Here is a 53,653-nt window from a genome sequence, read left to right as displayed (position 1 = left end):
GGTTGGAACTCGCACCAAAACGGGAGAAAGTCGCACCGAATCAAACTTAACTTGCACCAAACCTGAGCGGTCGCACCGAATCACTGGAATGTCGCACCAAAACAGGAAACAGTTGCACCGAATCAGGCTTAACTTGCACCGAACCTGAGCGGTCGCACCGAATCGATTGGAACTCGCACCGAAACGGGAGAGAGTCGCACCGAATCGGTTGGAACTCGCACCAAAACAGGAGAAAGTCGCACCGAATCGGGCTTAACTTGCACCAAACCTGAGCAGTCGCACCGAATCACTGGAATGTCGCACCGAAACGGGAGAAAGTCGCACCGAATCAGGCTTAACTTGCACCGAACCTGAGCGGTCGCACCGAATCACTGGAATGTCGCACCGAAACGGGAGAAAGTCGCACCGAATCAGGCAGAACCTGCACCGAACCTGAGCGGTCGCACCGAATCGATTGGAACTCGCACCAAAACAGGAGAAAGTCGCACCGAATCAGGCAGAACCCGCATCGAACCTGAGGGGTCGCACCAAATCGGTTGGAACTCGCACCAAAACAGGAGAAAGTTGCACCGAATCAGGCTTAACTTGCACCGAATCACTGGAAAGTCGCACCTGAACGCCGAAAACTCGCACCGAAACGTTAAACGGACCTGTTTCAAGAAGGTTTTTCGTCGTCGCAGTAATTTTATCGGCTAACGCACCTCGTTTATCGGTCATCATGGCAATCTTATCGATCAACATACCTGGTTTATCGGTCGTCACAGTAACTCTATCGGTCGTCACAGTAACTCTATCGGTCGACGGACCCGTTTTATCGGTCGTTGTGCCCCAATGGCACCGGACTCACTCCCTAATCCGGCTGAGCCAGCATGACAAAAAAGTTCATCATTGCATATTTTCATGACTTTTTGCTCCATCCCTATTGGTCTTACTACATCCTCAATAAAGCAACTTTTTGGGTGATGTAAATAAAGAATTTTAGTTGCATGCGTCAATGGCATTGGAAGATTCATACGACTTAATATTTAATGGATGAAGGATCACAAGTTGAAAACGAATCTATCCAGAATATATAGACCCTCTTTTTCGGCTTTTGGATCGGGCGTTGCTTCGCGGGTCCCGGGATGCACCTGAAAAAGCTCCGTTGATTCCTCACCTCAACAGAGCTCTAAAAGCATATTAAGCAAAGTTTATTCTTTTTCATCTTTTGGCAATCTGCTAATCTGCGCCTTATTATGCAGATTCAGTTTATGGAGGATAGCTGAAAATTCGGATGGTTCCTTCGTTAGGTGAACCATGTCAGCGATTTTCCTGAAGGACCCTGCACGAGGCAGTACATTATAGCATCCGGTTCTTTGTTATGGCTTGGCAGTTCTATCGGCAGCGTCGGATTTTGTGGCGGCATTTGTTGTTTTTGATAATTGGATTTTGAGCCACTCTGATAACATCATCGTGAGCCATCCTTGACTTGTAAATTGGAAATTATGGGATGTCTTGACATGGAGCCTCTAGAGGCATGACTGCTCTCGAAAAGCGTCGCACCAAGGTTTTTCGAGCAGCGGCAAGTTTATCATGCCTCCCTCTCCATGTAAAGACGATGCTCCAACTGGAAATGGAGTGGCTCACGGTTGTATGAGCGAGATGGCGCTATTTCAATTATCAAAAACATTTGTTATTTTATGGCGGTCCGATTTACATTTTGAAGGAAAAGTTAATCCTTCTTAACGACGGAAGTGTGCATCTCAATATTATATTTTTTTATCTTTCGATACAGTGTGTTTCGCCCTACGCCAAGCTGCCGGGCGGCTTGTGACAGGTTGCCCTGACATTGCTCGAGCAACGCGCTAATCTGATCGCTTTCGCTGCGAAAACCTTCTGAACGTATCGGAGGAAGGTGCTTCGGCGTACTGATTTCATTTCGTATATACTCCGGTAATAAATCCATGGTAATCGGTTTTTCATCAGAGAAAATCAGCATCTTTTCAACAACGTTTTTTAACTCTCTTACATTTCCCGGCCAGGAATAGCCGGCCAATGCGTCAATTACCTGATTGGAAATCGGCCGGTATGAAATATGCAACTGATTGGATAGCATATTGATAAAATATTCGGTAAGGAGCGGAATATCGGAACGCCTTTCTTTCAGGAGGGGTAATTCCAGCTCCACAACGCTCAGACGGTAAAAGAGATCAGAACGAAATTTCCCGGTTTGGACAGCTGCCCTGAGGTTCTGGTTAGTCGCCGCGATTAAGCGAACGTCACATGTTCTGTTCGTATTGGATCCAATGCGCATGAGTGTTTTTTCCTGAATAACCCGCAGAAAGCTGACTTGAATTTCAAGCGGCATTTCTCCGATCTCATCGAGAAAAAGCGTGCCTTGATCCGCATATTCGAATTTGCCGATTGCCCCGCCGGTTTTGGCGCCGGTAAAAGCACCGCTTTCATAACCGAACAGTTCACTTGCAAACAATTCTTTTGGAATGGCGCCGCAATTGATTGCAACGAATGGGCCGCTTCGGCCGCTGAGTCTATGAATGGCCCTCGCCACCACTTCCTTGCCGGTGCCGGTCTCGCCGAGCAGCAGCACATTCGTATTGTATTTGGCAATCTTATGAACGACAGCATCTATTTTTTTCCATGGTTTGCTAACACCGACGTAATCGATGATCGGACTATTATCTCGCAGAATTATCTTCTTTTTATTGGTTTTTAGATTGTCCGGCTGATTGATCCCAAGGCACACAAGGTGATGTTCCAGTCCATTAGGTAAATAGATCGTTCCCTTTTCCACCACTTGATATTCGGTCACTTTGGAACGATTTCGAAAATAAATCATTCTGGGTTGCGACATTGCCTCGTCATCTAGTATCCAGTGTATATCTTCTTTATGGACAAGGTAGCGGGCAATATTTTCACGGCCGTAGTTTTCAATTGTATAGTGCCAGACGATTTTTTCCCCGGCCGTGTTTGCAGTCAGAATGTTGCCCACTTTATCAAGAATCAGAATTGGTTGGGGATGCGCGTTAATGATGCCGGAAAACAGATTCGCCGTTGACAGTAAGTGACGTTCCTGAACATTATTCAGCAGCTTTGAGATGATCTTGGCTCCTTCAATACAACAGATAAGGGCGTGCTCGGGAAGTGAATAAAATGGATTTGTCATCGTCAGAACTGCTGTCATTTGATGCTGAGTAAAGATAGGGGCGCTTACCCCTGAATAATCTTGAGAAACCGTGCGGTAATGTTCAAAACCTTCGAGACGGAATGGTTTCTTTTCATTAAGGGTGACGGTGATACTGCCATTTCCACATGTTTTTTCTTCAATTTGTGTACCGTATGTCCGTGGATAGGCGTCCAATGGTGTTTTTAGTTCAAAAACAAACCCTTTCTCATCACAGATGCTGATATTGCACTTGAAAATTGCCAATAAATAAAGGATCACAGGATGTGCCATCTCCAGCAAATCTGTATGTCCTTTTTTGACTTGTATCAATCGCTCTTCTGAGAATGAGGGGAAATCCGATGACCATGGATCCACGTTCAGCTGACGACAGCGAAGCCATGAACGTGCGACTTCCGGCCGGATATTTTCCTTGAGAAGCTTGCCTTTTCCGATAAATGTTCTCCAGGCAGTTAAAATATTTTCTGATTCATAAGTCATGATGAACAAACCTCCGCTTCCTGAGAATATATTTTCACAGGATCATGTACTTGTTCTTCATGGTTGGAGGATAGAATTAGCGATTTTTTATTTCAAACCACTGAATAATAACATTCACCACTGCCTAAAAATAAAACAGTTAAATTGAAACCTAACTCCAACGGCAATCGCTGGCCTCGTTCAGGTGCACAGCCAAGAGAAAAATTCACTTTGAACAGAATCAGTCAGAAAAATGCCTGCGCATATTCTGCCCCTCAATGCCCATCATTTTTCGATATTTGGCAACTGTACGTCTGGATACGATGACATCGCGATCCATGATTTGGCACATAATCTCATGATCGCTTAAAGGATCATTTGGATTTTCATGATCGATGATCTGACGAATTAATAGTTTGATCTGGTTGCTTGTGATTGTTGGTTTTGACGGTTGCTTGAGAGATGACGGAAAGAAGTCTTTCAAGGCATAAACGCCCCATGGCGTATCCACATATTTTTGACTGACCGCTCGGCTGACCGTTGAGATATGGATACCGATTTCACTAGCAACCTGCTTCATTGTAAGCGGTTTAATATTTGAAGGCCCCAGCTCAAAAAAAGGCATCTGGTGATGGACGATGCATAAAGCAACTTTTTGCAAAGTGAAATAACGCATTCGTAGTTGACCGATTAGTGTTTTTGCTTCATATTGCCGTTTGATAATATACTCCCGGTCAATACCGCTCGTCCGCGGATTGTCTGCAAGACATGAATAGTAAGCATTGACAGATAATTTCTGAATAAAACGGTCATTTACGGAAACATCAAAATGACGACCGGCTCCTCGTCTGACAACGACATCTGGAATCGTATAATTAATCAGCGTGTTTTGACAAAATCTCAAACCCGGACGCGGGTTAAGCTTACGGATACAATTGACGGCATTTTGTATCCGATGCTTGCTGACTCCATACTTATTGGAAAGCCTTGAGTATTTTCCGGCAGCAAGATCAGTAAGTTCGCGACTGATGAGGGCTTCAATGAGTCCCCGGTCCGGCAGATCCGGACTGACTTGATGGAGCAGACACTCTTCAAGTGAGGCCGCACCGATGCCTGCCGGAGAAAAGGATTGTATCCGGCGCAAAATGGTTTCCACTGAATCGCGGGATTGTCCGTATTGATAAGCAATTTCACACAGTTCCCCGCAAAAGTAACCATTATCATCGATGTTATTAATAATCTCTTCTCCAATTAATTTCTGAATCTTTGAATAGCAGCATAATGTCAGTTGAAGATGCAGAAAACCACGAAGTGTTTCAGTTTCAGGAACCTCGCCGGCATATTTCAAGGTGTCGGTGATTTTCTCTTCAAAGTCCGCGGTATGCCTGCTGCTGAACAGTCGATCTGATACCTCGTTTGGATCTGCCGACATTTTACACAATAATTCTTCCGGTTCTTCATTTGTCCGATCATTTTCAAGCAAGGGATTATTGCAGATGCATTCATTGACAAACGCACCTAAATCGTCGATGGGTAACGCCAGAACCTGCAATCCCTGTATAAGTCTTGGGCTGATTTTCTGTTGCGTTTTGGGTGTGAGAAGCAGTTGATTAGTCAACACAATCCCTCTTTCTTACTATTTAGAAAAACTGATAGAAAAATAATTTTAATTACCATGGTTTTGTGGTATTTTGACAAAAAAGCCGTTATTTGCAAATTATTAATAATTGCTAGTGATATGATTCAGTGCCAATCACTTGAATTCGGCGGCAGAAAGCCGATTTGCCAAATCATTTTATTGTTTCAGCGTTTGATTAACGACTTCGGAAACGGGTGTAGAAATGTCTTTGCTATTAATGCTGGAACTGATGTATGCGTCTCCATTTCTGCCATCATAATGAAGCGGGTTTTAGCAGAAGAACACCACGATTCAATAATCGACGGGATCTGCAGTTCATTTTCAGTGATAGCACGTAAGTCCATGCAGAATCACATTTATTTTATTTTCGGTTAAATATCGGCCGGAAATCCGCTGAAATCGTCTACTATGCTGCCCCCTGTCTTACTGCGCATTGCTGTGGATCTGTGACTGTCTGCACATGTTTTGTATTGTTAAATACGACTATGGTGATCTTATCGAATAAATGTTGTCCCCGTTTAATGATATCAATGTTCCCGAACATTACGGGCTTGGAATTTCCGGGATATCCGGGGTATACGATATTTTTTCATGAATTAAATCACTACGGGCATACGTTGTGTTAATGTCTGAAGGTTTACTGATGCATTGTGAAGGCATTCACTAAGAGTCTGCTTAAATAACAAATATTCAGACGTCCGAATACCTTTAGATTATTTTATGGTGAATGAGCTGTCAATATCGATCAATTGAATTCACGACATCGTAACCTACGGACCGGAGAGTATGGCGGATTGATGGCAAATGGAACACATTGTCAAAGGAGACAAAACAATGTGTTCCATTATTGAGCTCATGAAATGATTAATGATTCCTGCACTCTATTTGTTTCAGAAAATGTTATTCCTGCCATACCAGACGGCTGTTTCTGATTGATGAATACAAGATAAGCAACGTTTTTTACAGGCAAACAGAATCTCTGGGCAGGGTGGCACGGCATTTGCAGTATATCAACTATGTGTGCACATTGAGCATTGCAGAATTAGTTCGCTGTCAGTTGATTTGGACAAGCAAGGGGGAAATACGATGAGAAGAGAAGAGATTCCAAGTTTCGGAACATTGCGGAATCTTAAAGTTATTAACGCGGCGGCGGTTGTCGCCGGGCCATTTATGTGTGGACTGTTTGCGGAGCAAGGCGCTGATGTCATTGAATTGGAGAGCACCCGTGCGCAAGATATGTTTCGTAATTTTGGCGATGCATGGTCGACGGAACGAAGAAACCAGCGGATGAGCTCTTTGAACATTCCGACTCCGGAAGGCAAAGCTGTCCTGTTGCGAATGATCAAATGGGCAGATTTGCTTGTTGAATCCAACAAGGGCGGAACGTGGAAGAAATGGGGGCTAACGGATGAAGTCTTATGGGAAGCCAATCCAAAGCTGGTTATTGTTCATATTTCCGGTTTTGGACAAACTGGGGATCCCGATTATGTCTCACGCCCGTCGTTCGACAGCATCGGCCAAGCATTCAGCGGTTTTATGAGCATTAACGGCATGCCGGAACCCAATCCGCCGTATGTTACGAAACCATTCACCGGTGATTATATTACCGGATTGTTCGGTGCATGGTCAGCACTGGCTGGCGTGATCCGAGCCAGAGAAACCGGCATCGGAGAAAGCATCGATGTGGCGCAATATGAAGCAATGGCCCGCCTGCAAGGGAACTATTTGTCAGATGGCGTGAACAAAGGCATTCAGTATCCGCGCATGGGTAACCTTGACGTGATCGGTGCTTGTAATGGGACGGAAAGATGTAAAGATGGTTGGATATTCATAGCGGTCGGGGGTGCCGCTCCTGTACGAAAACTGATCAATCTTCTTGGGTTTGAACATGATCCGGATTTTGAAGGTATCATACAAACCATTGATAGGCAGCACCCGCAAAGGGCAAAAAAGTTTGTTAAAGCGCTGGAAACGTTTTGCGCTGAGCGGACAGTTGATGAAGTCGACCGGATCTTGAGTCAATTGAAAGTGCCATGCAGTAAGATTATGACCTATCAGATGATGCTTGAGCATCCGCATTATCAGGCAAGGGAGACAATCACGGAATGGCATGATGAAATGACGAATCGGACGGTTAAAGGTGTAAATATGATTCCGAAGTTCAAAAAAAATCCAGGACAAATTTTTCGCGGCGGTGCAAAGTATGGTACCGACAATGAGGATGTGATGCATGAGTTTGGTTATACGGATAAAGAGATCAAAGCGCTGTACGAGAAAGGCATTATGAAAAAGCCAGAGTAACAAGCCCTGATTTTTCGCAAAGTGGATCTGCCGAGAAATCATCTACAATATGGGGAGGTCAAACAAATGCACTATGCATGGAAAATTTTAATTTCGTGTCTGGGATTTTACGCTTTAGTTATCGGAGTGCTCTGCAATACGGCCGGCATTTTTCTGACGCCTGTCATGAATGAACTGGGTTGGAGCCGGACGGATGCCTCCATGTATCTAACGATCTTTCCGCTTGTCGCAGCGGTCATGCAGCCGGTTGTCGGAAAAATGCTGCAAAAATACAGTCCGAGAATGCTATTAACGGTGTCCGTAGTTGTCTTCGGACTTGCCTATATCGCCACAGGATGGGCGCAGGCCGTCTGGCAGTGGAATGTGTTCGGCGTTATTTACGGCATAACTGCGGCTTTCTATATGTATATCCCTACACCTTGGCTGATAAATAACTGGTTTTCTAAAAAAGCCGGCTTTGCTCTTGGTATTGCCAGTGCAGCGCTCAGCTTGTTCGCTGCCTTTGCCAGTCCGATCGGTCAGGCGATGATCACTTCTGTTGGCTGGCGGGAGACAAGAATAATATTAGGTATCGTTGTCCTTATTATCGCTGTACCTCTGACGTGGTTCTTTGTCCGCAAATCGCCAAGCGAAATGGGACTTAAACCTTATGGTTACGAAGAAAATAGCACGGCATCTGACCAGGCGGCGGCCTCTTCAGAAAGCAGCGGCTTAAGTGTCAAAAAAGCAGTTAAAACGCCCGCTTTTTATTTGCTGATTCTTCTTGCAGGCATCTATTGCCTGAACGCATCATTTTTCCAGCAGATACCGAGTTTTGCAGCGATTGGAAAGTTAGGAGCCGCTGCCGGTGCCATGGCTGTCTCAATCATTATGGTCGGCGGCATCATCGGCAAGTTTATTCTTGGCTGGCTGAACGATGCTTTAGGTACGCGCGTCATGAGTCTATTCAGTGCCATTTGCGGGGCCATCGGCATGGCGCTGGCTTATTTCGCCGGCAGCAATGTTCTCATGTTTTATGTTGGTATGGTTATCTTCGGATTTGGCTATTCAGGCCTCAGCCTGGTATGCCCAATGATCACCAAGGGCACTTTTGGTCCCAAAGATTACAGCCAGATATATTCTTATGTTACAACAGGTATTTTTTTGTTCAGTGCTGCAGCGCCGCTGCTTTATGCCCGCATTTTCGATGCGACAAAATCGTTTAACATCAGTTTCTACATTGTCATTATTGGCTATATTGTTGCAGCCTTTTTAGCCCCAATCATCATGGGCATGGGAAAGAGGCTGCAGAGGAATAGTTAAAAAATGATGGCAAAGGCTGAAAGATTGAAGAACAGATCTGTTCGTAACCTGCTTGAAAATCAATTTGAGCGACTGAAGCACTTATTAATAAGCTGTGATGGCAGAAATATCTTTATGGTTGTCTGCAAGGTGTTTTCATGTCGCAGGCCTGCGTTTAAATATCGGACGAACTATGAGGAATTCTATCATGTTGTCTTTTAAACCTATCACTATTCAGAATCAGGCTGTTATCAGTGATTATGTAAGATGTTCAGATATCCGGTCGAGCAGCTATTGTTTTGTGGACTTGCTGATCTGGCAACGGCAGTTCAACACGCAATTTTGTATCGCGGATGATCTTCTGTTTATCAAAATGAGATCTTATATTGGTGACCGGTCGGTATATCTTATGCCTGTCGGTTCCGGAAACTTTGCCAATGGAATTCTCCGAATCTTGGAAGATGCCGGCATGCACGGCCAAATTCCGGTCATTACAGCCCTGTCGGCCGAGGGTCTGGAGAAAATTGAGCATTTATTCCCAAATCGATTCAGCTTTTGTGAGATGAGAGGGTCTGAAGATTATATCTATAGAAGTGAAGACTTGATTGATTTATGCGGAAGAAAATTTCATGAAAAGAAGAACCATATCAATCATTTTCGGAAAACATATGCCGGCAGATGGCATTATGGCAACATGTCTGAAAGTGATATGGGCGCTGTCCTGTCTTTCCATGAACAATGGATGAACAGTTACAGTTTGGATAAAAATCGTTATTTACTTGGTGAAAGGCAGGCATTGATATGTGCTTTTCATTATTTTGACCGATTAAAGCTACGCGGCAGTTTACTCTATTTGGATCATCGTTTGATCGGCTTTGCTATCGGCATTCAAGGTTTAAACGATACGTTCATCGTTCAATTTGAAAAGGCTGATCGCAAGATCGTGGGCGCTTACCAGATGATCAACCAACTGTTTGCGCAGCATCACTGCCGACAAGTCCAGTGGATCAATCGTGAAGAAGATTTAGGAATTAAGGGGCTTCGCCGAGCCAAATTGACTTATCACCCGGTGTGGCTTAATGTCGAATATCAGGCAACCTGCAAACGTGAATATTGAGGAGCTGTTTATGATTATTCGCTATGCAAGTTCAGGTGATCTTTCGGAAATTCAGCATTTGTGGGCGCTTGGATTTCCGGGAGAAGAAGAGTTTTCACGGATTTACTTTCGGGCTTATTTTAATCTGCAGAATACATTGATTGTTCAAGACAGAGGAAAACTCTGCGCCATGCTGCAGGTATTTCCGTATTTGCTGAAAATCGGGCGACGGGTCGATCGTGTCAGCTATATCTACGGAGCTTGCACGCATCCGCAGTACCGAGGACGCGGCATTATGCGCTTTCTTTTCGCAAACGTTGAAAGGCTTAGACGAACGGCGGGAGATGCAGCGACTGTGCTGATTCCCCAGGAGCGGCGCCTGTTTGATTATTATCGGCGTTTAGGCTATAAGCAGGGATTCTTTATCAAGAATAGCCAATGGACAATTCGTCCGGGCAACAGATCGGATGTGAATCTGAGACAGGCGGAATACAAAGACGTTGAGCGCATGAATGCGTTATATGAACACAATGTACGCTTAACGGATGGATTCATTGTCCGTTTGCGCGATGATTGGCTGAAGCAAATGGCGTTATTCCGTGCAACGGGCGGCGATGTTTTTTATCTGGACAGACATGGAGAGTGTGCTGCCTATGGATTTGTCTCAGAGAAAAAAGGATTGCCGTGGATTCAGGAAGGCTGCGCGATGGATTCTAAGGGATTATCCGATCTTGCAAATGGCATAGGGTCGGCATATGGCCGTGAACAAGTGTTGCTTTCAACTTGCGTTTCATACGGTGAATCCGGTGAACCAATCGGCTGTATTAAATTCCTGAGTTCGGAGCGGCCCATATGTTTTTCCGGTTATATGAATCTGATGTATAACTGACTCTCTTGCAAGCCGAACAAGATTTACAAGGCTTGCCTGATTGTGCGTCCGTTCTGCATATAAAGTCAGGAATTCTGCAGAAAAGTTACCGATGACATTTTCTAAAACAGAAATTGCTGTCTCGAATGATCCAAAAGAAGGAGAGCTGAAAGCATGGCTGAAGGTATGAAGGATATTATTAATGATCTCGTTGCTGAACAAGTATACGTGGACGGGCTCGTCAATCATTTATCGGAAGAACAATTTCTGAAGAAAATCCCGGCAGAGATTGTCAAAACGTGGGATATTAAGGACGAGATCATCCATATTGCTTTTTTTGATTATGCGGCCAAGAAATTAATGCGCGGAACAGCCAGCGATTTAATGGAAATTTCAAAGGAAGCCGATCAGGACGACTATTACCGCGCACTTAAGTATCGATATATGACCGGTGAAGAGGCACTAAATTGGTGGCGTGAAGAACGCACGCAGATGACAGCCACATTCTACGATACTCAGCCAAAGGATCGCATTCCGTGGGCACCGGGATTGCCGATGTCGGCCAAGTCGCTCGTATCGGCACGACTGATGGAACTTTGGGGACATTCTGTGGATATTTGCGATGCTCTAGGGCTTGAACCGGTTGTTGAAGACCGGATCAAGAGTACGCTGTTCTTGTCTTGGCGGGCTCGTCCCAATGCCTATCGCATTAATCATATTGACCTGCCGGAAACGCCGATTTATCTGGAACTGACGCTGCCTTCGGGGAAATTGTGGACTCAGGGAGATCCTCAAGCGGCTGATTACATTAGGGGGAGTGCGAAAGAATGGGCGCTTGTATCGGTCCGCCGACGTAACTGGATGGATACAGATTTAACGGTTGTCGGTCAGGAAGCCCGCCGGTATGCCAGCATTGTGCAGACTTTTGCCGGAGAAGCGGAAGAAGCACCGCCAGCGCGCCGTCTGCGCTGAACTCAATATGATGTCATAAGGGCCGTCTGCTGGAACGGCCCTTTTTTAAATAGGCCCGTCCCGATAAGTCTGGTGCAAATCGTCAGTGATTAGTGAAAGGCAATGCTGACCGACTTCCGGATTACCGACTGCTTTTGTTCCGTGATGATCGTCGGGCGTGCAAACTGTTCTGCTTTTGTTCCGATGCTGCAGTTTTTATGACAGCCTTGTGACCAAACTGATATTAAAATAGTTTGTTTTCCCGTTATTTTGAGCCGGACAGATACTGGGCAATATACCTTAGTTCGCGTATACACTGATGGCTGAATCCGATGCACAAGGCAAAGAAGACAGGAAGAAATTTTTTGTTGGCATGGCATTTGCTCTCTAATATAAGTGAGGCCGCGATCAATCAATGCATCGTGTGCACACAGGATAACGGAGTGATCGGGCTTCATTGATGACCACAGTTGAGAATGGAGTGAGGGTATGGATGTTGTTGTATGTTACAAAATTGTACCGGAAGAACAGGATATTGTTGTGAATGCCGATCGGACGCTGGCGTTTGATCGAGCAGAGTTGAAGATCGGTCAGTATGATTTAATCGCAATCGAAGCCGGTATGCAGATTGCCGAATCGACGGGTGGAAAAGTAATTGCCGTGACGGCGGGTGGCGCACAGATTGAAAGTACTAAATTAAAAAAAAGTATTCTATCAAGAGGACCTCATGAACTCCGGCTGATCAGTGACGAGCCTTTTAATGAAATGGACAGTTATTTGACCGCTAAAGTACTGGCTGCTGCGTTACAAAAGGTAGGGCACTATGATCTGGTTCTCTGCGGGGAAGGTTCATCCGATCTTTATGCTCAGCAGGTCGGCGTTCAATTAGGAGAATTGCTGCATGCTGCCACAATGAACGGTGTCAGCAAAATCACGCCGGACGGCGACAACATTGTTGTGGAGCGAACGTTGGAGGATGGTGCAGAGACGCTCAGAATGCCTTTGCCATGTGTGCTGTCGGTAACAGCCGACATCGCTGAGACCCGTGTTCCGTCCATGAAGGACATTTTAAGAGCGGGGAAAAAGCCGAGTATAAGCTGGTCGGCCAGCGATATCGATCTTGAAGCAGCCGATCGCCGGGTTGAAACTGTCGACACACTGGCTCCCCAAAAACAGGCACGCAAACATGAGATAATCGAGGGCGACGAGCCGGAACAAGTTGCCGGACTGTATGACAAATTACGGAAAGAACTGTGATCGGGAGGCCAAACAGGGTGGCAAAGTTAAATAAAATTTTTGTATTCAGCGATCATTTAGCGGACTATGCAGAACTGTCGGCGGGGGCCGGACAATTAGCCGAGACGGCATCTGGCCTTGTCATCGGAACAAAGGAAGAAGCCGAAAGAGCCGCTGACTATGGACTGAAAATTTACTGGATAGACCAATCATCCACAGACATTCCAGTGGAAAATTATACACTGGTTGTTGCGGCGCTTATCAAACAAGAGCAGCCTGATCTGATTCTAATGAGAAGCAGCAGACGAGACAAATTGATGGCTGGACGCTTAGGTGTCATGCTGAAGGCCGGTGTGGTAAGTGATGCCATTCAATTTGATGTAATCGATGAGCGGATTTTGACCATTCGGCATCTCGTGTACGGAGGAGCGGCCGTTCGGACTGAGAAACCTGTGACACGCATGAAAATTGCTTTAGTGGGACCGGGTGTCTTCACGGCATCTGCTGAGGAATCCGGCATTTCACCAGGTCCGGGTATTATCAGCTTGAATGATGTACCCATCGAATCGCATATCGTCCGCCTGAACACTCATCCTAAAAAACAGGCAGCGGCCAGCCTTAATAAGGCTAAATACGTTGTCAGCATCGGTCGCGGTCTGGAAAAACAGGAAGATCTTAAACTTATTGAGCAGTTTGCCGCGACGCTCGGTGCAGAAATAGCTTGTTCACGGCCGGTTGCCGAAGGTGAAAAATGGCTGCCGAAAGAGCGTTATGTCGGCGTATCCGGTGCGATCATTGCACCCGATATTTATTTTGCATTGGGTATCTCCGGGCAGGTTCAACACATGGTCGGTGTGAGCCGCTCACGGATTATCGTTGCTGTCAATAAGGACAAAAACGCACCCATTTTCCGCGAGGCGGACTACGGGCTCGTCGGTGATCTGTACAAAGTAGTTCCGGAATTGATAAAGCTTGTGCAGCAATAAAAAGAAATATGGTGAAGACAAATGAGCGAAGAAAAATTTGACGCTATTATTGTTGGCGGCGGGCTCGCCGGATCGACGGCGGCCTATGTACTTGCCGGTGCGGGAATGGAAGTTGTTGTTGTTGAACGGGGCGATTACAGCGGTTCAAAAAATATGACCGGCGGGCGGCTGTACGGGCACAGTCTGGAAAAACTGATTCCGAATTTTGCGTCCGCCGCTCCGATTGAACGTAAAGTCACGAAGGAACGAATCAGTCTGATGACTGACCGGGCAGCAACAACGCTTGATTATTTAAGCGGGGAATCAGCTGCCCTTGAACAATCTTCTTATGTTGTTCTGCGCGCGAAATTTGATCGCTGGCTGGCTGAGCAGGCTGAAAACAGAGGCGCCATGTTTATCTACGGTGTTCGGGTGGATGACCTGATTATTCACAATGGAAAAGTATGCGGGATTGTTGCCGGCGATGAAAGAATGGAAGCGGATGTCGTCATACTGGCGGATGGCGTCAATTCATTGCTCGCACAGAAGGCAGGATTGAAACAGGAACTTTCTCCCGATCAGGTCGCGGTCGGTGTTAAAGAAATCATTGAGCTGGGTGAAAAGCAAATTCAGGATCGATTTAACTTGACAGACGATGATGGATTGGCCTGGCTGTTTGCTGGTTCCTGCACCGGAGGGACTATCGGCGGTGGTTTCCTATATACCAACAGAACGAGTATTTCATTAGGTATTGTGACAACTGTTGCCGACATCGGTTTTTCGGACAAAAGCGTGCCGGCGATGCTTGACGATTTCAAAAATCATGATTTGATTCGTCCACTGATCAAGGGAGGAACGCTGACCGAATATTCCGCTCATCTTGTGCCTGAAGGCGGCTTGAAGAGCATTCCCGTTTTGTATCGGGACGGCGTTCTTGTCACTGGCGATGCAGCCAATTTTGTTATCAATATTGGCTACATGGTACGGGGAATGGATCTGGCAATTGAATCCGGCAGGCTGGCTGCTGAGACGGTCATACAGGCGAAAGAAAGGCAAGATTATTCGGCAAATACATTATCCGCCTATCAGAAGGCGTTGGATCAAAGTTTCGTTTTGAAAGATTTAAAGCGGTACCGGAATTTTCCTGCTTTTATGGAGAATCATCGGATCTATAACGATTATCCGGCAATGGTGAATACTTTGATGCACGATCTGTTTGTTGTGGACGGACATGAATCTGTGACTCTGTTGTCAAAGGTGAGAAAAAGCGTGAAACGAGTAGGCATTCTTCGGCTTCTAAAAGATGCCTTTAAGGGGGTTAGAGCTTTATGAACCCGTTGAGTACGGAACAAAAACTCAGTGTCGACAAAATTCATGTCAACGAGGCACGCGCACATATCCGGATCAATTGTGATTTTCCGGATAGAGAGCATTTGAAGAAACTCATGCTGGCTTGTCCTGCCGGACTTTACAAATTAAACGAGCAGAATACCCTAACCTTTGATTATGCCGGATGTCTGGAGTGCGGGACATGCAGAGTATTAAGCATGTCCAGATTTATTACAGATTGGGACTATCCGGAGGGCGGGTTCGGTATTGTTTACAGACAAGGTTGAGGGGAGTCTTTCCAGCCCTGCGGAAACAGATGATAGAGTGATTTATATAAGCAAAGGTGGAATAAGAAATGACGCGATTTCCCACGCTAAGTTCTCCAATTCAGATTGGAAACATGGTCTTAAAGAACAGAATGATGACGACTTCAATGTCGCCGGGGCATGGGTATGTGGATGATGAAGGCGGACCGACGCCGCGCATGCTCCATTATCTTCAGGAGCGTGCGGCGGGACAAACGGCACTGATCTGCCAGACGGTGGCCTTTTTTTATCGCAGGCCGGGTTTCGGCCATCCGCTGCCATTTGCTTACAATGATCGGCACCTAAACGGATTGAAAAAAATGGCGGATGCGGTGAAACCTGCTGGTGCGTTTCTGATCGGACAGCCGTGGGCCGTCCACGATTGGAAACCTTCGGATGAAGAGGAAGAAAAACCTTGGGGACCATCGAATGTCGTGATTCTGAAAGGGATGACACCGTTCACGCCGATGAAAAAAGAGCACATCGAGATCTTTAAAGAACAGATGGTACGCTGTGCACGGACACTTCAGAAAGCCGGCTGGGACGGTGTGGAAGTGATGGCCGGCGTTGGCGGGATTCTAAACCGATTTATATCCCCTGCAACAAACAATCGAACCGATGAATATGGCGGCAGCCTTGAGAACCGCTGCCGGCTGACGGTCGAAGTGATTCAAGCGATCAGAAAAGCTTGCGGACCTGACTTTGCCATATTATGCCGCTGGTCGCCCATTGAATATGTGAAAGGCATTCAGGAGGGGATGGATGTTGAACAGTCGCTGGCCGTCGTTCCTTATCTGGAACGGGCAGGCATTGACATGCACAATCTGGCAATCGGCTGGCATGAGTCTTCGGTTCCGCTGACAACAAAAGATATACCGGACGGCCACTGGTCCTGGGTATCGGAGAAGATCAAACAAGTTGCGAAGAAACCAGTAGCAACCGGATATCGTGAAACCGATCCGTTTATTATGGAACAGATACTGAAACAAGGGAAAGCAGATTTGATCGCCGGGCTGCGCTATAACATTGCTGATCCGGAATTCGTCAGAAAAGTGATAGAAGATCGTCCCGAAGATATCAACATGTGTATTTGCTGCTGCCGCTGCCTTGATGACGTAGTCAGCGAGGGTAAGCCGCTTGAATATTGCGGTGTGAACCCGCGGCTTGGCGCGGAATTAGACCAACCGTTCAAGCCGGTCGAACGTGTAAAGCGTGTGATGGTTATCGGCAGCGGCCCTGGTGGGTTGTCTGCTGCAAAAACGGCAGCGGAAAGAGGCCATCAGGTAACAATCTATGAACGAGGTCCGAGAATTGGCGGCTGCCTTGTCATGAGTGCCATTTTCAGCCCGATGTATGAACGTCTCAAAAACTATTATCAGACATATCTCAAAAAACATCCGGAAATCAAAGTAAAGCTTCATACAAAGGTGACACCTGAATTAGTTGATGCAATTAAACCTGACGCGGTCATTGTTGCCGTTGGCGGGCATCCTGTCTCGCTCGATGTTCCCGGCAGCAAAGGGAAGCATGTGGTTCAGTCTCATGATTTTCTTGAAATGCTCAATGGGAAGCCGCCCAAAAAGCCGGGATTATTCAATAAAGTGATGTGGAATTGCGGATCGGTCTTTCTGAGATTTTTCTACACCCCTCAGCTTGCAAGAACATTCATGAGCCTTTCTCACTGGCCGCTTGGGAAAAGAATCGCGATTATCGGCGGCGGCCTGCCGGGGTGTGAACTGGGCAAGGAAATGATGAAGCACAACCGCGAACTTACCATTTTCGAGGAAAGAAAAAAAATCGGCTGGGATGTGGGCGGCAGCGACCGTTTCCATATCCGCAGTGCTTTTAAAAAGTCGCCGCATGTTACGCTCAATGCACAGACAAAAGTCACACGTATTAATGAGACCGGCGTTTTTGCAGAAAATCAGGAGGGCCATGAATATTTTACACCGGCGGACACGGTCACCGTTACACTGGGTTTTGAAAAGAATATGGAGCTTGTTGATGCACTCAAGTCCAGAGTGAAGGAAATATACGCCGTCGGGGATTGTATCGAACCGGCACGGATGGCCGATGCAACGAAAGCCGGCTATCGCGCAGCCATTCATCTGTAGAATGTTCTGGATAATAGAAAGGAGCGACGTTCCGTGGAAAAAACAATCTATTATGAGATGAAAAAAGACGGTATTGCTTTTCTTGTAATAAATAAACCGCAAAGGAAAAATGCCATCGACGGTCAGATGATGGACGATCTGACCGTCAATCTGATGGCTTTAGACAATGATGCAAACGTCCGGGTCATCGTTTTAAAAGGCCAGGGTGAACATTTCTCTGCGGGCGGTGATCTGAAACAAAATGAGGGACGAAACCTGACGGTTGGTCAAAGCCGGCAATTACTGAAAAAATATACACGCACAGTACTGACAATTCAGCAGCTGAACAAACCAGTGATTGCAATGGTTGATGGCTATGCGATCGGAGGAGCGATGAGCCTTGCGCTCGCCTGTGACTTAATTGTTGTTTCGGACCGAGCGAAATTCATTGCAAATTTTGTTCAAATCGGGATTGTGCCTGAGATGGGAGCGATGCTGTTTCTTCCGCAGCTCATAGGTCCCTACCGTGCCAAGGAATTGTGGTATTCGGGTCGGACAGTTGGCGCAGATGAGGCTTGTCGGCTTGGTTTCGCTAACAGAATAGCCACACCGGACAATTTGGAGAAAGAGACTATGGAACTGGCTGAAAGCATTGCCGGACTGTCTGCGCCTGCTGTGCAGATCACTAAAAACATCACGAACGGTGTCTTGCGCCCGATGCTCCATCTGATTTTGGAGGCGGAATCGACGGCTTCACCCTTTTGTACGCAAACGCGGGAATATCAGATAATGGCAAAAAATTTTAACAAATAATGTATGGTATCGATCTGACAGTCATTTTAGATTCAATGGATAGGAGGTGTCAATGAATGAATAAAATTCGCGGCCGGAGATCGGGAAACATTCATTATGCCTGGAAAATATTTGCATGTTGTTGCGCGGTCAATGCCTGTGTATTGGGAATTGTTGCCAACACGGCCGGTATCTATCTTCAGCCCGTCAGCGCTGAGATGGGCTGGCCGCTTGCGAAAATGAATTTCTATCTGACGATTATTCAGATCGTCATGACCGTCACACTGCCGATTGTCGGAATCGTATTACCGAAAATAAATATTAAATTGTCGATCGGGCTTTCATGTTTTGTGATGGGGGCGACTTATGCTTTAAGCGCAGCGTTCCATTCGCTGACTGACTGGTATATTGCCGGCGTCATTCTTGGAATCTGCTATGCGTTTTTAATGTATATTCCGATTCCGTTGTTAATTAATAATTGGTTTAAAAAATATGTCGGCACGATTCTTGGCATTGTTGCAGCCGGTGCCAGCCTAGTCGCTGCTTTTACCAACCCGCTCGGCAGTTTGCTGATTACACAACATGGATGGCGTGTGGCGAGAATTGTTCTTGGGTTGGCTTCGATTTTACTGTCGGTTCCGCTAGTCATCGCTTTCTTGAAATATCGGCCGGAGGATATCGGCCTGAGACCCTACGGAACAGATGAAAATGCGGTAAATAACCGGGAAGGACAGGCCATCCGAGGTATGACGGCCAGGCAAGCAGCGAAAACGTTTCCTTTTTACTTCGTTTTTATTTTCTCCGGACTGCTCGTCATGAGTGCCTCGATGCTCCAACAGGTCCCTGGGTATGCAGTATCTGTGGGATTGTCGCCGACAGTGGGAGCGACCGGTGTTTCCTGCATTATGATCGGCGGCATTTTCGGAAAAATTGTGCTGGGAGGCCTGACGGATCGATGGGGATTCGCCAAAGCAGCCATTGTCGGTTGTTTATGCGGTTTACTGGGTGTCACCACACTTCTTCTGTCCGGGAATCGCCTGATCCTTTTTTTCATCGGAACTTTTCTTTTTGGCGGAGCCTACGCGGCCATTGTGGTTATTCCGCCGATGGCCGTGCGCGGAACGTTCGGCACCAAAGAGTACAGTCAGATCTATTCGTGGATTACAGTTGCGAACGGTGCGTTCGGTGCACTGACTCCCATTGCTGTCGGGATTATTTTTGATCGAACACATTCGTACAGCCTTTCATGGGAGATCTGTTTGGCTGCCTATGTGATCGTTGTCTTGCTTGTCGTCCTGACGCGAGTGACAAGCAGAAAACTAAGATCTCGGTATGAGATCAATTTGTAAACCGATTTCGATTTTAGGAAGAAAGGAGAGAAAGTATCTTGCTTTACCAGAATGTTGCAGAATTCTTGTTGCTGAACGCTGGACGTTATCCTCAGAAAACAGCGCTTGTTCATGGGCAGGAACGGATGACCTATCGACAACTCAATGAAACCGTTAATCGCCTCACCTATGGATTGCGCAGACTGGGCATCAGATCCGGTGATCCGGTCGGTTATCTGTTCCCCAATTCCATTCGATTAATTGAAATCTATTATGCACTTCAAAAGATTGGGGCTGTGGCTGTTCCGCTGAATACGCGATTGATTGCCAAAGAACTGAAGTTTCTTTTGCGGTCTTCACGTTGCAAAAGTTTAATCTTTGCTGAAGCATGCAGAGAGAAAGTTTCTTCTATAGAAAATGATTTTCCAACGGTTCAGTTTATTATCGATGCAAAGCAGACTCACACCAAAGAGATCAGTTTGTACACGCTTTTCACAGAAAGCACTGAGGAACCCCCTCTTTACAAGAACGGATATGCCTTGTCGCGCATTCAATTCACCGGCGGTACGACAGGGCTTCCTAAAGGGGTGATGCGGACTCACTTTAGCGATATAGCGGAAATCATCAGTGTGATGATGTCAAGCAAAATCGGGGCAACTTCGGATGAGACGGTTCTGATTCAATGTCCAATGGATCATCACGGCGGGCACAGTTGGTTTACCTCAGTCATTGGTGCCGGAGCGACCCTGATTATTTGCGATCACTTTAATGAGCAGAACATATTGTCTGCCATTGAACACGAACAAGTCACATATTTATTGTTATTGCCACCTTCATCCTATCTGCGGCTTCTTGAGTTTCCGTCTTTCCGCAACTATGATGTTCGTTCCGTGCGGCTTGTTCAAAGTGCGGCGGGGAGTACGACACCGGAAATTATCAGAAAAATTTATCAGGGATTTCCAAATTGTCAAATGAATTACGGATGGGGTCAGACGGAGAGCGGCACGGGATCCAGTCTTGTACTGACACTTGAAATGGCGGACTGGCAGCTTCCTGAAGCTGCCAGTATCGGGAAACCGATGCCTTTTATTGAGATGAAGATACTGGGAGAAGACGATAAGGAAGTGCCGATCGGGAAAATTGGCGAGTGTATCGTCAGAGGACCGACGATCATGGCCGGTTATTATGATCAGCCCAAACTGACAGAAAAGGTCAGGCTTGCGCATGGGTGGCTGCGAACGGGTGACATGATGAAGAAAGATGTCAATGGCAACTTTTATCTCATGTCTCGAAAGAAAGAAATGATCAAAACCGGCGGAGAGAATGTGTTCGCACAAGAGGTAGCCGATGTGATCCGAAAACATGAGAAAGTCCAAGACTGTATTGTCTTCGGCATTCCGGATAAAAAGTTTGGGGAAGCAATCATGGCAGTGTTACAGCTCAGGAAAGGCATGTCCATGACGCTGAGTGAACTGCAGGAGCATTGCAAAAAATATCTGGCTAGTTATAAAAAACCGCTTTATATAGAAACGATTGATTGTTTTCCAAGGAATGATGCGGGTAAGATGCAAAAATACAAACTTGTGCAGAAATTCAGAGAGAAAATGACGATTCAAAACAAGGTGGGCTGAGTGTGGTCAGAAAAGTTTTCTCACATCCGGATGTCTATTTAATTGAAATGCCTTTACAAGGCAATCCTCTGAAAAGCGTCAATGCTTATATCGTCAAAAGCCGGGAGAAGAGCCTGATTGTCGATACGGGTCTTAACACCCCGGAGAGTTTGCATGCTTTTAAAGAGGGAATCCATGATCTGTCAATTGACCCAAAAAGGACAGATATTTTTCTGACTCATTGCCACCCTGACCATGCGGAACTTGCTTATACACTTGGAAACACATTCTCCACCGTTGCGATCAGTCGTCAAGAGTATCTTTTTTCACTTAGGAAAACGTCCGAATCTTATTTTTTTCAGCTCATGAAACGGAGTAAAGATGAAGGGTTTCCGATACAGGAGATTAGTCAATTTTACCGCCCAAAAGCTGGTAGAAAAAAGGACTTTTTAAAAGCAGGGAATCTTCGTTTACTTGACGGGCACAGCAAGATGAGGATCGGTTCTTACGAATGGACATGCATTTCGACGCCAGGACATACGCCGGGCCATATGTGCCTTTATCTACCAGAACGTCAGTTGATGATGACGGGCGATCATGTGCTTTTTGCCATTAGTCCGGTCATTGGTTTTATGCCTGGAATCCGTGATCCATTAGGAAATTACTTGCAAAGTTTATACAATTTAAAAAAGATGGTCATTCAGTTTGCTTTTCCCGGACACGGAAATAGCGGTATGCCCGCTACCGAACGCATTAACCAGCTGATTAAGCACCACCAAAAAAGACTGAATGAAATCGAACGTCTCACATTTGAATGGCCGCATGCAAACAGTTATGAACTTGCAGGGAAAGTGAACTGGTCAACCGGCGGTGTTGCGTGGGAACAGTTGTCCCCAGGGCAGAGATGGATGGCGTTTACGGAAACCGTGGCTCATCTGGATCATCTCGTATGCGGTCATCGTATTCAGAGACAATGATGAGGATCTGTCAGCGATGTTTCCCATGGATTATCGTTGATCTGATCTTTCAGCAAAAATGATAGATGGAGTGTGTTTGAGATGGATTTTACGATAACGGAAGAACAAGAACTGCTGCTTGAGAGTTTGCGGGAAATTATGGCGCGCGACTGTACGGAAGATTATATGAAATATTGCAATGCGAATAAGCAATACCCAACCAGATTTGAAAAAGCATTGGCTGATAATGGATTTAATTTGCTTGGTATTCCGGAAGAATATGGAGGAACGCCTGTCGATACGACAACCACGATGCTGGTTGCCGAGGAGATTACTAAAAATGGCGGTCCGCACTTTACCTTTGGACAGGCATTATCGATTGCCGATATGCTGAAGTTTGGCTCGGAGAGTCAAAAAAAGGATACGATGGATGCCATTAAGGCGGGAAGAATTGCTTTTGTTCTCGGTTTTACCGAGCCGCAGGCAGGGTCTGACAGCAGTTCGATTCAGACCACTTTCAGGAGAAAGGATGGAAAAGTATTCATTAACGGTCATAAGACGTTTATGAGCAATGCCGCCCGGGCGCCTTACATGCTCTGCCTGGCCAGAAATGCTGATGAATCGGATGATGTAAATAAGCGGCACGCTTTCTCGATGTGGTGGATCCCGATGAATGCGCCGGGTGTCAAAATTGAGCGCATTGACAAGATCGGCTGGCATATGCTTGATACGTGCGAGGTTTATCTTGAGAATGTCGAACTGGAAGAAAAAGATCTTGTCGGCGTTGAAGGCGACGGTTTCATGCAGGCGATGATTAATTTTGAGGTTGAGCGGCTGTATATCGCTGCTTCGCTGCTCGGCATGGCTGAGTGTGCTTTTGAAGATGCCGCAAAATATGCCAATCAGCGGGTACAGTTCGGTAAGCCGATCGGCAGCCGGCAGTTGATTCAGGAGAAAATTACGTATATGAAAATTAAGATTGAGAATATGCGAAACATGGTCTATAAGTGCGCGTGGGAAATCGATCATCATCAACCCGTACAGATCTCGTCGGCTTTGGCTAAGCTATACTGTGCACAGTCAGCGAACGAAGTGATCGACGATGCGATGCAGATTATGGGAGGGATCGGCTATACGACTGACTGCCGGATCTCCCGCCTTTGGGTCGATGCCCGTGTGCATCGGATCGGCGGAGGAACAGACGAGATCATGATCCATATTGCCGGCCGGGCAATTTTAAAGCAGTATCAGTAAGCGTCAGCTCGATATGAATGATTAAGCAAAATCGTATATAAAATATGGCTCAAATAAAGTGAATAAAAAAAGTGAGCGGTTAAAATGACCGCTCGCTTTTTTTGCGTTTTTCCTGACACCCAGTGCCCATCTTTTGCTGAAGAGACAGCATCCGGACAAACCTCCGTTTCAGGCGGCCCCGTACGGACGATTGGAACAGTCTTTTCCGCGTTGTTTGATCACTCGGCCGATTGAATGCCGGAAGGGAGGAAGACGAGCGGACATTGGCGGAACGATCGGCGCTAGACTTATGGGCCCGACAAGAATCTGATACGAAAAGCAGCAAGAACAGGTGAATGTAACAAACAACTTGGCGGAAATCGTTGAAAATCCGGATCCCGGCCGGGGCATAAGGCTGGCGATAAGGGCAGATGTATCTAAACGACTTGTTCTTATGTACGGCCTTTTCTGAGCGTCGTTTTTTGATTCTATCACAGAGAATGTTGACACATGCGCAATTCCGGGACTCCCTCCGGTCCCTGCTGATGTTGAAGTAAAATCCGTTTCATGCTTTCGGAAAGCGGCCCGGATTTTTTCTGCCGGTAGTCGAAATGAACTAATGTCACGTGCCCCCGCGCATGCCAGCGTCCTTCTTCATCTGAAACGGCATGTTCGACGTTGAAACTTGAATGAGCAATAGACCCGATCCACGTATAAACCGTAATCTTTTCATTATAAGTCGTCTGATGAAGATAGTCACAATGTGAGGACGCCACGATGACTTGAAAATCATTTAAATCGAGACTGGGTGTGAACAGCCGAAAAATTCCCCGCGTCCCTTCTTCAAAGTAGGTATAGTAGACAGCATTGTTTACATGGCGCATGCCGTCACAGTCATTCAGTCGAACAGTCAGGTGGGTCTTAAACATTGCATGATTCCTCCCGCAGCTGATTTAGAATTTCTTTTTCTATTCTATTTATCTGTCCGGTTATCCGGACCGTTATTGCAGCGATAGACTAATAGAATATTTCATACGTAACCTTATCAAGTTCTTAATTTAACGCCGATTTCATTTATAGTTTCATCAAAAGGAAACCGGATTTTTGTTGATTTCCTGTAAATAAAGTTCAACGCGTTTGCACCGCAAAATACCGTACTTCAAATAAAACAGGTGGAATATCCGCCGCCTGCTCCGTTCCTCAGGTTCAGTGAGTTGACACAATTGTCACGATTTCAGATCGTGCGAGCGGTTATCTCTCCATCAAGGATGGGCATTGAATCGAAAAGCCGTATTTCATTTTTAACGCCCGATCGGAGGCGGGAGGAACAAATTCGGATACATCGCCGCCTTGCTGGGCAATTTCTTTGACAATACTTGAACTCAAAAAGGAATACTGATTGCTGCTCATGATGAAACATGTCTCAGCTTCTGGAGCCAATTTTTTATTAACAGATGAAATCTGCAGTTCATATTCGAAATCGGAAATGGCCCGCAGACCGCGCAGAATGATCGCACACTTTTTTTTCTTAAGATAATCGACAAGCAGACCGTCGAAGCTGTCGATTGACACATTTTTAAGATGTCCGGCCGCTTTGAGCAGCAAAAGCATTCGTTCTTCAAGAGTAAACAACGGCCGCTTTGATGAGTTATTGAGAACGGCGACGATGAGGTGATCAAATATCTGGCTTCCGCGTGTAATAATGTCGAGATGACCCCGTGTCACCGGATCGAAACTGCCGGGATAAATAGCGGTTTGTAACATGACGCTTCCTCCTTTTTTAGTGAAACAGGGCGTGCTAAATCTGAACTCTCCACAAACCGTGGCGATTACAATAGGCGTAAGCAGCAAAACCGCGTTTGCAGTGAAAGACGCAATTAATACAAACATCACGGTTACAGTAAGCGTAAGCGTCCTCATCGGCAAGTGCAAAAGTGACAAGCGGATATTGCGCGACTCTCAGTCTTTTGAATTGACTGCCTGTAGCTGTTTTTAAATAGACCCACTCGATCCGATGCGTTTTATCCATGGGATGCGGCCGGCTGCTGATTTCAACTTTTGCCGCATGAGATTTTGAGATGCCTCCGGTGAATGTCAGCAGCGGTAAGTGTTCTTCTTCTCCATTGCCGCTATCTTTTGGAATTAATTGCTCCATTTTCTGGCCGCAACATGTCGGATCGGAGGCCGGTGAAGACTTGATTTCTTGAATAAACAGTCGATGACATTTGTTGCAGACAAAAAAATGGGGATCTGCACTGATCAATTCCGGCCGTTTGTTGAGTATTTTCTGCCTTTTCATTTGTAATCTCAGTTGCCTTGCGTCCATTTTTTCATCTCCCGATGGTTATTGAGCTGCTGAAAGTCTACCTGCATAGAGGCCAACCCTCCAAATAACTGAATATAAGGAGGGCAGTCTATACATAAAATCTATTGTTGGGACGGTCATTCTGAAATCTATTTTATACGGCGGATTTTTCTTCTTTAATGGCGTCAATCAATGCAGGCAAAATCTCAAGTACATCCCCCACGACCGCATAATCGGCAATTTTAAAAATGGGCGCATCTGCATCTTTATTAATAGCAACGATTATTTTTGAACCCTTCATGCCGGAGAGATGCTGGATAGCACCGGAGATGCCGCAGGCGATATACAGATCCGGCCGTACTGTTTTTCCCGATTGTCCGACCTGATGCGGAGCGGAGATCCATCCGGCATCGATCACCGCGCGAGTCGCGCCGACGGCACCGCCGAGGAGATCGGCTAATTCTTTGACAAGAGCGAAATTCTCTGCCGTTCCCATTCCCCTTCCGCCGGAGACAACGACTTTTGCTTCTTCAAGCGGAATACCGGAGGCATCCTGAGCATTTTTTATCGTGTCGATAATCTTAATATGAGAATTGCCTGGAATGCCGGCGATTTCTTCTTGAACGATCTGTATATCTTTGGCAGTCTCACTTTTTTTCTTCTCGAAAACACCGGCGCGGAATGTGGCAATCTGCGGGCGGATTTCCGGGCTGGACAGTGATAAAAGGGCATTCCCTGCATAAATGGAACGCGTCCAGACGATGCTGCCGTCTTTGCCGGCCGTCAGCGACTGACAATTCATTGCTGCGCTTGTTTTTAGCTTTCCTGCCAGACGTGCTGCGATTTCGCTGCCATCGTCGGTATCGCTGAACAAGATAACTGCCGGTCTGTATTTTTCTGTGAGTGAGGCGAGCGCCTGTGCCTTGCCGGCTGTCCCGATTGCGTCCGCGATGTGGATCCGGATCGTTTGGTCCGCGCCGTATTCTGCTGCTGTTTTTGCGGCTTGATCGGCTGATTGCCCAATGTATACGCCGGTCAATCTTCCGCCTGTCCGATCGGCGATGTCCCTGCCCCTGCTAAGCAATTCCAGGCACGAATTTCTGAGCGTGCCGTCTTTTTCTTCAAGGTAAACCCAAACATTGCTGCAACTTGAAACGTCCATTGTTTTTCCCCCTTAGACAAGCTTGTCGGCAGCAAGATAGTCAAACAATTTCTGTGCGCTGTCCCGCCCTGATTTCTCACAGATTGAGATGCCGGTCTTTTTAGGCTCAGGTGCGGAAATTTTCAAATGATGCAGTGGCGGTGCTTCGAAAGAAAGATTCAATTCAGATACTTTTATTTGTTCAATTTTTGCGCGGTTGGCCGCCATTTTGCTTTTGATTGTTGCAAGGCGCGGTTCGTTGAGCGTATCGCTTGCCGTCAGCAATATGGGATAATTCGTTTCAATGACTTGGTAACCGTCTTCTGTCTTGTGATCAACGGTTAATTTTTCATCATTCACGACGATTTTGGTGACATGCCTGATCTGCGGGATGTTTCCTTGTTCCGCCAATTGAATGCCGACCTGACCGGCATTGGTATCCATTGCCTGATCGCCGCAGAAAATCACATCGAAGGATCCGAGTTTTTTAATCGCGGCAGCAAGGATGGCACCGGTTGCAAACGCATCCGGCGATCTGAACTGATCGTTTTGAATAAGCACGGCCCTGTCGGCTCCGACTGCGATACATGCCTTCAAAGATTTAAGCGCCTGATCGTTTCCTACGCTGACAACGGTTACCGATCCGCCTAATTGTTCTTTTAACTGAACGGCCGCTTCAAGCGCGTTTTTGTCGTATTCACTGATTGCAAGGGCCGCACCGGAGAAATCCAGCTGGTTCTTTGCCGCATCCCACTTGATTTCCAGGTTGTCGGGCACTTGTTTCGCACACACAAGCAAATTCATTATGAACGCCTCCATTTATTAAAAAAAATCAGGCAAGCAATTTTCGTGAGATGACAATTCTTTGAATCTGATTCGTACCCTCGAAAATCTGAAATACTTTCGCGTCCCGCATCAGTTTCTCGACCGGATATTCTTTGCTTACACCGTATCCGCCGAAAATCTGCACAGCGTCGGTCGTCACTTTAACGACCGTATCACCGCAGAAGGTTTTTGTAATTGCGCCTGCTGTGACGACATCCCGGCCTTCATCAATCAGGTTCATCGCGTACTGGACGAGACGGCGGGCGGCTTCGGTCTGAATCTCCATATCGGCAAGCATCATTTGTATGGCCTGAAAATTTGCGATTGGCCGGCCGAATTGTTCTCTTTCCTTTGCGTATTTGACACTTTCATCGATGGCAGACTGGCAGATACCGAGGGCCAGACTGCCGACGAATGCGCGTGAGATGTTGAGTGCGTTCATGGCAATTTTAAAACCGTCTCCCTCACTGCCGATCAGATGGCCGGCAGGAACGTGAACGTTTTCAAAAATAACATCTGTCGTGTTGGAGAGCCGCAGTCCCATTTTGTCCTCTTCTTTTCCGACGGTGATGCCGGGACGGCTTCTTTCAATGATGAAAGCAGAAATACCTTTTGTACGCTGACTTTTATCGGTCGAAAAGAATGCGACATAAACATCGGCAACGCCGCCGTTCGTGACAAAGCATTTGCTGCCATTGAGGATGTATTCATCACCCTCTTTAACGGCCGTCGCGCGGATTGATCCGGCATCGGATCCGGCATTCGGCTCAGTCAGTGAGAAAGCGGCGAACGCTCCCGGAACGATAATGTCGGCAAACAATTTTTTTTGAGCCTCGTTGCCGGAAAGGATGACGCCGCGAAGCGCGACGAAAGTCGTGACGAGCGAAATGGCGAAGCCTGCATCGACTTTGGCCAATTCTTCGAAAATAATAGAGGTTGTTTTGAAATCAAGCCCCGCTCCGCCGAATTCTTGGGGAATTTCCAGAACGTGCAGTCCCATATCGAATGCTTCCTGCAGCAGTTCTCTGGGAAATTTGCCTTGACGGTCGAATTCTTTTACGTGCGGTTTGACTTTCTTTTGAGCGAATTCGCGGACCAGATCTCTGAGTTCCCGTTGCTCGTCAGTTAAGATGTATTCCACAATAAAAACCCCCAATGTGCAGTATATTGAGAAACCATTCACAACTTCGATCTCACACTCAATATACTGCAATGAATAATGGGGCACAATTTAATGTTTACACACGTCTTTTGATTTTCAACTGATTTTCAATGAATCACGAAATCTGATTTAATGTTAAGAATAACTAATGAATGGTACATTGGCTTAACGTAAAAAGTTCAACGTTGTTCTTTTTTTCCTTCTTTTTGAGCCTCTTTTACGATAAAATCCCGGAAATTAAGAACGATCGGCGATTTAGTTTGATGCGGGATGACCAGTGACAGCATTCTCGGTATTTTCGGATGGATGCGGATTACGGCAATGTTTTCCCAAAGAATGTGAGTCACGATTTTTGAGGAAATAAAGGCGACGCCCTGATCCTCTGAGACCAGGCCCAGGCACGTGTCAACATAGTTTGTATAATAGACATAATTGGGTTCAAATCCGGCTTTGCTGCAGGCAGCCATGACGTCATGATAAAGGCCCGCCGATTTGGAGAAACGAATAAACGCTTCGTTGCGCAGATCTTTCAATTCGACGACTTCCGACTTGGCCAAAGGATGTTTTTTTGATGTGACGAGGACAACTTCGTCTTCCACGAGGGGAAAAGTATCCAATCTGAATTTTCCGGGCTCGGCTTTATCGGCGGCTGTTAGAAAAGCTGCATCGATCTTACTGCTGAATAAAAGCGGGTACAGATCAAAACATTCGGCTTCGTGTATATTCACATGGACGTGCGGATAATGCTTGTCAAATTCACCAATAAAATGCGTGATCCCATATGCTTTCAGCGCGGGTGTTCCTCCAATCTCCAGCTCCCCTTTTTCGCCGACCGCATATTGATTCATTTTTTGTTTTAACTGCATGACACATGTATCGATCGTTTGTGCATAATCGATAAAGTCGCAGCCGGCTTCCGTGGGCTTTACGACTCGTGTCGTGCGTGAAAAAAGTTCAACGCCGAGTTCCTCTTCAAGCTTTTTCAGCTGCTGAGAAAGAGAAGAAGGAGTGATACTCAATTCATTGGCGGCATTGGTTAAATTGTTCCATTTTTGAATGGCCAGAACGTATTTTACTTGGATTAGTTCCATAAAGGCTCCTCCAATACGTGATATGTGAAGCGGTAAAAGATCACTTGAACAATGAAAGTGGTTGCATACCGATTCCATTGATTAATTATAGTGAAAAGAGATAAAGTGTCTCAATGATTTCATGGAAAATACAAAATTTTTAAAAAAAGAAATCATTTAGTGAGATCGTGTATAGACACAAACATTATTCATGGCTTTGTGAATAAAATAACAATTTGGGCCAATAGGCAAACACTTGCTAAATAATCGGCGTGCATCAGAGCATATATCAGGATTGCTCAAAAATGAAATGAGGTTAACGTATTCCAAATTGTTTTTGATTATGAAACGGCTTACATTATAGACGTGCAAGGGAAGCGACTTCAAAGAATTCTTTGCACGATGGCTCGACAATGTCGTCATGCCAGGGGTTTGCCAAACGCCTATAAGCGGAGTGGATCCATGGATAGAGCCGGCAATAACTCCTTTACGGAGAAAAAATGGAGGAGAATTGGGTATGAAGCTCACGGATCAGGAACTTAAAGATTTGTGTCTGAAGACGCGTCATGTCGTTGAAAACGATCTTGAAGCGCTGCAGCCGGAAATCGAACAAACGCATGTTTTCCCGAAAGAATATTTCGATATCTGCCGCGAAAACAAATTATTTGCTCTGACACTTCCGGAACAATTCGGCGGATTGGGGTTGAGTGTCGAACAATTTTTCCCGGTACTCGAAGAAATCTGCCGCGGACCGGGCGGCATGCGCATGAATTTGCACTATGCTAACGGTCTTGATTGGGATATTCTGTACGAACATGGCTCTCAAAAACTAAAAGACAAGTACATGAACAAATTTGCCAGCGGCGAGTTTTTCACGAACTTTGCCCTGACTGAACCGGATTGCGGCACCGGTGCCGATATTCGAACGACGGCCGTAAAAAAGGGCAGCAAATGGGTTTTGAATGGCAAGAAAACGTTGATTTCGCACACCGATATTTCTGGGGCCAGCTATGTGATTGCAGTCACAGATGAAAACAAACGCAAAAAAGGCGGAATCACAGCATTCTTTGTGGAGCAGGATCTGCCTGGATTTACTGTTGAGCCGATGCCGCACATGATGGGCTGCCGCGGTGCCGGACATGGTTATATCTTTTTAAAAGATGTCGAGGTCGACGACGATCATGTACTTGGCAATGTCGGCGAAGGTCTGGAAATCTTCATGGATGCGCTCGCACTGTCCCGTGCGTCGATCGGTGTCAGCTGCCTCGGACTGTCACAGAGATTCCTTGAATTGGCGATTGCCCGTGCGAAAGATCGTGTCACTTTCGGCAAACCGCTGATTAAACGTCAGGCCGTTCAGCAAATGATCGCCGATATGGGCACACAGGTCTACGCGCTGCGTACCATTTTGATGGATACGGCACGGCAATTCGATCACGGTGAAAGCATTGAAATGAAAGCATCGATGAGCAAGCTGTTCGGTATTGATACCGTTCGTACCGTCTCTGATTCCTGCCTGGAAATCTTTGGCGGCATCGGCTATTTTGAGGACAATCCTTACGGCCCGGTTGAAAGAATGTACCGCGATGCCCGTGCCCTTTGGTTTGAAGAGGGTCCGCGCACGGTACAGCGTCTGACGGCGGCCCGTCCGCTGATCGCAAACGGCGGATTTATTGAGTAACAGCCGCATTCAAAAAAAGAGTAATGGAGCATGGCAGGAGCACAAACTCGTGCTCCATTATTTCATTCAGAAAATTGAAAATAATATTGGCGCTTGTTGTTCCTTCACCCAAAATGTGCATTCGTACAGAAAAATTCATGGATTAAATGAGGCGAAGCGAAATGATAAACAATGGAAAAGTGGGTCATGTCCGCTGGGGGATTACCACTCTCCTGATTTTTGATTATATCGTTCTTTATATGGGGAGAGTGGCCATGTCGACGGCAGTCCCGGCGTTAATGAAGCAGTACGGCTGGGACGCGACGCAGTTTGGCTGGATATCGACCGCCTTTTTTATCGGCTATGCGGTGACGATGATTCCGGCCGGCTGGCTGGCCGATCGTTTCGGCGGCGGGCTGGTACTGATCTTTGGTACGTTATGGTTCTGCATTTTCACCTTTCTGACACCTTTTGGATCGACCCTCGGTCTGATGATGGTGATCAGGATTTTGGTCGGTATCGGTCAGGGTGTGTTCGTTCCTTCTAATTCTTCCATTCTCTCGCGGTGGTTTCCCAAGAAAGAATCCGGAAAAGGAATGGGCTTTCTGCTGATGGGTATTCCGATCGGCATTGCCATTACAATGGTTGCCGCTTCATGGCTACTCAGTTCTTTCGGATGGAAAACGCTTTTTATCTCCTTTGCCTGCCTGGGACCGATCTGGTGCCTGTTTTGGTGGAAATTCGGTAAAAACACACCGGCCCAGCATCCGAAAATAAGCAAAGAAGAGATGGACTATATCAACAGTGATCAGCCGGCTGCTGCTCAGGCGGCTGCCGGCGGACCGGAACTGAAAAAATCGGATATTTTTTCAAATTTTTCGGTCTGGGCCTGCGCAATTTCATATTTTTGTTCAAACTATCTCTTTTTTCTTTTTATGACCTGGCTGCCGACTTATTTTGCCCTGGGCCGGGGTATTAAGGTCAGTTCAAGTCTTTTCTATTCCATGCTGCCTTATCTTGTCGCGATCATCACTTATCCGCTCGGCGGAACGGTTGCCGATATTTGGACAAAGAAATATGGCCCGAATATCGGCCGCAAACTCGGCCCGATTATCGGATTGGCGCTGGCCGGCGTTTTCCTGCTGTTTGGTACGCAGGCGTCGAATATCTGGATGGCGGTCGGTCTCATGTCGCTTTCCAATGGATTGCTTTGTTTTACGATGGGGTCTTACTTCTCGATTCCTATGGACTTCTCAAAGAAAAATACGGGAACGATTTCCGGATTCAACGGCTTTATCGGCACATTTGCCGGCATTGTCGCGCCAGTCGTCAGCGGCTGGGTCATCGATGTCAGCGGGCAGTATTCATCGGCTTTATATCTTGGGGCAGCCGTTGCCGTGCTGGGTGCGATCATTATGCTGTTTGCCAGAATCCGGCCGCTGGCGGGCCGCAGTAAGCAAGAAGACGTGGCCTGATGACAGTCCTGAATGCAATTAAAAATAAAATGGCAGGAAGTTTATACTTATCGCTTTGCCAAGGAGGAATACAAAATGAAACCATTGGAAGGCATCAAGATCGTTGAAATGACTTCTTTTATTGCCGCGCCGGCAGTTCCAAGAGTACTCGGGGAATGGGGTGCCGACGTTATTAAGATCGAATCACTGAAAGGCGATCCGAGCCGCACGCAGGGGGGAGTATGGAACATTCCTTACAGCGTTGAGGAGAATCCCGGCTTCGACATTGCTAATGTCAATAAGCGTTTTGTCAGCCTCAATTTAAAAAGTGAAGCAGGCAAAGAAGCGGCTTATAAAATATTGGAAAACGCCGATGTGCTGGTCACAAGTTTTCGGACGAAAGCGCTGCAGCGCCTTGGCTTTTCCTATGAACTATTAAGTGAAAAATTTCCGAAACTTGTGTTTGCTCAGATTCTCGGCTATGGAGAAAACGGTCCGGAGAAAGATGCCGCCGGCTTCGACGCGACAGCTTATGTTGCCCGCGGCGGCATCCTGACATCAATGACTGAGCCGGGTGAATCTCCGCTGAATGAAGTCAACGCCTACGGCGATTTTCAGGCGGCGATGTGCCTGGCTTCAGGAATATGCGCGGCGCTTGTCGGCAGAAACAAAAGCGGCAAAGGCGATAAAGTGACGGTCAGCCTCCATCACACAGCGCTGTTCATGATGAATATTGCGATTGTCGCATCGGAATATGGCAACAAGTACCCGAAATCGCGGCGAAAAGTCGCCAATCCGTTTAACAATACGTATAAATCGAAAGACAACAGGTGGTTTGTTTTCTGCGCGCCGGAGTATAATCGTGATTTTAACAAGGTCATGAGGATGCTCGATCGTCCCGATCTTATTGATAATGAAAAATACCGGACAGTCGAACGTGTCAATGAATTGGGTGTCAACTCGGAGATTATCGACATTATCAGCGAGCAGATGGCAAAGAAAAATCTCGATGAATTAACCCGCCTTTTCAAAGAGAACGACCTTGCTTTTGAGAAAGGGTACACGCCGGATGAAATTCTGGAAGATGAAGAAGCGTGGGCCAATGATTGCTTGAGAAAGGTCAAATATCCGACGGGCGGCGAAGCAACATTAATTACTTCACCGGTTCGTTTCAAGAGTATCAGCAGCCCGCCGATGAATCTTTCTAAGCCGCTTGGTTACCATACGCGCGAAGTGCTTAAAGACGCAGGTTATTCTGATGAACGCATTGAAGCCATGGAAAAAGATAATGTATTGATATGCGGCGATAACTAACAGGCGGATTGGGTTGTCCATATTAATGAAGAAAACTGCAAAGACAGTAAAGGAGCAATGACTATGGCCGACGAAAAGTTTCAAGTCATCGTGATCGGCGCCGGACTCGCGGGCATCGCCGCCGCTTATCGCCTGGCAGAAGCGGGAAAAGAGGTCATGCTTGTTGACAGGGGCGAGTATCCCGGGGCAAAGAATGTCAGCGGCGGCCGGATTTACACTTATGCTTTGAAAAAACTGATGCCGGAAACATGGCAACATGCACCGCTTGAACGGGAGATCAAGCGGGAAATAATGATGATGATGACTGACGCAGACAGTATGATGATCGACACGACCTTTGCTTCTCCCAAAGCACAGTCGTTTTCAGTTCTCAGAAGTTCTTTTGATGCCTGGCTTGCTTCACAGGCGGAAGAAGCAGGAGCTATGCTGATTCCGGGAACGACCGTCGACGGGCTGCTCATCCGCGATCAGAAGGTATGCGGCATTCAAACAGGCGGCGAAACCATTGAAGCTGATCTGGTGATCGATGCAGAAGGTGTCAATGCATGGGTCGCCGAACGCGCCGGGCTCCGTCCTAAAGTGGCTGTCAATGATATCGCTGTCGGCGTTAAGTGCGTTTTTAAGCTGTCCGAAACGTCAATCAATGAACGCTTCAACGTTTCTTCCGGAGAAGGCGCGGCGATGCTGTGCGCGGGAGACTGTACGCAGGGAATCAGCGGCGGAGCCTTTTTCTATACAAATAGGGAGAGCATCTCGACCGGTATCGTTGCTGATACGTCTTCGCTGAAAGCCTCCGGACTTTCACTGACAGATATGCTTGAACGCTATCTCCGGCATCCGGCGATTGCCCGCTATCTCAGCGGCGCCGAATTGATCGAATATAGCGCACATTTGATTCCGGAAGGCGGATTTCAGTCGCTGCCGCCGCTTTATGCGGATGGATTTTTGATTGCCGGCGATGCGGCGGGTTTCGTCATCAACCGCGGATTTACCGTGCGCGGGATGGATTATGCGCTGATGTCCGGCATCGCTGCGGCGGAAACAGCGATCGAGGCGATTGATGCCGATGATTTTTCAAAAGAGAAACTGAAAATCTATCAGGATAAACTGAAACCGACGGTATTAAAAGATCTGAAAACACTCAAACACGCGCATGATTATATCGCGCACTCGAAGTACTTGTTTACGGCTTATCCGCAGCTTGCGACCGATCTGATGAGCCGCCTGTACACTGCCGACGGTACACCTTCTAAATCGGTTATCAGCATGGCCAGGCAAATGATGAAGGATGACAAAGTGCCGCTGTTCCATGTTTTAAAAGATGCTTTTAAAGGAAGTCGTTCACTATGATCAACATGAAAATGGATGAATGTCTGGCTAAAAACCGTTTTGACAGCGACGACCGCCATCCCCACATCATCATTGATCCGCAGCAATGCCTGACGTGCGTCCATAAAGCATGTACGCGCTGCTGTCCGGCAGAACGTTATCAGTGGGATGAAGCGCAGCAGCAGTTAAAATTTGACCATGTCGGCTGCCTGGAATGCGGCAACTGCCGGTTTGTCTGTGAACGGCTGAATCAGGGTATGCCCGGTTATTCATGGAATTACCCGGAACAAGGGAAAGGCATTATTTTCAGAAGAGGCTGACCCGTACGTCTTTAGCGATGTGAACGTTATCGTGTTGCACGCTTTAAATGCTTCGATGAAAGGCTGGTGAATGGTATGCCGTTCGGGATCAAATTAACACAGTCGCAGGTCCATAAATATCGCTGCGAAGGACAATGGGGCGACGCTACATTAGCCGATTATTGGCGGATGGCAGTTTTATGTTTCCCGGATAAGGTTGCGGTCAGCGACAGCCACGGTAAATGCTTTACCTATCGGGAAACGGACTGCGCGGCTGATAAAGTCGCTGCTTTCCTTATAAAAACAGGTGTGTGTCCGGGAGATTTTGTCTCCGTTCAGCTGCCGGGCTGGGCTGAGTTTGCCGTTATTTACGCCGCGTGTCTGAAAGTCGGGGCCGTCATCAACCCGATTTTACCCAATTTTCAGCTTCACGAATTGTCCTATATTCTGAACAAGTGTGAATCTAAGGTACTCTTTATGCCCGTCCGATTCAGAAAACAAGACTATCTGTCCAATATTTCGCCATTGAAAACAGATGTTCCGTCTTTAAAAAAGATTGTCGCCGTTGAAAAGGAGAATGAAACGGCCGGTCAGCTGACGCTTTCAAAAATATTGGAACCGTTCGCCCCTGCGGCAGGTTATCGTCTGCGACGTGCCGATGATCTGGCGGCTGTGCTTTTTACTTCGGGGACTGAAGGCTTCCCGAAAGGGGTTATGTTGACACATAATAATATCATTGCCAGCGAAAGAGCGTTCTGTGCAAATTTTCATCTGGATTATCTGGACAAAGTTTTTATGCCGGCGCCGGTCGCTCACGCCATCGGTTTTCATCATGGAGTTACGGCTTCTTTTATGCTTGGAGCGACGTGCCTGCTGGAAGATGTGTATTGCGCCGAAGAAGCTGTGCGGCTCATCACTGAAGAACGCTGCAGCATCGCAATGGCGAGCACACCTGTTGTTTATGATCTGATCCGTTGCCTTCATGAGCAAAAGCGGACACTTCCGTCGCTGCACGTTTTCTTGTGCGGCGGATCAGCCGTTCCGCGTATGCTCCTGCAGCAGGCGCTTACTGTCGGCCTGAGAATCATGAGCATCTATGGTTCGACGGAAAGCGTACCGCACACTGCTTCGAAACCGGACGATCCAGCGGATCTGCTGCTCACGGACGGTTGTGCTCTGCCGGGCATTGAGATTAAAGTTGTTGACAAAAGCCGCAAAGAAGTAGACTGCGGTACAGAAGGCGAGGAGGCGTCGCGCGGGCCGAACGTATTTGTCGGATACCTGAAAGAGCCCGACCTGACTGCCAAAGTGCTTGACGATGACGGCTGGTATTACAGCGGTGATTTATGCAGGCAGGATCCCAGAGGCTACATCCGGATCACCGGAAGAATGAAAGATATCATCATCAGGGGCGGCGAAAATATCAGCAGTGCCGAGGTCGAATGGATACTCATGCAACATCCGAATGTATCCGAAGCAAGCGTTGTCGGCATGCCGGACAAAAGGCTCGGGGAACGATCCTGTGCCTATGTTGTTCTTAAAAATCCGGCAAAAGGGCTGACACTGCCTGAAGTTCAGAAGTTTTTCCGCTGCCTTCATGTGGCTAAATATAAATATCCCGAACGAATAGAAGTAGTCGGACAATTGCCTCACACCGCTTCAATGAAAGTTAAAAAATATATACTAAGAAAAGACATCAGGCGAAAGATGCAGAACTGAATGGATGGATCGTCGAGTGGTTGATTATTGGTATTGTATGGCGTGAGACTGCTGATTCATCTCAAAACCTTATTGGCCGAACGGAGAGAGCAAGATTCGGTATAACTCTGACCGAAACAAAGTGAGATCCAGTATAGCGTATTAAAACATGTAAATGCCCCTAAAATTGGATTTTATCTGATCCAGCTTTAGGGGGTTTTGTATAGCTGAATATTTATTCGGCTGAGACTGACAGAGCAGGGTAAGCTCATATTAACAGCTTTCGCACCGTTACCCATGGCCGTAATGACTGGGATATTTGAGATATTTGAATCCGAAGAATGCATCGTGCTTGATTCTCTTATAGAATGATTGGTGCATCCTAGTCGGCAAAATAGACGGGACCGGATGAGATCTTTTTTCACACAATAAGACAATTGGTTGATTCATTTGATCCTGAGTTAATAGACCGGGAGAAGCGGCCTATGATAAAAAGAGTTTCTGCAAAAAAGGACATTTTAATAAATGGTACGAAGAGAGGGAGGGTATGAAAAAGCGTGCCCATAAAATAGCATCGGTCATCGGTTTTTATCCGTGCCCGTGAACGGTATATATGAAAGACTACAGCGGCAGAAAGACTGTAAAATGGGTTCCTTCATTATATTTGCTTTTTACCGTGATTCTGCCATCGCACAACTCGATAATTTTTTTAACGAGAGGAAGCCCCAAGCCGTTTCCGGATGAACTTCTGGTCGTGTTTCCCTGATAGAATTTGTCGAAAATATGGTGGATGACAGCCTCCGTCATGCCGATCCCGTTATCGGAAATATCCACCCGTATCATTCCTTGATCCTGGATCAGTGAAACATTTACTGTTCCGTCCTGCTTTGAAAATTTGATGGCATTGTCCAGCAGGTTGATCCAAACCTGCATTAACAAATCTTCTTTTCCCAAATAAGTCATATTTATCAGATCGATCTCGAAGTTAATATTCTTTTTACTCCAATTCGGCTCCAGCAGAAGAATGGCCTGGCGTATTTGCTCATCGAGCCGGAATGTTTGTTTATCCATAACCAAACCCTGATTTTCCAGTTTTGAAAGTATCAGAATATTGCCGCATAGAGTAGTCAGCTGCCGTGTACTCTCGAGGATCATTTGTATATATTCGTCCTTGTCTTTATCGGAGAGCGTTTTATCCTGCAGAAGGGTTGCGTACCCCTCGATGGTCGTAATCGGAGTTTTAAATTCGTGAGAAACATTGACGACAAAATCATTTCGCAAGGTTTCAATGCTGGATAATTCATGGACCATGATGTTAAAATTGCGGGTTAATTCATGGATTTCATTAATATGACTGGTTTCATTAAGCTTTATATTAAAATCTCCTTTGGCCACCTGTTTGGCTGCTTTACTGAATTGCGTAATCGGTTTAAGAATTTTTTTCCCGACAAATAGCGAAATGACGGTACCGATGACGATACTCATAAACATTAAGATCGAAATGGGAATTAAGGGCGTTCTGTCGGAAGGATTAAGGTAGCCGAAATGGAGGAGAATAAAGGCGATGATCGTCATGATCATGGCGGTGACCAACATGATTAGAAAAACGACAATAGCAAAATAAAGCCATAATGTTGTATGTGCCTTTTTATTTTTCATATTTTACCGCCTTATAGCCTAATCCTCTGACCGTTTTAATCTGGAAATCTTTGCATGCCTTTAAGTGGTCGCGAAGGCGGTTGATATGAACATCTACCGTTCTTTCATCTGTTTCTGAATCCATACCCCATATTTCCTCCATTAGTTGCTGCCGCGTAAAGATCTTGTTTGGAAAAGATATCAATTTATAAAGCAACCTGAATTCTTTCTGCGGGAGAGAAACAGTCCCGCCATTAAACGAAACTGTCTGGGAATCATAAACGATCCTGGTACTTCCGCACACTATTTCCCGCTCGCTGACGATCTTCGCCCGGCGGAGCAGGGCCTGAACGCGAAGAACCATTTCATTTACATTAATAGGCTTTACCATATAATCGTCAATTCCGCTGAGAAACCCCTTCCGTTTATCTTCGAAGTTTTCTTTTACCGTAATCATCAGGACAGGCAGGTTAAAATCTGCATTGCGCAGCGCCTTTGTCAATTGGTAACCGTCCATCTTGGGCATCATAATATCGGAAATAATTAAATCAATATACTGGCTGTCCAGCATTTTAAGAGCCTGTGCGCCGTCAAAAGCAGCAAAAGTATGATAACCGTGCCGCGAAAGAACCGTGCAGAATAGCTTGTTTAATTTCAAATCATCTTCAACGACAAGGATGTTAAACATGGCTTCACTCCCTATAAAGACTGAGAAAATTATGACACACTTATATTAACTCATTGTAAACGGGTACGGAATCCTGGATACATGGCGGATGGCACCCTGGCCTTCTATGGGAATAAATGCAGAAGCGTCATTCCCGTTATTGGACGGATTAACCGACTCTTTAATCCTTCATGTATAGATTAGGTTTTTTTCGGAGTATCATCCAGTTGATATTCAGTTTATTTTACTGTGTTATATTACTTGGTGACGACTGAATAGAAGGAGTATGTCGATGCTGCAAATAAGGGAAATATCCAAAAGCTATACTACCGGTGATTTTACCCAGATTGCCCTGGATAAAGTGAGCCTGAATTTCAGGGAAAATGAATTTGTCTCCATACTCGGCCAGAGCGGATCGGGTAAAACAACCCTGCTCAATATGATCGGCGGTCTCGATCAATATGACAGCGGCGATCTTATTATCAACGGCAAATCAACAAAAAAGTTTAAGGATCGAGATTGGGATGCCTATCGAAATAACAGTGTAGGATTCATATTTCAAAGCTATAACCTGATTCCGCATTTAAGCCTTTTAGACAATGTGGAAATGAGCATGACATTAAGCGGTGTTTCAAATAGAGAAAAGCGCAGAAGGGCCTTAGATGTCCTGGAAAAGGTCGGCCTTAAGGATCACATCCACAAAAAACCGAATCAATTATCGGGGGGGCAGATGCAGCGGGTCGCCATTGCCAGAGCGCTTTCTAATGATCCGGATATTATTCTGGCGGATGAGCCTACCGGTGCGCTTGACACAGAGACAAGCGAACAGATCATGGAGCTTATAAAGCAGATTTCCAGGAATAAGCTGGTTATTATGGTCACACATAATCCTGATCTGGCTCAAAGATATTCTAATCGAATTATCAGAATTTCTGACGGAAAAGTGATTTCAGATTCCAACCCAATAAATACCGCCGAGGTTTCCGGAAACTATCGGTTGAAAAAAACAAGCATGAGTTTTTTCACGGCCTTAAAATTATCCTGGAAGAATATTTTGACAAAAAAAGGGCGGACTTCCCTGACGGCTTTTGCTTCAAGTATCGGTATTATCGGGATCGCTCTTGTATTGGCTCTGTCAAATGGATTTAATCAGCAAATCAATAGTTTTGAATCCGGTACTCTGTCCAATTATCCGATCACGATAAGCCAGTCATCTGCCAGCATCAGCCAGCCGTCGACTTCTACAAAGAAAAATAGCTCGATTAAATATACGAATAAGCCGGCTGTTTATTCGTATGACTCTTCTAAAAATACAGCTGCCCATACAAATAAAATCACACAAAGTTATGTGGATTATGTCAAAAAAATACAGCCCTCTCTTTTAGATGCCGTCTCCTTCACGCGCAGCGTAAACATGAATCTGCTTAAGAAGAGCGGAAACAAAGCAGTTCCTGTAGATACGGCTAATCTTAATCTCGGTTCCTACCCTGACAAACCTGCCGGCGGCAACTATTTCAGCCAGTATTATCATTTACTTGCAGGAAACCTGCCGAAAGATAAAACGGATCTCGTTATGGTAGTTGATGAATATAACCGTCTCGACACATCGCTGCTTAAAGAACTGGGAATTAATTCTAAAGATGGAGAAAGTATAAGTTTTGATAAAATCATCGGAAAACAATTCAAATTGATCCTGAATAATGAATATTATAAAAAATCAGGGAATACCTATACAGTTAACGGCTCCCCCAATGATCTGTCCAATCTGTATAACAGCGGCCAGGCTATAACCTTAAGAATTTCCGGAATCGTCCGCATTAAAGAGGATACAAAGACTCCTTCACTTTCTTCCGGTGTTTATTATTCTGACCAACTGGCGCAATATTTCATTGGGAACGCATCAAATTCTGAGATTGTCAAAGCACAGAAAGAAGCAGATTATGATGTGCTGACCGGTTCATCTTTTTCCGCTGATTCCGGAAGTCCATCGAGTGCCGGCTCAAGCGGCGGCTTCGGTCCCAATATGAGCAGAAGCACGTCGGCTACGGGAGGAAGCACGAAAGTGTCATTGACGAAAAATGAGGTTCTTGCTTCTCTGGGATCGACGAGTATTCCGACCTCTATTGCTCTCTATCCGAAAGATTTTGATGCCAAGCAGAAGGTAACTGACTATCTTGATAAATGGAATGCCGGCCGCAAAGCGTCAGACAAAATTAACTATCAGGATCTTGCGGCGATGATGACAAAATTATCCGGCAGCATCATGAACGCGATTACCCTGGTGCTTATCGCATTTGCGGCAATATCTCTGATCGTATCCATGATCATGGTCGGGATCATTATCTATATCTCCGTTCTGGAAAGGACAAAAGAAATCGGCGTTCTTCGTGCACTGGGAGCCAGGAAGAGAGACATAACGCGGGTATTTAATGCGGAGACCTTTATAATTGGTACCTGTTCCGGCCTTATGGGTATAGGAATTGCCTATCTTTTGGAAATCCCGGCCAATATCATACTCTATAATTTGACATCCTTGAAAAATGTAGCTCAGCTAAATCCTTTGCATGCCGCGGCTCTCGTTGTCATTAGCATCGTACTGACATTGATCGGCGGATTGATTCCCGCCAAAATGGCAGCCAGAAGAGATCCGGTTGAAGCGCTGCGCAGCGAATGATCCGTGTCATCGGATGCCCTTTGATTTTGGGCGAATGGAAATAAAAGGCTCTGACCCGGGGCCCTTTTAATATACGGCATACGGCCGATCGATCAGATTTAACGCATCACTTCAAGGAGGTAATCATTGAAAGTAACGAGTATAATTGCGGAATCGACGGATGATTAATAGATTAGGGCATCGAAAAGTCACTGTGTCAATTAAGCCGGTTATTCAGATGCTTGAACAACTGCATCAAAAAAACCGGTAAATTTAATTAAATTTTAAGAAACAGGTCCTATTATAAAAGATGAACAAAATGTAACTCTCCCAAAAATAGACCTTTAGGGGTCTGTTTTTGATTTTACGAATTATTTATAGACCCGTTATATTCGGGTAATATTCATTTGATAAGATACAGATGCTTGCTTATAGCATGACTTACCCTGTATCGATTATCCAAAACCCATTTAAGCCTGAAGCAGGGCTTATTTTTTTATCCAGCAGAAAAGATCGTCCATTTTTGTTGCTGGCTGTTTTGAATCGCTTGTCCGGGGACTGGCATCGCTGTAAGTGATCCTGTGAAAATAATTGGAAAGTTCCGTTCCGATTTTTTGAAGAAGAGGATGACAAGAAAGTATATGCACTCGGCAAAAGGAGCAGAGAAGCGATTGTAATCTATGCCCGGTGACGATTAAGAAATACGGAAGATTTGAATAACCGGGAAGGAAAAGTCGTTGCGGAAAATCAAACGATGAACAGGTCATCGGCTTTTAACTAAGCAATTTGCTGAATTCCGCGGGGAGAAAACGTTTAGAAGAGCAGCATCTATGAGCGGGATTCATTTTTGGGCCTTTGGGCCGCGTCCTTCCTGCTAAACCGGGCCTGTTGTTTCTCCTGGTCATCATCATTGACATACCGCGAATGTGAATTATAATTTAGTTAATGATCAGGGCGACAGGGTGACAGACGTTCGGAATATGTCCTGGCGTTATCAGGTAGAAACAGTTGTAAAGATCTGTTTTTTAAATAAATAGCAAAAGTTCTTATCAAGAGTGGCGGAGGGACTGGCCCAATGAAACCCGACAACCAGCACGTTGTGCATGGTGTCAATTCCAGCAGATTCAATTCTGGCAGATAAGAGAACACGGCCAAGGGCTGCTTTTCTGATTCTGCGGAAAGCAGCCTTTTTTGTATGCACGTGATCTCTGTTCAATCCGCAGCGGTGCGATCAAAAAGGTCTGATTAACAAATTGAATGGCAGAAGGGAAAATACGATGAAAGGTATGATTGCATGGCAAAATTAACGGATAGTCAGCTCGAATCGGTACTGATTAAGTACCGTCATCACTTCCATGAGTATCCGGAGTTGGCTGACAATGAATTTAAAACGACTGAGAAGATTAAGGAGATTTTGACCCGTTGGAATATTAAAATCTTATCGACTCATTTGAAAACCGGCGTTTTCGCCGAAATAGGTCTAAAGGACGGCCCCACGCTTGGCCTGCGTGCCGATATTGATGCGTTGCCGATCCAGGAAGAATCCGGCGTTCCATTTCATTCAAAAGTTCCCGGCAAAATGCATGCCTGCGGCCATGATACGCATATTGCTTCATTGCTGGGCGGTGCTTATCTGATTAAGCAGCGGGAAGCAGAACTGCCCGGAAAAGTCCGTCTGCTTTTCCAACCCTCTGAGGAAGCTAATGAAGGTGCTTTGCAGGTGATTAATGACGGTCAGCTTGACGGTGTTGATGCCATCATCGGTTTTCACAATACACCCAATCAACCGATAGGACGTGTCGGATTGAAGCCGGGTATTGCCAGCGGCGCCATTGATAAATTCAAAGTGACGCTGACCGGTATTGGCGCCCACGCTTCCGCACCGCAAAACGGCCGTGATCCGATCGTTGCTTTAGGCGCGGAAATCGGTGCCCTTCAATCGATTATCAGCCGCAATATCAATGCTTTGTCCGGCGGTGTTTTGAGTATTACGCATGTTACCGCCGGAAATACATGGAATATTTTACCGGAAACTGCTTTTTTTGAGGGGACCGTTCGGACCGCGAATAAAGAAGTGCGCGAGACGATAAAAAAACGATTTCCGCAAATAGTCGATGCCACCGCTAAAGCCTATGGAGTGACTGCGGACATTGACTGGTATACCGGTGATCCGTCCGTCGTTAACGATCCCGGACTAACGGCCATTGTCCGGGATGAAACTAGCAAATTTACGGATACATATGAATTAACTCCCGGTTTAGGAAGTGATGACTTTGCCTGTTTCCAGGAGCATGTCCCGGGCGTTTATGTGGATATCGGCAACGGCGGTCATGTCAGTGTCCACAACCCGCGATTTACTGCCGACGACGGTCTCCTGATCTACGGGGCTCGTTTTTTTGAAAGAAATAGTTTCAGATTATTACACGAACTGTCTAACAGCAAATGAATCAATGATCTCCTATCATTGCATCGTCTGACGTCCGCCAGATCGGACAGGTCTGAAAGGTGCGGGCCAGCAGGCCGGATAACCTATCGTTTTTTGAATGAGAAGTTCCAGGGAAAGGCCGGCGTTGCCGGGCCATTGGCACCAAAAATACGGATGATTCGCCGGCGTGTTTGTTACGCTCACGGACACTGGCAAGGGCAAAACGGAAAAAATAAGTTTGAATCAGTTTGGAGCTGGAAAGAGTATGGACATTCGAGAGATGGTTCCCGGGGACTATGAGGGCGCCTATGATTTGTGGTCGAGGGTACCGGGAATGAATTTAAGATCCCTGGATAACAGTTACGAAGGTATTGCCCGGATAATCCGGAAAAATCCGGAGACTTGTTTTGTCGCCGTGGAAAACGGCCGGATCGTCGGCACGATTCTCGGCGGGACGGACGGCCGCAAGGGCTTTATTTACCATACGGCAGTCGATCCCGTCTATCGGGGGAGAAGAATCGGCACTCTTTTAATTGATCGTGTCTGTGAAAATTTTAGAAAAGAGAAGATCACAAAGATCGGACTGTTTGTTGTGCTCGATAATGAAGACGGAAAAAGTTTCTGGAGAAAAAAAGGCTGGAATTTCCGGCCGGATATTGTGTACCTGGATAAGGATCTGTAGAAAGCACGGACCATGAAGACGGATCATTAACAAAAAGCAGAGCAATGAGCAATAAGGCTTTACCGCGCCTGCAGTTGTTTTTCGGGAAAAGCAGCGGGGCAATCGCTCATTCGGTTGTCTCAATTGATTGGCCCGCAAACACCGGATGAATCGATTGTCAAGTTCGGATAAACTTCAGTTCATTATATGGCCGTATCAGCAGAGGGGGCACTTTGGATGCCGGAGGAAAAACCAGAAAGATTCGACACTTTGAAAATACATGCGGGATATGATCCGAAAGAACATAACTATGCCTCATCGGTTCCGATTTACCAGACGGCAGCTTTTGGTTTTGGCGATTCGGACCGGGCAGCACGGCTTGTTAATTTTAAGGAAAAAGGGTTCAGTTATTCCCGGGTAAGCAACCCAACTGTCGCCGTTCTGGAAAAACGGATTGCAGGTCTTGACGGCGGTGCGGATGCAGTCGCCGTAGGTTCCGGAATGGCGGCCGTTTCCTATACCATTCTTAATCTGACTGAAGGCGGCGGCCGGATCGCGGCGGCCGCAAACATTTACGGTGCAAGTTTTGATGAGTTTCGCACGCTTTTTCCCAAATATGGTATTTATTTTGATTTTATTGATGACATCAATGACTGGAATCAGGTTGAATCCGCGATCAAGGAAGATACGAAAGCGATCTTTGTGGAAAGTGTGACCAATCCGGCAACAACTGTGGCGGATATAGCGGCTCTGGCCCAGCTGGCGCACAGGCACGGAATTCCCCTGGTCGTCGATAATACCTTCCCGACGCCCTGCCTTTTTAATCCGATCCGCTACGGCGCGGATCTTGTTGTTTATTCGTCGACTAAGGGGATCAGCGGGCATGGCGAAGTGATTTCCGGCCTGATTGTCGACGCAGGCAACTTTGATTTCGGCAATGGCAGGTTCAAACAGTTTGAAGAAAAAGAATTTATCCTCGGAAATGAGGAGGAACACATGCAGAGAAGCTTTGTCGAAGCTTTCGGCAATAAAGCTTTTGCCGCCCGGCTCCGGCTCAAATATCTCCGTCTGTTCGGCGCCGTGCTCGGTCCGTTTGAGGCTTATCTTGTCCTTCTCGGCATTGAGACTCTGTCGGAGAGACTGGACAAACAAGTTGCCAGCGCCAAAAAGATTGCGGAGTTTCTGACAGCCAATCCACATGTCAGAACCGTTCAGTACTCCGGCCTGCCGGATCATCCGCAGCATGAACTGGTAAAAAAATATTTTCCCAGAGGTGTGGGAGCCATCTTTGCATTTGACATGGACGGAACGGAGGAGCAGACAAAGAAAGTTCTGGATTCGGTAAAAATTTTCAGCTATCTGCCCAATGTCGGCGATGTACGCTCACTGATCGTAAATCCATGCCGGACAACGCATCGTGAGATCCCTTCTGCCTACAGGAGACGGGGCGGGCTGTCCGACACGGTGATCAGGCTCTCGATCGGTCTGGAAGATGCAGATGATCTGATCGCCGATCTCGATCAGGCGATCCGCACGGCATTTGCTTAAAAATGAATGAATTAGGAGGAAAGCCGATGGATCTTGGAAAAATTGTCAGAGGCGGTCCAAGCCGGTATATCTGCTCGAATGATGCGATCACTTACTTGGATGAAATGGCCGCGCCTTTTTCGTCGATACATATTGTTACGGGTAAAAACTCATTTGCGGCTTTTCAAAAGATCTATAAGAAAGAAGTCAGATGGCCGATTCATCGCTACGACGGCACATCCAGTCATGAGGATATGGATCGTCTGACCAATGAAATCGGACAGGCTGATTTAATCATCGGCATCGGCGGCGGCCGTGCTTTGGATACGGCTAAAGGGGTGAATCATCGGCTGCACTCGCAGTATATTTGCATCCCAACCGTACTCGGGACATGCTCGGCTTATACGCCGTTCGCAATTATCTATGATGCACAGCATGTTCACATTGGCCGGGATCATTTTGAGGAATCCGCTTATGCTGTGCTGGTCGATCTGTCCTTACTGATCGATTCGCCGAAAAATTATTATATCTCCGGCATCGGTGATACACTGGCCAAATGGTATGAAGCGGAATCGATTCGAAAGGATGAGACACAGACGGCGGATCCTTTCGTTTCACTGGGACTCGATGCGGCACTGGATACGAAAAAACTGCTGCTTCGTTATGCGGGGGAAGCGGTGGCAAGCCTTGAAGCGCACCGGATCAGTCCGGCTTTCCGCGTTGTTTCCGATGTCATCGTCGGTCTGTCCGGAACAGTCGGCAGTTTCGCCCGTGATTTTGGCCGTGCTTCCGGAGCCCATGCGATTCATAATGCCATGAGCAAGATCCCGGAGACAAACCGCCTGCCGCACGGAGTCAAGGTTGCTTATGGCCTGCTCGTTCTCCTGTTGACCGAGGGCAATGAAGCGGAAGTACGGAAACTCCTGCCTTTCTATAAGCAGATCGGTCTCAGCTATTCGCTCAATCAGTTCGGCATGAACGATGTCAATCAAGCGAAAGAAACCCTGGCACAAGAATGTGTCGGGACAGAAACCGGATTTTATTTTGTGTTTAAGAAGATCAGTGTCGATTTTATCCTGAGTGCGATCAACAAGGTTGAATTGATGGCTGCCGAGACAGATCGGGACGAACAGTCTGTATGCCCGATTGTCGATAAGGCGGGCGGGGCTGACTGAAGCATAGATTCCTGATAGAAGCAGCCAAATCGTGTTGTCTCTTGCATACTGCTATACGACCGGCAGGTGGTGCTTTCTGCCTGTTTAGTGAAATTGAAAACGATGCCAAATGAACTCGCAACCAAATTGTTGGCAAATTTCAACATGAATGACAGCTGAATTATTATTGGCCTCTCCCCCGAAAGCCAAACAGGTACAACGAAAAAACAATGATCATGATCCTGACTTCATCCTTTCTCTTATGTGTCTCCTAAAACGGCATGCACAAAAATCTATTGGCCGGTCTTTTGATGGTATGTACCGGCAATGATCGATGGGCCTCCATCATTCCAACTGCAGGAGGCGCTTAACAGAGACATCACTTTTCTGATTTGATATCTCCAGCGGGTTTTGTTGATTGATCTTTGTGCTTTGTACGTCCTGTGCGGGCACACGGAATAGGGATGATTCACCTTTTGAGAGTTCGCACGCAGCTCTTCGGCTGTTTCCTGTGAACGCAACAATGTTTTCTCTGATCGGGCGAAGCGATGCCGGGAGCCGAATCCGGCAGTCGGAAAAAAAGATCATTTATCCTCAATTCTGAAATCCCAAAATATCATAGTTAAATATGTTGTAATACAAGATTTTCAGATATATACTATAAGATAATGATACAAGAATCTTGGATAAAGAGGAGTGAGATCTATAAAGAATTCATTAACCATCAGAATGAAGGGAAGCGATAAGCGGATTCAGAACGGACTGTTTTTAATTGGTTCTGTTTTTTTAACGATGACATTTTCAGAGATTGCGGTCCAAATAAATCAAATGTACAACACGGCCAGTTACAAGATATCTCATTTTATCGTTCGATCTGAGTTGAAAAAGTTTTGCATTTTTGTGTATTGCAATTTCTGTTAATGACTCGTCAAATTGCCCGATCGCTTTATCTAATGCGTTTGGCTGCTGATCATTGGATAAATGCCTTAAGACACTGTTCTGACAAACAGAGATTCTGAAAGAGCTTAGCGCCTGTCAGCAATTAAAAAGTTACTGCTTGCATTTGTTCAGCAATCTGCATACCAAAATAAATAACCGGGGGTTGAAATAATGAGCCAGGAAGTAGATCTTACCGATCAGCTTCAAGCCAGGCGTGAAAAGCTGAAAGAACTGATCGAAGAAGGGATAAATCCGTTCGGCGGCCGGTACGAGCGCACGCACGATAGTGGAAAAGTTCGTGCATTGTACGGTTCAATAGGAATGGAAGAATTAGAGAAGAAGCACGTACCTGCTGTGATGGCGGGGCGGATAATGACGGTGAGACGGAAGGGAAAGGCCGGTTTCGCCGATATTCAAGATTTCAGCGGCAGGATCCAGCTGTATGTAAGAAAGGACAGCGTCGGCGCAGATCAGTATAAAATCTTCAGCCGGATTGATATCGGCGATTTTGTCGGTGTCGAAGGGACAGTTTTCAAGACGCATGTCGGTGAGCTTTCAATCAAAGTTGCTAAATTCAGCATTCTCTCTAAAGCGATGCGTCCGCTTCCGGATAAGTTTCATGGATTGAAAGATGTGGAAAAGCGCTATCGCCAGCGTTATCTGGATTTGATTGTCAATCCTGAAATCAAAGAAACCTTTGTTCTAAGAAGTAAGATTATAAAATCTATTCGTGACATCCTTGATGGTCTCGGTTATCTCGAAGTTGAAACGCCGACGATGCACCTGATACCCGGCGGTGCTTCCGCCCGCCCGTTTGTTACTCATCACAATGCACTGGGTATCGATTTATACATGCGGATAGCCCTTGAATTGCATCTTAAGCGTCTGATCATTGGCGGCTTCGAAAAGGTTTATGAAATCGGACGCGTTTATCGCAATGAGGGGATTGATACGAAGCATAATCCTGAATTCACCATGCTGGAACTTTATGCGGCTTATGGAGATTTACGGAGCGTCATGGAGCTAACGGAAAATCTGATTTCGGATCTTGCCGAGAGAGTGCTGGGGACAACGAAAATTACCTATGAAGGCCGGCCATTGGAACTTAAACCACGCTGGAAGCGGGTACACATGGTTGATGCGATCAAAGAAGCGACAGGAGTGGATCTGTGGCCGCAGATGTCGGATGAGGAAGCGCGGAAGCTGGCACTGGAGCACGGCATTGAGATCAAGGACGATATGACTTACGGGTATGTCGTTAATGAATTTTTTGAACAAAAGGTTGAGAAGACTCTGATCCAGCCGACGTTCGTTTTCGGACATCCATTGGTGATTTCTCCTCTTGCAAAGAAAGACAGCGCAGATCCCAGATTCAGCGACCGGTTTGAACTGTTTATTGTCGGACGGGAGTATGCCAATGCGTTCAGCGAGTTGAATGATCCGATTGACCAGAGAAAACGCTTTGAGCAGCAGATGGAGGAACGGGCAGCGGGCAATGATGAAGCTCAGATGATTGATGAGGACTTTCTTGAAGCAATGGAGTACGGAATGCCGCCGACCGGCGGACTCGGCATAGGCATTGATCGTCTGGTCATGCTTCTAACAAATTCGGCATCGATTCGCGATGTATTATTATTTCCGCAGATGAGAAAAAGAGAAGATTGAACGATGCTCTATCGGCTGGATGGTGAAATAAAATCTGAAATACGGCTCTGTTTTTCATATATGTGTCAGAGCTCCAGATACATTGAGCAATAAACTGCCCTCTAAAGATTTTGAGGCATGCGATGAAAAGGATCAAAACGATAAAACTGCCTGTCTGCAGAGTGCTTTTCGAAAAATATTGTTTTAAATGCTCTGATGCACCTGCAGCTTGGACAGGGTTGATTATTTGATGTATGATGCCTCAATTTTAATTTACCGGATATTTGTTGTCTGCATGTACCGCCGTTAAAGTCGGCCCTTTTAAGAAGGGCCTATCAGATAGAGACATTGAAAAAGCCCTTTCCTGAATAGGTAAGGGCTTTTTCAATGCCGGCTTTTTCTAAGCTGTCTGATGCTTCCGTATGAATGGCCTGGGATTTTCTTGGCCGCATCCTGTGAGGCAGTCCCGTTTATCCGGGTTCAAAAAATGCGTGAGACAACCGTATTCTTTCATATTTTGAATGTCTCATTGTGTCTGGGATTTCGCTCCGGCCCAGTTCCTGAGTGGTCCCGACATTCTGCAGAAATAATCAGATACCCGGGAGGCCTCTGATCTTTCCATCCTGATTTTTTGAACACTTCTTTATTACGTCTCCAAATGATCCCCATTTAAACAATATTGCTGCACCATTTGTTCAGAGTCTGCATTGTGCCGGACAGCGGCCGGTGGATGACAGGTTCTTTGCCGGCATCTCCGGATTGATTGGTAATGGTTTCGGGGATCACATCCTGTCCCGGTCAGAGTTCCGGAGTGCGGTCTTTTTTCCTGGGAAAATCAGTGAATCGTCCGGGCAGCACATGTGCCGTACAGCCTTTATCGCGGCTGCCGGATTCTTTCAATGACGCCGCGGCACAATTGACGCCAATCTTTAAGAGCCTGATTAACAATCCGATTGGGGGATGACATCAGGCGGCCCCGATAAGAATTTTATCCAACGCTTCTTTTTTAGTACAGAAATCCCCCCTTGTCACTCTCCTTTTTTATATTTCTTAGGAATATACTTTTTGTTTATTATTTTTGTCTGCCTTTCAATTGCCTCAAGTTGTATCAGCATAGATTCAATGGCTTCATCACTTAACGGCCTCCCATAAAAGGCCAGTACGCCTTTATCCTTGCCATTAATTAGATTTTTTTTAAGCTTATTCATGGTTTTCGCAATATCGTCCTCGTCTTTTTCGGTTAGATCGGGATTGTTCGTTCGCTCGAGCAGATAATCTGTTGAAGCATCCAGCACATTTGCTAAATTTTTTAACATTTCATTAGAGGGTGTACTATATCCCGTTTCATAGTTGGATATGGTCGTTTTTTTAATGTTTAATATTTCTGCTAATTGGGCCTGTGTTAATCCATGTTCTTTTCGCAGTTGTTTAATTCTGTCCCCAAGCAAATTGATCATTCCTTATAGTTGGCTTATTTAGTTCAAATATATTGTACTATTTTTTAATTATTTCACACAACATTCAAATATATCATATTTAATTTGTTGTTATACAAGTTTTTTGGATATATACTAGAACTGTAAATACAAGATACTTGGATATCGAGGGGGTGGGTTTATGAGAAATGATAAATTAATTAAAGCGGGGAGGCGAAAAAAGTAGCAGGGAAAAAGCGGTCAAGACTTATATATAACCAAAAATTATCATTATAAATGGAAAGACAAGTTTTCTAATTAGATGATGTTTTTAATTTATGTATACGGATTATGAAATTTTTTTTGAATATAAAGTACAAGAATATCAAACAAAAACTAATCAATTAGTTACACGTAAAAAGTTTCAATAGGATCTTTGTGTAAGCGTATACAATAAAACAATTTCTCATAGGGAGGTTTAAATCGGTAAATGAAACATCTTAAAATTGCCTACGATCCCGAAGCAGAACGCTATTTTTCAACCACGCGGGAGAAGGTCCGGATCGAAGACACGGACTTCACCGACGTCGCCGGCGTCGTGCTGACCGACGGCCGGGCGGCGTTCGTCGATAAAGTCTCCGAGACTCAGTTCGGGATCCCCATCTTTATGATCGTGAAAAACAATTATACCAGCCTCGACAAAGCGACGCTGGAAAAAATCTTCCACCTGATGGACTGCAATCATTATGACGAGAAACTTTACAGCCGGCAGATCGAGGCGGCTGCGGAGGAATATGAAGAGAATGTTTTGCCGCCCTTTTTTAAAAACTTAAGCAAGTATTTCGATCAGGGGAATCTTCAATTTGACACTCCGGGGCACCACGGAGGCCAGTTTTTCCGAAAGCATCCGGCCGGACGCTATTTCTATGACTTTTACGGAGAAAACGTTTTCCGCTCGGACATCAGCAGTTCAGATGTAAAGCTCGGCGATCTGCTGATTCACGAGGGGCCGGCCTATCAGGCGGAGCGGCACGCGGCGAAAGTCTACAA

Annotated in this window: 41 protein-coding genes and 1 riboswitch; of the genes, 28 read left to right on the top strand and 13 right to left on the bottom strand. The window is 46.1% G+C overall.

All coding sequences use genetic code 11. The features are described from left to right. Nucleotides 1-492: 492 nt before the first annotated feature. From Q6A92_RS13405 to rpoN, 3 genes are all read right to left on the bottom strand, one after another. Complete coding sequence (locus Q6A92_RS13405; protein ID WP_332238405.1) at nucleotides 493-762, bottom strand: hypothetical protein; 270 nt, start codon at nucleotides 760-762, stop codon at nucleotides 493-495. 949 nt (nucleotides 763-1,711) lie between these two features. Further along, nucleotides 1,712-3,661 carry a sigma-54 interaction domain-containing protein gene (locus tag Q6A92_RS13400; RefSeq protein ID WP_332238404.1) on the bottom strand — a complete coding sequence of 650 codons (1,950 nt, stop codon included), beginning with the start codon at nucleotides 3,659-3,661 and terminating at the stop codon, nucleotides 1,712-1,714. A 220-nt stretch (nucleotides 3,662-3,881) separates the two neighbouring features. Further along, entirely contained in the window at nucleotides 3,882-5,258 is a 1,377-nt protein-coding gene (rpoN, locus tag Q6A92_RS13395; RefSeq protein WP_274397318.1) for an RNA polymerase factor sigma-54, read from the bottom strand. 1,107 nt (nucleotides 5,259-6,365) lie between these two features. On the opposite strand from rpoN, the gene Q6A92_RS13390 reads away from it, so the two are divergent. The 15 genes from Q6A92_RS13390 to Q6A92_RS13320 all read left to right on the top strand — a co-directional run bounded on the left by Q6A92_RS13390 (nucleotide 6,366) and on the right by Q6A92_RS13320 (nucleotide 23,644). Beyond that, a complete protein-coding gene (locus Q6A92_RS13390) occupies nucleotides 6,366-7,580 on the top strand; it encodes a CoA transferase (RefSeq protein ID WP_274397317.1) in 1,215 nt (404 codons plus the stop codon). 66 nt (nucleotides 7,581-7,646) lie between these two features. Then, complete coding sequence (locus Q6A92_RS13385) at nucleotides 7,647-8,882, top strand: MFS transporter (RefSeq protein WP_274397316.1); 1,236 nt, start codon at nucleotides 7,647-7,649, stop codon at nucleotides 8,880-8,882. Between the two features lie 97 nt (nucleotides 8,883-8,979). Then, nucleotides 8,980-9,978, top strand: a complete 999-nt coding sequence (locus tag Q6A92_RS13380; protein WP_274397315.1) for a DUF2156 domain-containing protein — start codon at nucleotides 8,980-8,982, stop codon at nucleotides 9,976-9,978. A gap of 10 nt (nucleotides 9,979-9,988) precedes the next feature. Beyond that, on the top strand, nucleotides 9,989-10,846 hold the full coding sequence (locus Q6A92_RS13375) for a GNAT family N-acetyltransferase (RefSeq protein WP_332238403.1): 858 nt from the start codon (nucleotides 9,989-9,991) through the stop codon (nucleotides 10,844-10,846). A 153-nt stretch (nucleotides 10,847-10,999) separates the two neighbouring features. Next, nucleotides 11,000-11,797, top strand: a complete 798-nt coding sequence (locus Q6A92_RS13370; RefSeq protein ID WP_274397313.1) for a TIGR03084 family metal-binding protein — start codon at nucleotides 11,000-11,002, stop codon at nucleotides 11,795-11,797. A 468-nt stretch (nucleotides 11,798-12,265) separates the two neighbouring features. After that, nucleotides 12,266-13,033 (top strand): electron transfer flavoprotein, encoded by a 768-nt coding sequence (locus Q6A92_RS13365; RefSeq protein ID WP_274397312.1) that lies wholly within the window; start codon nucleotides 12,266-12,268, stop codon nucleotides 13,031-13,033. 17 nt (nucleotides 13,034-13,050) lie between these two features. Further along, on the top strand, nucleotides 13,051-13,998 hold the full coding sequence (locus Q6A92_RS13360; protein ID WP_332238402.1) for an electron transfer flavoprotein subunit alpha/FixB family protein: 948 nt from the start codon (nucleotides 13,051-13,053) through the stop codon (nucleotides 13,996-13,998). Nucleotides 13,999-14,019: 21 nt separating this feature from the next. Beyond that, nucleotides 14,020-15,309: an FAD-dependent oxidoreductase gene (locus Q6A92_RS13355; RefSeq protein WP_274397310.1), complete on the top strand. Its 1,290-nt coding sequence runs from the start codon at nucleotides 14,020-14,022 to the stop codon at nucleotides 15,307-15,309. Beyond that, a complete protein-coding gene (locus Q6A92_RS13350; protein WP_274397309.1) occupies nucleotides 15,306-15,593 on the top strand; it encodes a 4Fe-4S dicluster domain-containing protein in 288 nt (95 codons plus the stop codon). Before Q6A92_RS13355 ends, Q6A92_RS13350 begins: the two co-directional genes overlap by 4 nt. A gap of 68 nt (nucleotides 15,594-15,661) precedes the next feature. Further along, nucleotides 15,662-17,725 (top strand): oxidoreductase, encoded by a 2,064-nt coding sequence (locus tag Q6A92_RS13345; RefSeq protein ID WP_274397308.1) that lies wholly within the window; start codon nucleotides 15,662-15,664, stop codon nucleotides 17,723-17,725. 33 nt (nucleotides 17,726-17,758) lie between these two features. Then, a complete protein-coding gene (locus Q6A92_RS13340) occupies nucleotides 17,759-18,517 on the top strand; it encodes an enoyl-CoA hydratase/isomerase family protein (protein ID WP_332238401.1) in 759 nt (252 codons plus the stop codon). A 56-nt stretch (nucleotides 18,518-18,573) separates the two neighbouring features. Beyond that, nucleotides 18,574-19,845 (top strand): MFS transporter, encoded by a 1,272-nt coding sequence (locus Q6A92_RS13335; protein ID WP_274397306.1) that lies wholly within the window; start codon nucleotides 18,574-18,576, stop codon nucleotides 19,843-19,845. Between the two features lie 38 nt (nucleotides 19,846-19,883). Continuing rightward, nucleotides 19,884-21,455, top strand: coding sequence for a class I adenylate-forming enzyme family protein (locus Q6A92_RS13330; protein ID WP_274397305.1), 1,572 nt, complete (start codon nucleotides 19,884-19,886; stop codon nucleotides 21,453-21,455). Nucleotides 21,456-21,457: 2 nt separating this feature from the next. After that, on the top strand, nucleotides 21,458-22,411 hold the full coding sequence (locus tag Q6A92_RS13325; RefSeq protein WP_332238400.1) for an MBL fold metallo-hydrolase: 954 nt from the start codon (nucleotides 21,458-21,460) through the stop codon (nucleotides 22,409-22,411). 81 nt (nucleotides 22,412-22,492) lie between these two features. Continuing rightward, nucleotides 22,493-23,644 (top strand): acyl-CoA dehydrogenase, encoded by a 1,152-nt coding sequence (locus tag Q6A92_RS13320; RefSeq protein ID WP_332238399.1) that lies wholly within the window; start codon nucleotides 22,493-22,495, stop codon nucleotides 23,642-23,644. 470 nt (nucleotides 23,645-24,114) lie between these two features. On the opposite strand, the gene Q6A92_RS13315 is transcribed toward Q6A92_RS13320, so the two are convergent. From Q6A92_RS13315 to Q6A92_RS13285, 7 genes are all read right to left on the bottom strand, one after another. Continuing rightward, entirely contained in the window at nucleotides 24,115-24,552 is a 438-nt protein-coding gene (locus Q6A92_RS13315) for an acyl-CoA thioesterase (protein WP_332238398.1), read from the bottom strand. Between the two features lie 322 nt (nucleotides 24,553-24,874). Next, nucleotides 24,875-25,387 carry a pantetheine-phosphate adenylyltransferase gene (gene coaD, locus Q6A92_RS13310; RefSeq protein ID WP_274397301.1) on the bottom strand — a complete coding sequence of 171 codons (513 nt, stop codon included), beginning with the start codon at nucleotides 25,385-25,387 and terminating at the stop codon, nucleotides 24,875-24,877. 34 nt (nucleotides 25,388-25,421) lie between these two features. Then, nucleotides 25,422-25,949, bottom strand: coding sequence for a desulfoferrodoxin family protein (locus Q6A92_RS13305; RefSeq protein ID WP_274397300.1), 528 nt, complete (start codon nucleotides 25,947-25,949; stop codon nucleotides 25,422-25,424). A 133-nt stretch (nucleotides 25,950-26,082) separates the two neighbouring features. Further along, nucleotides 26,083-27,090 carry an electron transfer flavoprotein subunit alpha/FixB family protein gene (locus tag Q6A92_RS13300; RefSeq protein ID WP_332238397.1) on the bottom strand — a complete coding sequence of 336 codons (1,008 nt, stop codon included), beginning with the start codon at nucleotides 27,088-27,090 and terminating at the stop codon, nucleotides 26,083-26,085. A gap of 12 nt (nucleotides 27,091-27,102) precedes the next feature. Then, nucleotides 27,103-27,873: an electron transfer flavoprotein subunit beta/FixA family protein gene (locus Q6A92_RS13295; protein WP_274397298.1), complete on the bottom strand. Its 771-nt coding sequence runs from the start codon at nucleotides 27,871-27,873 to the stop codon at nucleotides 27,103-27,105. A gap of 28 nt (nucleotides 27,874-27,901) precedes the next feature. Beyond that, nucleotides 27,902-29,035: an acyl-CoA dehydrogenase family protein gene (locus tag Q6A92_RS13290; protein ID WP_332238396.1), complete on the bottom strand. Its 1,134-nt coding sequence runs from the start codon at nucleotides 29,033-29,035 to the stop codon at nucleotides 27,902-27,904. Nucleotides 29,036-29,235: 200 nt separating this feature from the next. After that, nucleotides 29,236-30,147: a LysR family transcriptional regulator gene (locus Q6A92_RS13285; RefSeq protein WP_274397296.1), complete on the bottom strand. Its 912-nt coding sequence runs from the start codon at nucleotides 30,145-30,147 to the stop codon at nucleotides 29,236-29,238. 496 nt (nucleotides 30,148-30,643) lie between these two features. Here Q6A92_RS13285 and Q6A92_RS13280 point away from each other — a divergent pair, with 496 nt between their 5' ends. The 6 genes from Q6A92_RS13280 (at nucleotide 30,644) to fadK (ending at nucleotide 37,901) form a co-directional block, all read left to right on the top strand. Next, nucleotides 30,644-31,807: an acyl-CoA dehydrogenase family protein gene (locus Q6A92_RS13280; RefSeq protein WP_332238395.1), complete on the top strand. Its 1,164-nt coding sequence runs from the start codon at nucleotides 30,644-30,646 to the stop codon at nucleotides 31,805-31,807. A 161-nt stretch (nucleotides 31,808-31,968) separates the two neighbouring features. Next, nucleotides 31,969-33,261: an MFS transporter gene (locus tag Q6A92_RS13275; RefSeq protein ID WP_332238394.1), complete on the top strand. Its 1,293-nt coding sequence runs from the start codon at nucleotides 31,969-31,971 to the stop codon at nucleotides 33,259-33,261. A gap of 75 nt (nucleotides 33,262-33,336) precedes the next feature. After that, entirely contained in the window at nucleotides 33,337-34,554 is a 1,218-nt protein-coding gene (locus tag Q6A92_RS13270; RefSeq protein WP_274397293.1) for a CaiB/BaiF CoA transferase family protein, read from the top strand. Nucleotides 34,555-34,617: 63 nt separating this feature from the next. Beyond that, nucleotides 34,618-35,904, top strand: coding sequence for an FAD-dependent oxidoreductase (locus Q6A92_RS13265; protein ID WP_332238393.1), 1,287 nt, complete (start codon nucleotides 34,618-34,620; stop codon nucleotides 35,902-35,904). Next, nucleotides 35,901-36,203 carry a ferredoxin family protein gene (locus Q6A92_RS13260; RefSeq protein WP_332238392.1) on the top strand — a complete coding sequence of 101 codons (303 nt, stop codon included), beginning with the start codon at nucleotides 35,901-35,903 and terminating at the stop codon, nucleotides 36,201-36,203. Before Q6A92_RS13265 ends, Q6A92_RS13260 begins: the two co-directional genes overlap by 4 nt. A gap of 75 nt (nucleotides 36,204-36,278) precedes the next feature. Then, nucleotides 36,279-37,901 carry a medium-chain fatty-acid--CoA ligase gene (fadK, locus tag Q6A92_RS13255; RefSeq protein WP_332238391.1) on the top strand — a complete coding sequence of 541 codons (1,623 nt, stop codon included), beginning with the start codon at nucleotides 36,279-36,281 and terminating at the stop codon, nucleotides 37,899-37,901. A 600-nt stretch (nucleotides 37,902-38,501) separates the two neighbouring features. On the opposite strand, the gene Q6A92_RS13250 is transcribed toward fadK, so the two are convergent. Together Q6A92_RS13250 and Q6A92_RS13245 are read right to left on the bottom strand one after the other, a co-directional pair. Then, nucleotides 38,502-39,539, bottom strand: a complete 1,038-nt coding sequence (locus Q6A92_RS13250) for a HAMP domain-containing sensor histidine kinase (RefSeq protein ID WP_274397289.1) — start codon at nucleotides 39,537-39,539, stop codon at nucleotides 38,502-38,504. Continuing rightward, a complete protein-coding gene (locus tag Q6A92_RS13245; RefSeq protein ID WP_274397288.1) occupies nucleotides 39,529-40,206 on the bottom strand; it encodes a response regulator transcription factor in 678 nt (225 codons plus the stop codon). Before Q6A92_RS13245 ends, Q6A92_RS13250 begins: the two co-directional genes overlap by 11 nt. Before the next feature lie 271 nt (nucleotides 40,207-40,477). On the opposite strand from Q6A92_RS13245, the gene Q6A92_RS13240 reads away from it, so the two are divergent. The 6 genes from Q6A92_RS13240 to lysS all read left to right on the top strand — a co-directional run bounded on the left by Q6A92_RS13240 (nucleotide 40,478) and on the right by lysS (nucleotide 51,209). Then, complete coding sequence (locus Q6A92_RS13240) at nucleotides 40,478-42,859, top strand: ABC transporter ATP-binding protein/permease (protein WP_332238390.1); 2,382 nt, start codon at nucleotides 40,478-40,480, stop codon at nucleotides 42,857-42,859. A 1,022-nt stretch (nucleotides 42,860-43,881) separates the two neighbouring features. Continuing rightward, nucleotides 43,882-43,982, top strand: a riboswitch (SAM riboswitch). Between the two features lie 150 nt (nucleotides 43,983-44,132). Further along, a complete protein-coding gene (locus Q6A92_RS13235) occupies nucleotides 44,133-45,284 on the top strand; it encodes an amidohydrolase (protein WP_332238389.1) in 1,152 nt (383 codons plus the stop codon). A gap of 244 nt (nucleotides 45,285-45,528) precedes the next feature. After that, the gene (locus Q6A92_RS13230) at nucleotides 45,529-45,945 is read left to right on the top strand and encodes a GNAT family N-acetyltransferase (protein ID WP_274397285.1); all 417 of its coding nucleotides are present in this window, start codon (nucleotides 45,529-45,531) and stop codon (nucleotides 45,943-45,945) included. 216 nt (nucleotides 45,946-46,161) lie between these two features. Beyond that, on the top strand, nucleotides 46,162-47,472 hold the full coding sequence (locus Q6A92_RS13225) for an O-acetylhomoserine aminocarboxypropyltransferase/cysteine synthase family protein (protein WP_332238388.1): 1,311 nt from the start codon (nucleotides 46,162-46,164) through the stop codon (nucleotides 47,470-47,472). Between the two features lie 26 nt (nucleotides 47,473-47,498). Beyond that, on the top strand, nucleotides 47,499-48,626 hold the full coding sequence (locus Q6A92_RS13220) for an iron-containing alcohol dehydrogenase family protein (protein WP_332238387.1): 1,128 nt from the start codon (nucleotides 47,499-47,501) through the stop codon (nucleotides 48,624-48,626). A gap of 1,089 nt (nucleotides 48,627-49,715) precedes the next feature. Further along, on the top strand, nucleotides 49,716-51,209 hold the full coding sequence (gene lysS, locus Q6A92_RS13215) for a lysine--tRNA ligase (RefSeq protein ID WP_332238386.1): 1,494 nt from the start codon (nucleotides 49,716-49,718) through the stop codon (nucleotides 51,207-51,209). Nucleotides 51,210-52,216: 1,007 nt separating this feature from the next. Here lysS and Q6A92_RS13210 read toward each other — a convergent pair. Continuing rightward, on the bottom strand, nucleotides 52,217-52,636 hold the full coding sequence (locus Q6A92_RS13210; RefSeq protein ID WP_274397281.1) for a helix-turn-helix domain-containing protein: 420 nt from the start codon (nucleotides 52,634-52,636) through the stop codon (nucleotides 52,217-52,219). Between the two features lie 457 nt (nucleotides 52,637-53,093). Here Q6A92_RS13210 and Q6A92_RS13205 point away from each other — a divergent pair. After that, nucleotides 53,094-53,653: Orn/Lys/Arg decarboxylase N-terminal domain-containing protein (locus Q6A92_RS13205; protein ID WP_332238384.1), on the top strand; the 560-nt coding region annotated here is incomplete at its 3' end.

Source organism: Sporolactobacillus sp. KGMB 08714, from assembly GCF_036598985.1.
Classification (GTDB): domain Bacteria; phylum Bacillota; class Bacilli; order Bacillales; family Sporolactobacillaceae; genus Sporolactobacillus.
The sequence above is the reverse complement of the archived record's forward strand: the minus strand, read 5'-3'. Positions and strand labels throughout refer to the sequence as shown.

What these genes read in the sequence shown, in the direction of transcription:
- Q6A92_RS13400 (WP_332238404.1), bottom strand. Translation starts at nt 3,661, where the DNA reads ATGACTTATGAATCAGAAAATATTTTAACTGCCTGGAGAACATTTATC.
- Q6A92_RS13390 (WP_274397317.1), top strand. Translation starts at nt 6,366, where the DNA reads ATGAGAAGAGAAGAGATTCCAAGTTTCGGAACATTGCGGAATCTTAAA.
- Q6A92_RS13385 (WP_274397316.1), top strand. Translation starts at nt 7,647, where the DNA reads ATGCACTATGCATGGAAAATTTTAATTTCGTGTCTGGGATTTTACGCT.
- Q6A92_RS13380 (WP_274397315.1), top strand. Translation starts at nt 8,980, where the DNA reads ATGGCAGAAATATCTTTATGGTTGTCTGCAAGGTGTTTTCATGTCGCA.
- Q6A92_RS13375 (WP_332238403.1), top strand. Translation starts at nt 9,989, where the DNA reads ATGATTATTCGCTATGCAAGTTCAGGTGATCTTTCGGAAATTCAGCAT.
- Q6A92_RS13370 (WP_274397313.1), top strand. Translation starts at nt 11,000, where the DNA reads ATGGCTGAAGGTATGAAGGATATTATTAATGATCTCGTTGCTGAACAA.
- Q6A92_RS13365 (WP_274397312.1), top strand. Translation starts at nt 12,266, where the DNA reads ATGGATGTTGTTGTATGTTACAAAATTGTACCGGAAGAACAGGATATT.
- Q6A92_RS13355 (WP_274397310.1), top strand. Translation starts at nt 14,020, where the DNA reads ATGAGCGAAGAAAAATTTGACGCTATTATTGTTGGCGGCGGGCTCGCC.
- Q6A92_RS13350 (WP_274397309.1), top strand. Translation starts at nt 15,306, where the DNA reads ATGAACCCGTTGAGTACGGAACAAAAACTCAGTGTCGACAAAATTCAT.
- Q6A92_RS13345 (WP_274397308.1), top strand. Translation starts at nt 15,662, where the DNA reads ATGACGCGATTTCCCACGCTAAGTTCTCCAATTCAGATTGGAAACATG.
- Q6A92_RS13335 (WP_274397306.1), top strand. Translation starts at nt 18,574, where the DNA reads ATGAATAAAATTCGCGGCCGGAGATCGGGAAACATTCATTATGCCTGG.
- Q6A92_RS13320 (WP_332238399.1), top strand. Translation starts at nt 22,493, where the DNA reads ATGGATTTTACGATAACGGAAGAACAAGAACTGCTGCTTGAGAGTTTG.
- Q6A92_RS13315 (WP_332238398.1), bottom strand. Translation starts at nt 24,552, where the DNA reads ATGTTTAAGACCCACCTGACTGTTCGACTGAATGACTGTGACGGCATG.
- coaD (WP_274397301.1), bottom strand. Translation starts at nt 25,387, where the DNA reads ATGTTACAAACCGCTATTTATCCCGGCAGTTTCGATCCGGTGACACGG.
- Q6A92_RS13305 (WP_274397300.1), bottom strand. Translation starts at nt 25,949, where the DNA reads ATGGACGCAAGGCAACTGAGATTACAAATGAAAAGGCAGAAAATACTC.
- Q6A92_RS13300 (WP_332238397.1), bottom strand. Translation starts at nt 27,090, where the DNA reads ATGGACGTTTCAAGTTGCAGCAATGTTTGGGTTTACCTTGAAGAAAAA.
- Q6A92_RS13295 (WP_274397298.1), bottom strand. Translation starts at nt 27,873, where the DNA reads ATGAATTTGCTTGTGTGTGCGAAACAAGTGCCCGACAACCTGGAAATC.
- Q6A92_RS13285 (WP_274397296.1), bottom strand. Translation starts at nt 30,147, where the DNA reads ATGGAACTAATCCAAGTAAAATACGTTCTGGCCATTCAAAAATGGAAC.
- Q6A92_RS13280 (WP_332238395.1), top strand. Translation starts at nt 30,644, where the DNA reads ATGAAGCTCACGGATCAGGAACTTAAAGATTTGTGTCTGAAGACGCGT.
- Q6A92_RS13275 (WP_332238394.1), top strand. Translation starts at nt 31,969, where the DNA reads ATGATAAACAATGGAAAAGTGGGTCATGTCCGCTGGGGGATTACCACT.
- Q6A92_RS13270 (WP_274397293.1), top strand. Translation starts at nt 33,337, where the DNA reads ATGAAACCATTGGAAGGCATCAAGATCGTTGAAATGACTTCTTTTATT.
- Q6A92_RS13265 (WP_332238393.1), top strand. Translation starts at nt 34,618, where the DNA reads ATGGCCGACGAAAAGTTTCAAGTCATCGTGATCGGCGCCGGACTCGCG.
- Q6A92_RS13260 (WP_332238392.1), top strand. Translation starts at nt 35,901, where the DNA reads ATGATCAACATGAAAATGGATGAATGTCTGGCTAAAAACCGTTTTGAC.
- fadK (WP_332238391.1), top strand. Translation starts at nt 36,279, where the DNA reads ATGCCGTTCGGGATCAAATTAACACAGTCGCAGGTCCATAAATATCGC.
- Q6A92_RS13250 (WP_274397289.1), bottom strand. Translation starts at nt 39,539, where the DNA reads ATGAAAAATAAAAAGGCACATACAACATTATGGCTTTATTTTGCTATT.
- Q6A92_RS13245 (WP_274397288.1), bottom strand. Translation starts at nt 40,206, where the DNA reads ATGTTTAACATCCTTGTCGTTGAAGATGATTTGAAATTAAACAAGCTA.
- Q6A92_RS13240 (WP_332238390.1), top strand. Translation starts at nt 40,478, where the DNA reads ATGCTGCAAATAAGGGAAATATCCAAAAGCTATACTACCGGTGATTTT.
- Q6A92_RS13235 (WP_332238389.1), top strand. Translation starts at nt 44,133, where the DNA reads ATGGCAAAATTAACGGATAGTCAGCTCGAATCGGTACTGATTAAGTAC.
- Q6A92_RS13230 (WP_274397285.1), top strand. Translation starts at nt 45,529, where the DNA reads ATGGACATTCGAGAGATGGTTCCCGGGGACTATGAGGGCGCCTATGAT.
- Q6A92_RS13225 (WP_332238388.1), top strand. Translation starts at nt 46,162, where the DNA reads ATGCCGGAGGAAAAACCAGAAAGATTCGACACTTTGAAAATACATGCG.
- Q6A92_RS13220 (WP_332238387.1), top strand. Translation starts at nt 47,499, where the DNA reads ATGGATCTTGGAAAAATTGTCAGAGGCGGTCCAAGCCGGTATATCTGC.
- lysS (WP_332238386.1), top strand. Translation starts at nt 49,716, where the DNA reads ATGAGCCAGGAAGTAGATCTTACCGATCAGCTTCAAGCCAGGCGTGAA.